We start from the raw sequence: 55,183 nt of genomic DNA, 5'->3' as shown, positions 1-55,183 counted from the left end.
TGCTGTGAGCAGCGCACGGAGACGAATGAAATGACGAATCTGGTGAATCTTGTAATAGCAGAACACGACAACACGTCGATCAAGGGCGCAACGCTGAATACGATCGCAGCCGCGCAGAAAGTCGGCGGCGATATTCATGTGCTGGTCGCAGGTCAGAATGCGCAGGCTGCAGCGGATGCGGCGGCGAAGATCGCCGGTGTTTCCAAAGTGTTGCTGGCCGACGCGCCGCAACTGGCCGAAGGGCTCGCTGAAAACGTCGAAGCCACGGTGCTGAACATCGCGAAGGACTACTCGCACATCTTCGCGCCGGCCACCGCCTACGGCAAGAACATCGCGCCGCGTATTGCAGCGAAGCTCGATGTCGCGCAGATCAGCGATATCACGGCGGTCGATTCCCCGGACACGTTCGAGCGCCCGATCTATGCGGGCAACGCTATCGCGACGGTGCAGTCGGCCGATCCGATCAAGGTCATTACCGTACGCACGACGGGCTTCGACGCCGTTGCAGCCGAAGGCGGCAGTGCGACGGTGGAGAAGATCGAAGCAGCCGCGGACGCGGGCATCTCGCAGTTCGTCAGCCGTGAAGTGACGAAGCTGGATCGTCCGGAACTGACGTCGGCGAAGATCATCGTTTCGGGCGGGCGCGGCCTGGGCAACGGCGAGAACTACACCAGGGTTCTCGAGCCGCTGGCCGACAAGCTGAATGCGGCGCTGGGTGCATCGCGTGCAGCAGTGGACGCGGGCTTTGTGCCTAACGACTATCAGGTCGGCCAGACTGGCAAGATCGTCGCGCCGCAACTTTATGTAGCGGTCGGCATCTCCGGCGCGATCCAGCATCTGGCGGGCATGAAGGACAGCAAGGTGATCGTCGCCATCAACAAGGACCCGGAAGCGCCGATTTTCAGCGTTGCCGATTATTCTCTGGTGGGCGATCTGTTCACGCTGGTGCCGGAACTTCGCGATGCACTGAAGTAGCTAAGCCCTCACCGCTTACACGACTAAGGTTGCGGCTAAGTGGGTTCATGACCCACTTGAGGTTGTAGCATATCCAACCGGGGTAGTTCTCCAGTGTGTATTTACTTTCGGCGGATCGCGGCGAAATCAGATTGTTGTGAAGCTGCCGCTCGGGAGGTGTCAAAAACTTCCCCTCGCGATTTCGGCCGGTCGCCCCTTCTTTTCGTCTCCCGAAGCGTCCTTTAACCACGGCAGAAAATTGAAGCTCGCCAATGGCCCCAGCCCACGCCGTTAGCCACCGCGTGGCGAGATCCCTCTCAACGTCTGACCCGGCATGCATGAGACGGTCGGTCGCGAGACGCAAGCGGTTCATCGCGTACTGCTTTGGCGTGCGCTCCCGGCATCGGCTCGAGGCGTGTGTCTGCATCGCTGGTGTATGAGGGCCACCAGCCAGCAATGATATGGCTGCATCCGTGTCGACCATCCGCATGCAGCGCACGGCACATGGCTATTCCGTGTCGTGAAATTGGATGAAGGTCGAACTAATATCTGTTTATCGACACCGTTTGCGCGAATGTCGATACATCGGTCCGGCCATAGGGAGGTAGAACGTGCCTTTGACGCGGTGGGCGCTTTGGGCAGGTCGGACGTGATCGTCAACTTCCTCCCAATCACCGGCCGGGTAAGAAACCTCAAGAGAGAACCGGCCTGCCAATGTTGAGTTCGCGGACGTGACACATTGGTCAGGTTTTCGCTAATTCGAGTTCCCGTTCGCTTTCAGAATTCCGGCAGATCAGGCGGGATACGTCTGCGAAGCTGCAAAGCATGACATCGATCCGAACAAAACGACGACTTTGGAGCGATCACATGCCACTGGCCAGAAGCGGAAGTCCGTGGCGCGCAATCGGCATAGCCGGGATTGCGGCCATTCCTGTGTCGGGGTGCACAAACGCACCATCCATTGGCGTGCTCGGTGCGTACTTTCCGGACTGGCTGTTCTGTATCGCCGCGGGTGTTGTGCTCACGATCGTCATCTTTCTCGTTCTCAAGCGTCTACAAATCGACCATCTGCTGGGACCTTCAGCAGTCGTGTATCCCACTCTTGTCACTTTCATCGCACTCGCTGTTTGGCTGATGTTGTTTCAACATTGAATCTCCTTCAGGTGGATACAATGGCAACGAATGCCGGCAAGACAAAGAAGCAGGCATGGCCGGCCATCATACTGGTCGTGGTGACGTTGTTACTGCTGATTTTTGTCATACGTCAGTTGGACCGCGAACCACGCACCGACGACGCCTATGTCTACGCGGATACGATCGACGTCGTGCCCGAGGTGAATGGGCGCATCGTCGAGCTGGCGGTGCGCGACAACCAGGCAGTGAAGCAGGGCGATCTACTGTTTCGCATCGATCCGCGACCGTATCAGGATGCGCTGGCACGAGGCAAGGGATCCCTCGTCGCGCTCGACCGTCAGATCGAGCTGACCCAGCGCACGGTCAATGCGCAGCAGTACAACGCGCAGTCGGTGCGCGCGGCTGTCGAGCGCGCACGAGCCGCCGCGACCCAGGCGTCTGACACGCTGCGACGTATTGAGCCGCTGCTGTCACATGGTTACGTATCCGCAGAGGAGGTCGACCGCGCACGCGCCGCTCAACGCGCAACGCAGGCCGAACTCAGCGCCGCCCAACTGCAGGCGCAGCAGGCGGCAGCGGCTGTGAGCGGCGTCGACGCGCTGGTCGCGCAACGTGCCGCTGTCATTGCGGAAATCGCGATCGCCGACTTGAACCTCGAATACGCGACGGTGCGAGCACCGTTCGACGGACGCATCGTGTCGTTGAAGAGTTCGACGGGGCAGTTCGCGTCGGTGCTCAAACCCGTCTTCACGCTGATCGACACGCGCCACTGGTACGTGGTTGCGAACTTTCGCGAGACGGAACTCAAGGACATCCGTACGGGCACACCCGCAACGGTCTACCTGATGAGCGATACGGGCCAGCGCTTTCAGGGCACCGTCGATTCGATCAGCTACGGCGTCGCGCCCGATGAAGGCGGCTTGGCCTTGCCGGGCGGGTTGCCGCGAATTCAACGCACGCTTAACTGGGTGCACGTGGCGCAGCGTTTCCCGGTGAAGATCCGCGTCGACAAGCCGAACCCTGAGTTGTTTCGCGTCGGGACATCGGCGGTGGCTGTGCTGCACCCCCGGCGCGGCGAAGACGGCGAAGCCCGCTGAGGAGCGTCCATGGCCGCCGCCGACTATCTGCCCGCCATGCCCGTATTGCTGCGCAATACCGGCGATTTCCTGAAGCGCGAGCTTGCTCCATTTCCCGGGCGGCTCAACGTGATGTTGCGCTGCGTGCTGACGAGCGCGATCGTGATCGTCGCGTCGATGACGCTTCAAGTACCCGAACTCGCGCTTTCGCTGCTGGTGGTGTTTTACGTCACGCAGTCGAACGTGGTGCTCACGCGGCTGGTTGGCCTGATGTTCATGGTCGGGTCGACACTCGCGATCGGTCTGTCAATCCTGCTGCTGAAGTTCACCTTCGACTACCCGTTGCTGCGCATCGTCATCGCGAGCCTGCTGTTTTTTTGCAGCGTGTACCTGCTTCGCGTGCTCAGGATCGGCGTCGTGTTCTTCATCGTCGCGATCGTTGTGATCTACGTGCAGAGCTTCGTGGACCGGACCGATCAGGCTGAGCTCCTGATCCGGGCCGTGTTATGGGTGTGGGTTGCCGTCAACTATCCGATCGCGCTGACGCTCGTGGTCAACACGCTGCTGCTGCCTGCCGAGCCTCAACTGCAACTCAAGGCGGAAATCCATCGGCAACTGACGGCGCTGCAAACGCGCCTCACGCAACTGATCGACGGCACGACGCATACTCCGCCGATCACGCTGGCGGCCGTCCAGCGAGACGCGGTGACGCTGCAAAAGCTGCTGCGATTCACGACGATGCGCGATGCCCACTATCGCGAGCATCAGGCGTTGCAACTGGCGTGCATCGCGACCGTATCGCGCCTTTATCGCGGCGCGAGTGAACTGCCGCCTGACTGGCCGGGAGCGACAGCCGGGCAACTGGCTGCGTTGCGCGAGCTGCGCGTCAACTGCCGCGCGCTCGACGAGGCGGTAATGTCAGGCGAGTCGTATCGTTACGTGAGCACGGCAACACCTGAAGAACGGGCTGCCGCCGACGCGATTCCCGCCGCAGGCGAGTTGCAACGGGCGCTGCGCGCATTCGCCGATCGGGTTGCAAGCGGTGCCGAACCCGGCAAGCCGCCCGCGAGCGAGCCCATGGTCGCGCCGGACGCATGGACCAATCCAGCGTACATGCGCTTTTCGCTGAAGACGCTGCTTGCGGTGCTGGTCTGCTACGTGTTCTACAACGCCGTGGACTGGCAGGGCATTCACACGATCATGCTGACCTGTCTGATCGTCGCGCTGCCGAGCCTCGGCGCATCGACTCAGCGTGCGTTGCTGCGGCTGGCCGGAGCCGCCGTCGGCAGCGCGCTGGCGCTTTTCATGGTCGTGTTCGTCGTTCCGCAACTGGAGGATATCGTCGGTTTGCTGCTGATGGCGCTGCCCGTTGCCGCGTTTGCGGCGTGGATCTCGGCAGGTTCGGAGCGCATCAGCTACGCCGGCGTTCAGCTGATGTTCACCTTCTCGCTCGCGTTGCTCGATCAGTTCAGCCCCACCACGAACCTCACTGATATCCGCGACCGGATGGTCGGCATTCTGCTGGGTGTCGGCGTGGCGACCCTCGTGCAAATGTCGTTCTGGCGCGAGGGCGAGGGCGACGTGCTGCGGCAGAAACTCGCCACGATGCTGCGTGCCATTGCCGCGCAATTGCGTGTTCCCCAGGCGGGCGCCGACCAACAGGATCCGTTGAGCGATGCGCAGCGGCAGTTGCAGGCGTGGGCCGTGCTGGCCGATGTCGAAGCGACGCTGTCGCGCGTCGCGCTCGAGCCCGCCTGGCAGGAAGGGGAGCAGGGCGAGCTTACGCTGCGCGCGCAAACTGTTCTCGCGCAGGGCCGCGAGATCATGCTCGCTGGCGATGCGTTGCGCAGCACGCTCGCGGCGCAAGCGGGATCGTCAAGCCCGAACACTGTCGACGCAGTGCGCGCGGCCCAGAAACAGGTCTGCGTCGAACTTAACCGGTATGCGGATGAGCTTGCGGCCAACCCACCCAATGCGCAGGCGCCGCGGCGCATTGAGATCGCAGCGCCAGCCATCGAACCGGCGGACAAGCCGCTCTTCGACGCCGCACAAGACTTGTCGCGGCAGGTCGCGGGGCTGCCAGACTGGCGCGTCGAGGCAGCCGCCGCGGCGCCGCCATCACAGGCCATACCCACATGAATACGCGAACGGGTTTGCGTGGTTGGCGATGGCGTCGATGCTTCTTATGCGTCGCGTGGTTGTCGTCGGTGCTGCCGGGTTGCGCACTGATTCATCATAACGGCACGCCCTATGCCGAGATCGCCCCCGAGCAGATCAATCTTGTTGATGATATCCACCTCGCGCGCGATGGCTGGCCCTCCGCCCGCTGGTGGACGCGCTATCACGATGTGCAGCTTGACGCGCTGATCGAGCAGGCGCTGCGCGACGCGCCGACCATGGTGATTGCGCGCACACGCGTCGCGCAGGCCAGGTCGGATGTCGAGCTTGTCAGGACGGGATCGAGCCTTCAGATGGTCGCGCTGGCGTCGCTGGATCGCGAACATGTATCGGCGAACGGCTTTCTCGGCCCATTTGCGATGAACGTACCGGCGCTGGGGCTGACAGGCCCCTGGTACACCGAGGGCATCGTCGGAGTGGGCGCAAGTCTGGACGTCGACATCTGGGGCAAGCAGCGCGCGCAGATCGCGGCGTCGGTCGGCGTGAGCAATGCGCGGCTGGCCGAGACGTCCGCTGTCGAACTCGAAATCTCGACCGACGTCGCGCAGCTTTACTACGGCATCCAGACGACTTATCAACTCATTGATCTGCTGAACGAGTTGCACGAGGTAGCGGTGTTCACAGTGCAGGCGCACGAAGCACGCGCGGCGCGCGGCCTCGAAGCCAGGACCCGGCTCGAAGAAGCCCGCGCGCAGCAACTGGGCATCGAACGGCAGATCGTCTCGGCGCAAGCGCAGATCAGGCAGTTGCGCGAATCATTGCGCGCGCTGATCGGCGCGGGCCCCGATGGCCTGCCCGTCATTAATCCCGTTGCGTTGCCGCGCTCGCAGGCGGCCCTGCCGGCGACGCTCTCTTATGAACTGCTAGCCCGGCGGCCCGATCTGCAGGCCATGCGCTGGTATGTCGAGGCATCGTTCCACCGGATCGACGCGGCCAGGGCGGCATTCTATCCAAGCTTCGACATCAAGGCTTTTTTCGGCTTCAACGCGTTGCACCTTGCCGACCTGTTCACGCATGCGAGCCAGCAGATCAACCTGATTCCGGGCCTGACTCTGCCGATCTTCGATGGCGGCCGGCTCAACGCGAATCTGAGCGGTGCACGCGAGGGCAGCAACCTGTTGATCGAGCAGTACAACCAGGCTGTTCTGAACGCGGTGCGGGATGTCGCGCAGACGGGCAGCCGTCTGCAGGCCCTCGATGCGGAGGCGCAGTTGCAGAAGCAGCGGATCGAATTCGTTGCGTTCGCGCGAGACAGCGTCGAAGCTCACTATCAGCGAGGGTTGGCGAGCCGAGTGGCGGCGCTCGAGGCACGTCAGCCGGTGATCGCGGAACAGGTCGCGCTGCTCACGCTCAACGGTCAGATGCTCGGTGAGGAGATCGCACTGACGAAGGCGCTCGGCGGCGGCTATCGCGCCGATCCACCTGTCGAACTCACGCCGCGTTGAACGGGGCGTGAGCAGGTTTCAGAACTGCTGCGCGCGCAGCGACTCGAATTCCGCGCGGCACACTTCGCCAAAGTTGCCGAGGATGTCGATCGAGCCGTCCGCGATCATCTGGCGCAACTCGACGAAGGTCTTGTCCGGCGCGAGGTAAGTGTCGACGATCTTGCGTCCGATAAGATCGGCTTCATCCGCGACTTTACGCGACGACTGGACCCGCATGCGGCTGATCTTCGCATAGAGGTTGGCGAGTGCATGCAGGTCCGGCTCGCCGTGTTGCAGCGCGTCAACGTAGCACTTCGTCGCTTCTTCGATGAACTCCTTGTAGAGTTCCTGCCGGCGGACGCGGTCATGCGCCAGCCATTCCGCGCGAACCTGGGTGCGTTGGGTCAGCCATGAAGCAAGAACCGAAGTCAGGCCGCCAATCGCAGCGCCGACAAGTGCCGCCAGAGCCGAAATAACCGATGCGTTCACGGAGCTATCCTCACATTGCCATTCGCGGCCATTCATATTAGTGCTCGTGCGTGCTTTCAGGTTGGCATGTGGATACGTGAGCAAAAGATAACTAAGCCGAAGCAAACGTATTTCGTCGCTATCTGGGAAGCACGAAGAGAGCCATTGATGTCTCAGCATGTGACCGTCCGGCCTCGGAGCGCTCGATGCATTCGACCATCATGGCAAAGTCCGCTCGTGTCACATTCCGCGCGATCAGTCGGGGCATCAGGGCCGGACGTTCAGGTATCTGAGGCTGAGGAAAGCGTAACAAATCACCGCAGCGGTAAGACCAAGCAGGATGTAACCGGTTCTGGGCAATAGCAGGGCAAACCCGGCCAACACGAAGACGACCAGGGTGTTGACGACCAGTTGGGGCCGCAGCTCGGGACGCTCCATAAAATAGCCGTACTGCTTGCCAATGAAAAAGCAGACTGCGCCGATGACCGACAATACGCGGAAATCGGATACCACCATGTCGTCCAGGGTGGCGTGCCGGATCAGGCTGGCTAGAATCGAAAGGCCGATGAAGACGAAAAAGTGCGAGTACAGGACCGAATGGCCGGTCGTGATCTTCTGTTTGGTCAGCAGGTGAAAACTGTCAAAGTAGACCCACCAGATGCCCGATATCATCACGAAGCCGGTGGCGGCGGTCAGCAGCCTCTCCACTGTCCAGCTGATGTTGGCCAGTCCCGTGGACAGGCTGCTAACGGACTCTCCCAGCAGGATGATCGTGAGCAGGCCCACACGCTCGATCAGGTGTTCGGTATGCACTGGGATGACCTGGAGACGACGCGGCAAAAAAAAGATGAACACAACCAGATCGAACAGTATTCCAAGGTAAAACACGACATATCGCTGTGGCGCCGGGAACAGGATCGAAGCGAGGCTGATGGTGGTGCCGGCGACGATCACCCAGCCAACTGCCGTTGTGAGCCCCTCGCTTTTCTTGTGCCGGTATTTCGACACGAAATACATCATGGCGACGATGTATTTCGAACCCACGTAGCAGACGACGATGGCCTCAAAGCTGGCCAGGAATCGTCGGTCGATCAGGCCTGAGATGATAATCAGCAGGAACATGATGAACAGGGTTGCCAGCCGATGCTTCCGGTCATCGGCATCGAACCGATTGGCATACATGGTGTGGCTGGCCCAGATCCACCACAAAGGTATGAAAATCAGGACGAATTTCCAGAACTGGAGTGGGTCGAGATGACCCTCGCGCGTGTGGCTCAAGATATGCGTTACGTCAGCGATCGCCACCGCAAAAATCAGGTCGAAGAACGCCTCGAGCCAAGTGGTATGGCGATTGGACTCGAAATACTTTATGTTGTGCATATCGCCTCATTGTCGTGCTTGCGCCGGGGACACGTCGGGTGCCGGGACTCTCACGCTGTGCCGGGTGCCGTTTTGAGGCGTGCGGCCTTGGACCTGCTGGGTGTGTCAACTTGTTTAAAGGCACGCAGGCGAAAGTTCTTGCGATAGGGATAACTAAGTTATACGCCAAGGCGATCTAGGATCGGATTGTCAGTTATGTGGGGGCAGAATCGGGACTTATGTGGTTGCGCTCGATGTCGGTCGACGCCAACTCGCGATGTTGAAGGGGATCATTGGTGTCCAACTTTGGACGAGGCCCAGCAAGATGCTGAGCAAGGGTATGGTGTCGAGCCGACCGCATGGCAGGCCATGCCGGACGAGAAAGATGAACTTTACCAACTTAGTGTGATGCCGATCACCGGACACTCCTACGACAGGGATAGTGCAAAATGGGTCGCATCCAATAGCACCGATTATTCTCCAAAATCGGGGCGCTAAGTCAGGCGGCGGTCGGCCAGTTACGGTCATTTGCTGGCTGGTTGGCCCAGGCACTCAATCGTCGGCTCTACTCAGAAAGCGGTCATTCGGCACTGATATCTTCAGGCGGCGAATGATCGCTTCGAAGAATGCATCGGACCGGAGAGTCCAGTGGCCTCCGCGCGCGCTGATTACCGTCGCCGCGATTTCCCAACGGCCTGGTTGAGGCATCTTCTATTTTGGAGGTCGACGGAGCCGGCCCCCGTGAAGCGGACAATCGCGAGGCCGCACTAAAGCTTTTGAAAGGTCGGGCTTCTACGCAAGGGCCAATCGCTTTTTACGGAATGAGTTCGCCTCCGCCATGTGTGTCCCTGGGCCGCCCGAACTCAACGTAACGAACGTCTTGCCGACAGCCGGGAGCCGTCGCGCAGTCGGTCGAGCGCGTCGGATCGACGAGCTTGATCTCGTAACCCAGGGTGCTAAACAGCCCGCTCGAGTTTCCAACCCTACGGAGCGACAGGTAGTCACCCGAACGTGTACAGCGTCCCTTTACTGCACCGCCGGATGCGTCGTCGCAACCCGTTGTTCCTGCCGTGTTGAGCGAGAAGGTCACGTCACTGGAGGTGGTGATCCAGACCACGAAGTCGCCGAGGAATCCGACGGCATGATTCAAGTAGAATTTGTCTCCGCCCCCCCACATCAACGAAATAGCGACTTCCGATGTCGTGGAGTTGGCAGCAAGCGCAGGATAGGCGTAAGCGTTGTTTGAGTTCCAGACCTCAAGCTCGCTGGTGACATCGAAGCTGCTATCGCTCAGTTTTGCGATGATCACATACGGCTGGGCGAACGTTGTGTCGCGCGCTGCCGTCCAGGCGAACCACAATTCGCCCGGTCGATGAACTGCGCTGGTGATGTTATCCCCCTTCGGTCGCGGAGCGTACCAATACTGGCCGTCCGGCGCCTTCGAAGTGTAGTCCGCACTCGCGTAGCTATTGTGCGGCTTTGGCGCGCTCCAGAAATAGCGGTTCGATCCATCTGCCCAACTGAACACTCGCAAGTGACTATTGTCGTCATGGCCCGCCCAATACATCGTGCCTGTCGCATTTTGAGTCAGGTGAGAAGCTACCGCTGACTTTGCATTTTTTGGAGCGGTGAAATCCCAGGTCACAATATTGCCGGCGGGAAGCTGCAAGTCTTTGTAGGAGATACGCATGACCACAAGGCCGCCCGCTGTCACATCGTCCACTGACGCGTAGAGGTAGCCATCCGACGTCGACAGATCAGGATAGTCCAGCCAATCACTGCCCAATCCGAGAAAGTTTGAAGTGACATCGAACCATGTCCAGGCCGTGTTGAAGTTGGCGGCAACATCGGCGGGTCTCGCCCAGGCTATCCGCAACCGGTTCCCACCGGTCGCCTTTCCTGCCGAATCTTTGGGCTGGTTAGTCTGAATCAGCCACACCAAACGATCGATGCTCGGGATGTAATGAACCACCTGATCGCAGCAGTACCCGCCGTCCGGCTGATCGCCGAATACGGTTGAGAAATTGGAAACGGTCGTAAATGTTGATCCACCGTCAGTTGAGTACTTGAGGTACAGGTTCGCGGTAGCCAGGACCAGATTCGATGAAGTTCCAGACCCAACGGCGCTCGGGTCCGGTGGGAAACGATCTGCAATTCCGTTCGCGTTCGTGTTGACGATGAAGCCCACCGCTCCGTCAGGTGATGTCCCCGGATAAGACGTTAATTGCAGCGCTTTTGGGCCGGTGTTGGTGGCCGTATGGGGGAACAGAAAGCTTGGGGATCCGATCGGCGTCGGTGCGCGGTCTTCATTGCTCTCAGTTTGCGGCGGCTGTCGCAGCAGCGGATAGGGCCCCTGCGTTGCATGGGTGGGACCACGGTTGCTAGAGGAAGTGTCCGAACCCGGTGCGGGCGGCGGTAATTGCACATCAACTACAAAATGAAATTCGTGATCACGCTCGCCCTTACCCCTTTCGTCCCTATCGTCCCTATCTTTTCCATTCTCTCGCCGATCGTCGCGATTATTGCCGTGATGCGCCCCGCCGGCAGTTCTACCACCATATTGCCCTTCGATGAGCACCTTGTAGGTTTTTGCTGGGTCGAGCTTCCGCACAATGAAGCTCAGATTAAGTACTCCCCGCTCGCCCGACGCAATGGTGCCGAGCGATACAGGCAAACGAGCCGGGCTCTGGAGATATCCGCCCAGGAGTACGACGCTACGAATCACGACATTATCAGCGTCCGTATCGCCAAAATTTTTGATAGGAAGCGCGACAAGCAGTACCGTGCTGTTCTGTATGGCGGCACCCGGTAACGTAGGACTTAGGGAAACGCTTGCAAATACGTGGGTGCTCCAGATCAGCAGGATGAATGCTAATCTTCTCGAAAGCTGCGCAATGGGAACTGACATCGTGTTCATTGCGATCTCTCCTCTCATAATCCCCCGAGAGCATGGCGCGCATGCTTTTATTGATTGCGCAACGCAATGCTTAAAGCAAAAATCTACGCCGCAAAGCTTGACCGGATCGCGCGCAACCGACAGCCAGGCCTTAGGTCCAAACAGCAGAACCGATGCTTCCGAATATTCAGTAGTGCGTTTCAGTTCCCCCTTGCTGAAATACGTAAGCTACACGTTAGGCGAGACTAACGAAAACGCAAGCCAGTGAGTCGTCGTGCACGCGCCAAAATACTGGCGGCGCCGGCCACGCGCACTGCTGTGATTGACTTTTGATTGGGAATATTTGCGCGGATCTCTGCAGTCTTTAGGTGCCCGGCTCTCGCGCAAGAAGGCTGGCAGTTTTTTCCTTTGCCGTGTGAAGCCATCGAGCGCGTCCTTGGCTATCAGCGGCCCATTAGGCACGGCATCACGACGCGCGTCTCGAACTCAACCCTAGTGGCTACGGCGACACCATTGAAGTTACCCTTGATAAAGTCGCCCTCCCAGTACCGGGGCAGCAGGCGTGGCTCAATTGCCTTGGGGCGAAGCGAATGCGTGCGAATCTCGCGGCAAGTTTCTATTTGGTTCCAATCACCATTGAATCGGGGCCGGCAAGTGGCTCGACGCGTACCTGTGTAAAGCCGACTTGCTGCATCCATTCGCGACACTGCGCACCGGTATAGTCGAAACCGCCCGGCGTCTCGATAAGCATGTTCAGGCTCATCAGCAGGCCAAAGGCATTGCGCCTGCGGTCATCGTCGATTACCGCGTCGTAGACGATCAGACAACCGCCGGGCGGTAGCGACGCGTAGCACTTCGCGAGGAGCTCGAGCTTCTGCCCGACATCCCAGTCGTGGAGGATGTGCCCCATCACGAGCACATCGGCCGCCGGACAGGAATCCCTGAAGAAGTCGCCCGGATAGAAATTCAGCCGCTCCTGAAGGCCGTGCGATGCTACGTACTCTTCGAACACAGGGCCCACTATGGGCAGATCGAAGCCGCCGCCGCGCAAGTGAGGATGGGCGAGCGCGACCTGTACAGGTAAGGCGCCTTGGGCTGCGCCGATGTCAATGAAAGTCCTGTAGTTTTGCCACGGGAATTGTTGCGCAATCGCCTTGGCCGCGCCCAGGCTGACCCCGCTCATCGCCCGGAGAAAACCCCGTAGTTTGTGTTCGTCGCTATACATGGCATCGAAGGGGTTGCCGCCCCCTTTCGCCTCGTTCTGGGGCAGCCCCGTGCGGAGGGCTTCCGTCAAAGAGCCCCAGAACGGATACAGGCGCGCGTTGGCCATTTCCAGTAATCCACCTACGTAGCTGGGCTTGGCCATGTCCAGAAAGAGCCCGGCGTCTGGCGTATTGCGGTACTTGCCGTCTTCGCGTTCCAGCAGATTCAATGCGACCAGCGCATCGAGAAAATCAAGGGCCGATCTCGGATGCAGTCCGAGAGCCTCAGTGAGCTCCGCAGCGTCGCGAGGTCCGGTCGCGAGGCACGAGAACACACCGAGTTCGACTGCGGACAATAAGGTTTTGGACGCCCAGAACCCCATGCCCAGCTGGAGCAGCCGTTCAGGGGAGGGTTCCTGTTGGCGCGGATTGTCAGCGCCAGGCTCCTGTCGAACCATGCTCGATGTGCTTTCCATCATTGCTCCCGGGCGACGTGTGAAGAAGCATCAGACAGGATGGTAGGCGAAACGAAAGTTTTCGAGCGTTCGCTACCGTACAGACGGTTTGCACGTCGCGCCGTCAATGCCAATGCCCGATCAATTCCGTGTTTCCGAGCCTGGTCAAGCGTGTCTTAGTCCGCCGCATTCCGTTTCCCTGCAGCGCGGCGAGGGGATATTCGTAAGCAAAATAGTATGTGGATGCGCCGGAATGCGTTCAAAGGCCTGACTGCGCAGGTAAGCGCCGACGAATATGCGGCGTTGATTCACTGTTTCTCTCGAACCCCTTCAAGACCGAGCGGCGTGCGATCTAAAACAGCACGTCCGCCCGAGTCAAACAACTGCAGCGAATCCCGTCAACACTCGACCAGCGCCTTCACGACGGTCCGCCCAGGCTCCATCAACTTGGGAAACTCGGTAGGCACGTCGGCCAGGCTCATGCGGTCAGTATTGAGCGCCTTGTCGGGAATGCGGCCTGCGCGCATCGCTTCAAGAACCGTTTCGAAGTCTTCCGCGGTCGCATTGCGGCTGCCGAGCAAGGTCGCTTCGCGCTTGTGAAACTCCGGATCCGAAAACGTGATCTGGCCCGGCACGATTGAAATCAGCACGTACTTGCCGCCGTGGGCGATGAACTCAAAGCCGCGGTTCATTGCATTGACGTTGCCGGTTGCATCGAACACTACGTCGAAGAATTCGCCGTCCGTGAGCGCCGCAAGTTCTTGCACGTCGTTCGGACCGATCTGAACTGTCGAAACCGCAATGTGCTCGCGGCAGAACGCAAGACGATCCGCGCGCGTGTCCAGGCACGAGACCTGCCCGCCGCGCAGGTTCGCAAACAGCATGGCCGCCATGCCGATCGGCCCCGCGCCCACGACGAGAACCCGCTGACCGGCCGACACGTCGGCGCGCCGGACCGCGTGTGCGCCGATCGCGAGAAACTCGAGCATCGCCGCCTGGTCCAGTGTCACGCCGTCGGCCTTGTGCACGAACTGCGCGGGCACCGACAGGTATTCAGTCAACGCTCCGTCACGATGCACGCCGAGAACCTTGATGTTGACGCAGCAATTGGTTTTCCCCTGCCTGCAGGCAATGCACTGTCCACACGACAGGTAGGGCATCACATAGACGGCGTCGCCGGGCGCGACATGCGCGCCGGGGTCCGCCTCGGCGACGATGGCCGATAGTTCATGTCCCATCACCCGCGGGTATTGCAGGTAAGGCTGATTCCCCGAGTAGATGTGCATGTCCGTGCCGCAAATACCCACGCGGCTGACCCGCAGAAGTACTTCGCCGTCTGCGCGGCGAGGTGGTTCGCGGTCTTCGCGGCGCAGCACGCCAGGCGATTCACAAATGACGCTGAGCATTGGCATCCTTTATTGGGCTTGTCGATCGCCGGACGGCTGATCGGTTGTGAAGAAACGGCGGGCCTCGGGAACCGGAGCCGATCCGGCTATCAGCCCTTCGTGCTGCAAGGCCTGCCACAGCTCTGGCGGAACTGGCGTTTCAAGCCATGCGATGTTCTTTTGCAACTGCTCGATACTGCGCGCACCGACAACGCACGACACGACAGCGGGGTGGGCCAACGGAAACTGGAGCGCCGCTGCAGCGAGCGGAACCTCGAACTTCGCGCAGGCGTCGGCAAGACGCGCGACTTTCCGCGCCACTTCGGGCGGCGCATCGGCGTAGTTGAACTTGCCGTTGCCCACGAGCACGCCGGAATTGAATACGCCGCCAGCGACGATCCGCACGCCGTTGCTCACACACTGGTCGAGTAATGGCGAAAGCGCTTCCTGTTCGAGCAGCGTATAGCGGCCCGCCAGCATGACGAGGTCGAGATCCGCTTCCTGCATCGAATCGACTGCGACCTGCCATTCGTTCACGCCGAGTCCGATCGCGGAAACGGCATGCGAGTCGCGCAGTTCCGCGAGAGCCCGAAAGCCGCCGCCACGTGTCAGCTGTTCCCAGTAGCGTGAATGCGCATCGCCGTGCGTCGCCGCGCCGATGTCGTGAACATAGAGGATGTCGATCGTCTGCATGCCGAGACGTTGCTGGCTATCCTCGTACGAGCGCATGATGCCGTCGAACGTATAGTCGAAACGAGGCCGGAAGGGCAGAGGTTGCGCCCAGTTGTCATCGCCTGGCTGCACCGTGTCGTCCGGCCGCATTAGCCGCCCGACCTTGGTGCTCAGTACGTAGCGTTCCCGCTCGCGCATCTGCAGCGATTGTCCGACGCGCCGTTCCGAAAGCGTATAGCCGTAGAACGGCGCAGTGTCGAAGTAGCGGATACCGGCGTCCCACGCCCACTCGAGGAGCGCATTGGCCTCGGCGGTCGACATGGGCTTGTAGAGGCCGCCCAGTTGCGAGCAACCGAGGCCGAGTGTGGTCATCGCCAGCCCGCTTCGTGGCAGCGCTTGAGTTGCAAAAGCTTTCATGGAGGCGTGTCTGAATGGAGAAGATGCCGGCGAACGGCTTCTAAAAACCGCTGCGCCGGCCCGTTCGTCAATAGAGAACGTTCTTTGCTTCGGACGAGTCGAGGTTCTGTTTCTCGACCATCATGACGCCCGTGTCGACCTGCTTCGAAACGGGCTTGCGTTCAATGACGTTGACGAGGGTCTGGATGCCCTTGTAGCCCATCTGATAAGAGCTTTGAACCGCGATGGCCTGAATCGTGCCGTCACGAACGAAGCCTTGCAGGTCCTGATTGCCGTCGAAGCCGATTGCAATGACCTTGCCGCCTTTTCCGGACTGCTGAAGAGCGCGTCCCATCCCCACGGCGGTCGGCTCGTTCGCGCCGAATATGCCCTTGAGATCGGGGTTGGCGGACAGCACGTCGGTCGTCTGATTCAGAGCATTCGCCATCTGCGACTGCGAGTAGAACGGACCCACCAGTTGCAGCTTCGAATGCGCCGCGATGTACTTGCGGAAGCCGCCGACACGGCCCACTTCCGAGCCTGCACCCGGCACGTACGACATGACCGCGACCTTGCCGGTTTGCCCAACCCGGTCGATCATGGCCTTCGCGCAGAGTTCGCCGGCTTTCACGTTATCGGTAGAGAGGAACGACTGGTAGTACTGCTTGCCGGCATCGGACACCGTCGAGTCGATCAGCACGACAGGGATATGGGCTTCCCACGCTTTCTTCATGGCGGGAACGAGTGCATCGGGGTCGGACGGCGCCAGCACGATGCCCGCGACATGCCGGTTCACGGCATTCTCGACCATGTTGACTTCATCGGCGATGGCCGATTCGGCTGCGGGACCCTGGAAGGTCATCGTGTAGCCCTTTGCGTCGGCCATCGCGGCGGTCGCGCCTTTCTGCACGTTCTGCCAGTAGTTGGAGTTCGCCGTCTTCACGATTACTGCAATTTCGCCGCCCGCCGCCTGCGCATACGCGCTGAACATTGCACACATTGCTGCGGCCGCAGCCAGCACGGATACCTTTTTCATGTCTCGCTCCTTGATTGTGGTCTGGACTTCGTCTTCTGATTACAACTTCCGGTTTCGGAGTTGGTCGATCCATACAGTGCCGAGAATCACGACACCGATGATGATCTGCTGGATAAAGCTCGATACACCGTTCATGTTCAGGCCGTTGCGCAGCACGCCGATCACGAATGCGCCGATGGCGGTGCCGGAGATCGTGCCGACGCCGCCCATCAATGACGTGCCGCCGATCACCGCGCTTGCAATGGCGTCGAGTTCGTACATCACGCCTTCGTTCGGCTGGGCGGTGACGAGGCGCGACATCAGTACGCAACCGGTAGCGCCTGCCAGCAATCCGGACAGCACATAGGTGAAGAGCTTGACGCCCTGCACGTTGACGCCGGAAAGCCGCGCGGCTTCTGCGTTCGACCCGACCGCGTAGATGTGACGGCCGAGCGAGGTTCGCGACAGCAGAACAGAAACCGCCACGAATAGAATCACCATGATGACGACGGGATAGGGAATGCCTGGGAAGACCGTGTCGGGAAAGCCGTCAGCGCCGATATGAGAGACCTTGAAGAGCGCGCCGTTGCCCAGTTCGCCAAAGGCGTCGCCGAGCCCGGAGACGGGTCTTGCGCCGGTGATCTGCAGCGCGAGACCGCGAGCGACCAGCATCATGCCCAAGGTTGCGATGAACGGAGGCAGCCCCATGCGCGTCACGCAGATGCCGTTGACCCATCCGCAGGCGGCGCCGACGAGCATGCCGCCCGCCATCGCGACGGGTACCGGTACGCCGGCCTTGACGAGCAGGGCGGCCGCAACACCTGCCAGCGCCAGCACCGATCCAACCGACAGGTCGATGCCGCCGGTGATGATGACGCACGTTGCGGCCACGCCGAGATACGCAATGGACGTGACCTGCAGCGCAACCGTCATCAGGTTGCCGACGGAGAAAAATGCAGCGCTGGTGAGCGAAAATGCGACGATCAGTACTACGAGGCTACCCAGCGCGGCGAATTTCTGTATCAGATCGCGACGGCGCTGTCGTGCCTGTTTGTCCAGGGCCTGCGTGCGGCCCGATGTAATTTCAAGCATGACTTCTCCCGGATGCGTAGTGCAAGATCTCCTCCTGACTGGTCTGTCTGGTCTCGAGTACTGCGGTAATGAGCCCCTCGTGAAACACGGCGATGCGATCGGTCATGCCGAGCAGTTCCGGCAACTCGGAACTGATCAGGACAACGCCGACTCCGTCCGCGGCCAGCCGGTCCATCAGTTTGTAAATGGCGTACTTCGCGCCGACGTCGATGCCTCGCGTCGGCTCATCGAAAAAGAGGATGCGCGAGCCGCGGTACAACCATTTGCTGATAACGATCTTCTGCTGGTTGCCGCCAGAAAGATTCCTTGCGATCTGCTTCACCGTCGGTGTACGGATCGCGAGTTCGCGAACGTAGCGCTCCGCAATAGCCGTCTCTTCCGAAAAACGCAGGAAGCCACGCGACGATATGGCGCGGACATTAGACAGCGTGATGTTTGCGGCCACCGGCATCGACAGTGCAAGGCCGTCTTTCTTCCGGTCCTCCGACAGATAGGCGATCCCGTGGCGGATAGCCTCGCGCGGCGAGCGGATCGTCACGGGCGTGTCGCCCAGCTGGATCGAGCCGGAGTCGAGCCGCTCCGCGCCGAAGATCGCGCGGGCGACTTCGGTGCGCCCCGCGCCCATCAGGCCCGCGAAACCGAGAATCTCGCCCTTGCGCAGGTCGAACGAGAGCGGGCCGAACGTGTCGGTCCGCTGCAGATCGCGCACCCGCATCAGGACCTGTTCCGTCGGAACCGACTCGCGTGGCGGATAGGCGTCGTCGAGCGCGCGTCCCACCATCCGGGCCACGATTTCGTTGATAGTGGTCGATGCGAAATCGCTCGTTGCGATATGGCGGCCATCGCGCAACACGGTGACGCGATCCACGATCTCCGCCATCTCGTCGAGCCGATGCGAGATGTAAAGAATCGCTACGCCGTCGGCGCGCAGTTCGCGGATGATGCGAAAAAGTTGAACCGTCTCGGATTCGGTCAGCGACGACGTGGGCTCGTCCATGATGAGCACACGTGCATCCAGTGACAGCGCCTTTGCAATCTCCACCATTTGCTGCTGCGCAATCGAGAGGGCGCCGACCAATGTGGTTGGCGACACGTTCAGCCCGATGCGCTGCAGGCAGCGCTGCGCGTTGGCGTTCAGCGTGCGGTAGTCGACGAACGGGCCGCGCTTGGGTTCGCGCGCAAGGTAGATGTTCTCCGCGACCGACAGGTGCGGCACCAGGTTCAACTCCTGGTGGATGATCGCGATGCCTGCAGCCTGCGCGTCCGAGGTGGAGGCGAACTGTACCGGCTTGCCCTCGTAGCAAATGACGCCGTCATCCGCGTGATATTGGCCGCTGATGATTTTCATCAGCGTCGATTTGCCCGCGCCGTTCTCTCCGCAGACGGCGTGTACCTCTCCGGAGCGCAGATCGAGATCGATGCCATCGAGCGCCACGACACCGGGGAATCGCTTGCTTACACCCTTGAGTTGCAGGATTTCCCGAGGTGCCGGCACATCGGGCTCACGGCCCGGCCTCCGCTGCGTGGTCGCTTCTGTCAATCCCGTCTCCAATATGTTCAGAACTTCACCGTTCGACCCGTCGAAGTCGGGCTAGCGGTCAGTCCAATTTGGGCAGATTAAAACGCACAAACGGCTGTTTGGTCAAGCCAATGTAGAATTTCATAACTGTTCATTCCAGTAGGGAAAACCCCGGCGGTGATGCTGTTGCTGGCCTGCCGAGGCCATCAGGCCCCATGCTAGACTTTGCTGCGGTCCGTTTCGCGGCTCGTCGACAGGACATTTTGAACAATGAAGCAAACTGAACCAAAGCGGCTTTACCAATCTGTGGCCACGCAGATCCTTTCTCTCATTCGAAAGGACGAACTGGCGCCTGGCGCACGCCTTCCGCCCGAGCGCGAGCTTGCCAATACGCTGGGTGTCTCACGCCCTTCATTGCGCGAAGCATTGATTGCGCTCGAAATCGGCGGCCAGATCGAGATACGGATGGGGTCGGGCGTGTACGTGCGCGCTCCGGACGAGGGCGGCGACAACGCGGTACCGGCTCTGGGCGAAAGTCCGTCCGAATTAATGCAGGCCAGAGCGGCAATAGAAGGGACAGTGATCGTACTGGCCGCCGGCAAACTTTCGGCGGCCACGCTCGACAGGCTGCGGCGCACGGTCGAGCGAATGAAACGCCTCGCATCTGCCGGAAAGTCGCCAGTCGATGCGGACCGGCAGTTTCATATGCTGATCGCGGAGACGGCGGGCAATTCAGTGCTGAGCCGCTTCGTTGCCGAAATGTTCGATAGCCGCCACGACCCGATCGCTGCGGCAATTCGTGACCACTCGGAGAGCACCGAAACGTGGTCGGTCGCGGTAAGGGAGCACGAGGAAATTCTGAAAGCGCTGCAGTCGGGAGATCCGATCGCTGCGCAGACGGCGATGCGGACGCATCTCAAAGCGTCGGAGGAACGCTGGATAGCGGGTGCATTGCGGCAGGAAGACGTTTGAGTCTCCAGCCGGCGCATTTTCGCCCTAAGCGTCTTTCCGTGAACTAGCCGGCGGTCACGTTCAGTAGTGAGCCGCCGGTCGTTCAGCAGATAACGTGCAGTGCGTCAGGCAATCGTGTCGGCCACTACACCATCCAACGCGCAACGGCGCGCCGGTGGCGAATGTTCTAGGCGTTGATCTGCCGGCGCAAACTCTCTCCGGCCAACGGCATGTCGCGCAGCCGCTTGCCGGTCGCATCGAATAACGCATTGGCGATCGCGCCCGCGGTCGGACCCATCGATGCTTCTGCCGCGCCGAGAAACGGCGCGCCCGGCCGGTCGATTAAATGCACGTTGACGCTGTGCGGCGCCGCCGAGTACCGCACAATAGGGTAGCTGCTCCAGTCGAAACTGCGAATTCGCGATGTATCGAACTGCAGCTCCTCGTAAAGTGTCCAGCTCGCCGATTGAATGACGCCGCCTTCGATCTGGTTGCGTATGCCGTCAGGATTCACGATCTGGCCCGAGTCCACGGCCACCTCCGCATGTTCGAGCCTGACCTGGCCGGTCTCGGGCACGACCGACACCTCGACGGCGATCGCGACATACGCCATCAGATTTTTATACTTCCCGAACGCAAAGCCCACGCCGTGATTACGCTTGCGCGGCGGTCTGGGCCAGCCGAATCGACGCGCGGCTAGCTCGATCACGTCACGGGCGCGCGGATCTTGCATATGCTTGAGCCGGAACGCCACCGGATCGGCGCCAGCGGCCGCGGCGAGTTCGTCCATGGTGGCTTCGATCGAGAAGACATTCATGTGCGCGCCCAGCGAACGCATGGCCGACGTGTGCAGCGGCATGGTCGGCGAGAAGTTGTTCATCACATGCATGTTGGGGAATGCGTAGAGCGGAATCGCATTGCGGTCTCCGCCGCCTTCCGGTTGCACCATCGGCACCGACGGCGCCGGCGCGAACGGCTTCTCCAGCATCTGCGCGGGAATGAGCCGCCCCGCGTTGACGATACGTTCATTGTGGGAACTGCTCCACAGCGAGTATTTCCAGTCGACGATAGTGCCGCCCGCATCGAGCGACGCGCTGACCTCTGTGACCATTGCAGGCGTGAAGTGATCCCACGTGTGTTCCTGCTCGCGCATCCACTGTACGCGCACGGGTGCGCTGTCTATCTCGCGTGCGATCAACGCCGCGTGCGCGGCCACGTCGTCGGCGCCGTTATGGCCGTAGCAGCCGGACCCCTCGACATGGATGCAGCGAATCTTTTCCTTTGGCATCGACAGCATTTCGGCGAGCCCGTCGCGCAGCGGATACACGCCTTGCGAATGCGTCCAGATTGTCATCGCGCCGTCTTTGTAGAGCGCCACCGCGCACGACGGTCCAATCGAGCCGTGCATCATGTAGCGCTTGCTGTACTTCGCGCTCAATGTTTTGGCCGGCTTCCCGGCCGGCGTATGAACGTTGGCGATCTCGATGTGTTCGGTTGAAATCTGCTTCAGGTCGCGATGCACCGTAGACGGATCGGGCAAGCTGCGGCCGGCAGTCCATCTGGAACCCGCCGACAGCGCTCGCTGTGCTTGCACCGCCTGCCATTCACCTTTCGCAACCACGGCGAGCATGCTGCCGTTGCGAACCACCTTGACCAATCCCGGCATCTTCAGAATCTCGGGCGCGTTGGTCTCCAGCAGTTTCGCCTCATAGACGGGCGGCATGACGACGCGTGCGTGCAGCATGCCGGGCATCGTCATGTCCTGGACGTAGCTTGGGAGGCCGGTGACCTTCGCGGGAATATCCAGCCGTTGCAGCGAGGTGCCGATGACGTCGAACTTCGCCGGGTCCTTCAGCGGTGAAGTCGGCGTAGCCACCCGATGCAGATCCACAAGGCGGACCGCTTCGCCGTACGTCATGGCGCGGCCGTCCGGCGCCTTGATCACTGCGTTGCGGGCGATCAGTTCGCCGCTCTGCACGCCGAAGTGCGCCGCTGCCGCGTCGACCAGCAGACCGCGCACCTGGGCTGCGGCGTTCAACAGTGCGCTGCCGCTGTCGGCAATCGTGTGGCTACCGGCGGTGAGACCTTCGTCCGGCGACGTACCGGTATCGGCTGTCAGAAACGTGATCAGCGAAGGTGCCATGTCCAGTTCTTCCGCCGCGACCTGCAACAGCGCGGTGCGCACGCCGGTGCCGAGTTCGACCTTGCCTGTATGTACGGTCACCTTGCCCGCCGCGTCGATCCTGATCCAGGCGTCGAGATACGGGTTGGTCTTCAGGCTGCCTGCGAGCGCTTGCGTTGCCTTGCCGATATGTACGGCGGCGCCTTCGTCGGCGATCACTTCCTGCGCCATTGCCTTGACGCCCGGCAACATGCTGAAGCTCACCATTAGCGCGCCGGACATCATGAAGCGGCGGCGCGTTTCATCGATCTTTTCGTCGTTGCCGCTCATTGCGCGCCTCCGCGGCTCGCCGTGTGTAATGGTTCGTTCGTGAGCGTGCCGCCGGCGGGCAGATGCGCAACCTCGCGAATCGCGGCGAGAATTCGCAGGTGCGTGCCGCAACGGCAAAGGTTGGGCTCCATGTGCTCGAGCATTTCGCGCTCGGTCGGCCGCGGGTTGCGATCGAGCAGAGCCTGCGCGCGCATGATCATGCCGGCGATGCAGTAGCCGCACTGCGCCGCCTGATGATCGATGAACGACTTCTGCAACGCTCCGGGGTGCTCGACGGTGCCGAGGCTCTCGATGGTGCGAACCGGCCGCGCGCCGATCGACGAAACCGGAATCAGGCACGAAAACACGGCCTGATCGCCCACGATAACCGTGCAGGCTCCGCATTGTCCGAGCCCGCAGCCGAACTTTGCGCCATGCAGATGCAGGTCGTTACGCAGCGCATACAGCAACGGGGTGGACGGATCGATATCGAGCGAGTGCTGCACGCCATTGACGGTTAGGGTGATCATCGCGCGTCGTTCTCCTTTCTGACTTTAGCTACCGACTCCTCGACGTCGTCCCACGGGCCGCGCTGCGAGTAGGTCGCGCGAATGTACAACGCCAGGTCGGCGACCTGCCTGTTGTTGTAAATCTGTGCGAAGGCGGGCATGTAGTTGAGCGCATCTTCGCCATGCCAGTTGATGCCGCCAAGGATCATCTGGATCGCGTTGCGCGGCGTCGAGGCATTGACGGCCGTGCTGAGCGCGAGACTCGGGCGCTCTCCGATGGATTGCATCGGCGCTTGCGGACCATGGCATTGCGCGCACGACGCGGCGAACAGCACGGCGCCCCTTTGCGCTTCGGCTGGAAGCGACGTGCTGACCACCGGCCTTGCATCGGCGGGCCGCGGCTTCTGGATCGACAGGATATAGGTGGCGATAGCCTGCACATCCTGCTCCGGCACGGTGGCCAGATCGCGCGTGACGGGCAGCATCGGCCCGGCTGCGGCGCCATGCTCGCTGGCCCGGCCGGTGCGCAGGTAGGTCACCAGTTGCCCCTGCGTCCAGGGCTTGGGCGCAGCACCCAGAGCATTGAGCGCGGGGGCTTCCCATCCGTCCACGATGCCACCGTCGAACGCATGGCCCGACTTCTCTCCGCCGATCGCATTGAGCGGGGAGTGGCACGACGCGCAGTGACCCAGGCCATCGACGAGGAGCTTGCCGCGATTCCACTGCGCATCTTTGGTTGCGTCCGCCGCTTCGGGGCCGGGGCGCAGGAACAAGATGTTCCAGAAAGCGAGCAGAGGCCTGAAGTTCAAAGGAAAGATCAGCTCGTTGGCCGGCGCGTTTGCCTTCACCGGCTCGCGCGTCATCAGATACGCGTAGGCGGCCGAAATGTCCCCGTCCGACATGCGGGTGAAGTGAATATAAGGAAACGCGGGGTAGAGCAGGTGCCCGTCACGGGCGACGCCGTGTCGCATCGCACGCGTGAACGCTTCAAGAGACCAGTTGCCGATACCGGTGTCGACGTCGGGCGTAATGTTCGTCGAGTAGATCGTGCCGAAGGGCGTCGCGAGTGGCAGCCCGCCTGCGAACGGATGGCTGCCCCTCGCGGTGTGGCAGACGATGCAATCGCCTAGCGCCACCACGCGCGCGCCGGCAAGTTTCGTCTGCGCGTCGAACGATGCAACTGGCGGCGCACCGACGGGCGCGATGGCCGGCTTCCACATCAAGGCCGCGGCGATAGCCAGCACGGCCACGACGGCCCCGCCGGTTCCCCACAGCAATCTGGGTCCTGGAGTCATTCACACGCCCTTTTCAAATGGATTGATTGCAAAACTTCGGATGCCTTAGCGTATGCGTTGGCGCATACCCTGATAGATGCGCTGTCAGGCTTCAGCAGCACCGGGTCGCACACCGTGGCCGGCGCTGCTGCCGAACGGATAGTCGATATAGCCGCTCTCGCCGCCGCCATACCAGCCGGCCGATTTCGGCGCCGCGAGCGGTGTTGCCGTTGCAATCCGCGCGACGAGATCGGGGTTGGCAATGTAGGCGCGGCCGAACGCGACGAGATCGGCGTCGCCAGCGCGGATCAACGCGTCGGCCCGGTCGATGTCGATGCCGCCGTTGACCATCAACGTGCCGTCGAAAACCTTGCGGGTGCGTTCGATAATGCGCGGCAAGTCCGGTGCGCCGCTCCAGCCGTTCGTATCAGCCGCATGCACATACGCGACGCCGAATTCGTCGAGCATCGCGCCGACGTAGTCGTAGGTGCCGTCGGGGTTCATGTCGCGAACGTTGTTGTAATGCGCGTACGGGGAGATGCGCACGCCGACCTTGGTCAGCGGAACCGCCGTGCCGATTTCCGTCAGCACATCGCGCAGGAAATTGGCCCGCTTTGCAATCGATCCGCCGTAGCGGTCGTCGCGGGTGTTCGTTGTGGACGAGAGGAACTGGTGCGGCAAGTAACCATTTGCTGCATGTACTTCCACACCGTCGAATCCTGCGGCGATCGCGTTGACCGCGCCTTGCCTGAACGCATCGATCGCGAATCTGACTTCCTGCAGCGACATCGCGCGCGACGGCGTTGCATGAATGCGCGTGTAGTGGCCGTTCTGCAATTGCGCCCACACCTGCAAGCGTTCGAGGTCGTCATTCACACCGGAGGGCGACAGCGGCACGTCGCCTTCGAGCAGCGTGAATGAACTGACGCGCCCGCCGTGCCAGAGCTGCATGAAGATTCGGCCGCCGGCGGCATGCACGCGGCTCGTGACCATGCGCCAGCCTTCGATCTGCTCAGCGGTCATGATGCCCGGCGTGAGTTCGAATGCAGCCGATGCGGGACTGACATTCGTCGCTTCGGTAATGATCAGTCCGGCCGACGCGCGCTGCGCATAGTATTGCGCCATCATTTCGTTTGGCAGCCCACGCACGGGTGCGCGCGAACGCGTCATGGGCGCCATGACCACGCGATTAGGCAGGCTCAGGCCATTCAGGTCGTAGCTGTTCAGCAGGGACGATTGGGAAGACATGTTCTATTCCTTTTGCACGATCGGGTGTTGCTCAGACGCGGCACTGCACGCAGTAGCGTATTCGCAGTGCCGCGCTTATTCCTGAAATCGCGCTGAATTTTTGTTAAGCCGGTCGGCATGTGCGCTTGACCCGGCGGCAACTCGCATCTCTGCAAGATCGGCTTATGCGTTGCGTGCGGCGTGCGGCCGTCCGATGACGAGGTAATGAATCAATGCGACGACCGGGAAGGCCGTGGCCACTGCCGCGACCAGCGGCCAGCCGCCATGCTGATACAGCGGGCTTGCGAGTGCCGAACCGGAAGCGCCGCCGACGAAGATGCTCGTCATATACAGCGCGTTCAGACGGTTCCTGCTCGCTGCGTGTAACGCGTAGATCTCGCGTTGACCCAGCACCATGTTCATCTGCACGGCAAAGTCCAGAATGATTCCCGTCGCGACGAGGCCGAACACGCCCCACGCCGGATGGATCAAGGCCGGCGTATAGGCAAGCGCGCCCACCACGAGTGCGATCAATGTGGCGCGGACTGTGTGCCCCGCGTCGGCAAGGCGTCCTGCGACCGGTGCGGACGTCGCGCCGATTGCCCCGACTAGCGCGAAGATGCCGATTGCCGTTTGCGACAGACCGAAATGCCGCGTCAACTCGACGGGAATGGCGGTCCAGAACAGGCTGAACGAAGCAAACATCAGCCCTTGATACAACGAACGGTGACGCAGAACGGGCATGGTGCGCAGCAGATGCGCAAGCGAGCCGATCAACTCGAAGTAGGTGGCCTTATGTTCCGGCTGGCGGCGCGGAATGGTCAGTGCAAGCACGCCCGTCACCAGTGCCATGAGAACGGCGGCGGAGCCGAACACCGCGCGCCAGCCGAAGTGACCGGCGATCACGCTGGAGATCGGACGCGACAGCAGAATGCCGAGCAGCAAGCCGCTCATGATCGTGCCGACTACCTTGCCGCGCGATTCGTCGGGCGCAAGATGGGCGGCAAGCGGAATGAGGATCTGCACGGCTACGGAACTGAAGCCGACCAGCAGCGAGATACCGAGGAACCAGCCCGGCTGATGCGCGAACGCCGCAGCACCCAGACTCGCGATGGACACGAGCGCGGTCGTAATCATCAGCTTGCGGTTCTCGAGCAGATCCCCGAGCGGCACGAGAAAGAACAGGCCGAGTGCATAGCCGATCTGGGTCAACGACACGATCAGACTCGCCGTATTGGAGGACATGTGAATGTCCGGGGCGATCAGCTCGGTGATCGGCTGAGCGTAATAGAGGTTTGCGACGATCGCGCCGCAGCAGAACGCGAACAGCGCGATCAGCGATCGCGTTAGTTTGACGGTACTCGTGCCGGGAGTGGCAACAGATGCCTCGGTTGACATGACAGCTCCTTGAACTGGGGTAACGAAATAGGGAAAGCGAAAATCAGCGCGAGATGTTCATCAGCCGGTTGCCGAGCGATATGCCCAGCTCGGTCATGCGCCTGCCGCGCTCTAATTGCTGGGTCTCCCAACGCTTGAGCGCCGAATCGATCGAGTCGCCGCTTTGCTGTGCCGAGCGCAGCGCGAGCGCCAGCGCGTGTGCATTGGAAGCGGCCTTTGCCGTGCTGCCCGCAGTATGCGGACGCGGCACCGAAGCGGCGTCGCCGAGCAGCAGGGCGCGGCCGAAGACCATCTGCGGAGCGCGCAGATCGACGATAGGCTGCATGAACGGCTCGTCGGTCGCATCGACCAGCGCGTGGAATGTCGAGCCCATCATGAGCCTCGCGTCGTCCCGCAACTGGGCGATGTCCGCACGCTTCGTCGAGCCTGGTGGCAACGAGAACGACCGCGCCACGCCGTCACGGTCCATGAGCAGCGCGTCTAGTTGCGCGCGGCTGTATTTGCGGTACCAGACCCAGTTCCAGCGACGCTCTCCGGCCACCGTCGAATCATCGTCGCCGGGTATCAGGTACGACAGCGCCGAATGGCCGTCGCCATGCTGGAACGAAAAGCGCTCACGCAGCATGTCGGCCGCGTGAACCGGCAGATCGCGTTCCTGGACGAGTCCACGCCAGGCGACATAACCTGCGTACGCGGGCACCACTTCAGGCAGCAGGCGGCCTCTCACCGTCGAGCGGATACCGTCGGCGCCGATCAGCAGATCCGCCTCTTTATGGCGGCCGCTTTCAAAGAGCGCGATGGTTTGCTCGCCCTGCACGCGATAGTTGACGAAGGCTTCGCCAGCATGAAGATGTTCAGCCGGCAGTGCGTTCTTCATTGCGCGATACAGCAGACTCCACGACGTCTGCATCTGCGGCATGTGCAGCTTTTCGACAATGTCGTCATGCCGGTCGAGATAGATGCGCTCGCCCGAAGCGACGCCGGGCGGATCGGGCAATTCGACGCCGGCAAAGTGGAGCGCCTCCAGTACGTCGGGCTGCAGCACGACGCCGCCGCCGCGGCTTTCGAGTTCATTCGGCGACGTCTCGAACACGTCCACGTGCCAACCCACCGCGCGCAAGGTTGCGGCCGTCAGCAGGCCGCCGAGCGAACCGCCAATGATCACGGCGCGAAGTCCGGAAGCGGAACTCATGCTGCGCTCCTCAGCGCCGCGGATCGCAGCGCATGCGCGAAGACGACAGCTGGCTGTGCGCCGCTCACTGTTTCGCCTTCGATCACGGTGGTCGGCACTGCCTGTATGCCGAGTTTGTCGGCCCGAGCGCGCGCAGCGTCGATCTTCTCTTCGCCTGCGTTCGACAGCAGATACGCGCGCACCGCCTGTTCGTCGAAGGTATGCGCGGCGGCAATTGCAGCAAGCGTGTCGAGCGAGCCGATGTCGCGTCCTTCGAAAAAATAGGCGCGGTAGATGGCTTCGTAGAGCGCCGCTGTCGTGTTCGGTTGGTCGCGGTCCTGGGCGAGCTGCATCAGACGATGCGCGAGACGCGTGTTCGGTGTCAGCAACACCCGGCTGTAGTCGAAGTGCGCGCCGGCTGTCAGTCCGGCGGCCGCGACCTGCGCGTCCATTGCCTGCGAATGCGCCCAGCTACCGAACTTCCTGCTGCGATAGGCGCGCCGGTCCATTCCTGCGACCGGCATCGACGGATTCAATTCGAACGGCACATAGCGGATCGAAACCGCGTGAGCCAAGCCCGAATCCGCGAGCGCGGCGGCAAGGTTGCGTTGACCGATCCAGCACCACGGGCAAATGAAGTCGTAATTGACCTCGATATCGACGGTTTGCATGTTGCACCTCTCACGATGTGTAGGAATGCAGCATAGGTGTTGCGCAGTGGTGGCGGAATGGGCCTAAAATGCAATCTCGCGTTGCGCTGGGCGCAATGAAACGTCGATTGGCTCAAATATGGACAAACTCCTCGCTCTCACCACATTGCTCGAAGTCGCCGATGCGGGCGGCTTTTCGAAGGCCGCACAGCGTCTTGGAGTGGCGACCTCGTCGGTCACGCGCCTCATGGATTCACTCGAAGCCTCGTTAGGCACTGCTTTACTGACTCGCACGCCGCGCAAGGTGAGCCTGACTGACGCCGGCATTGCTTATGTGGAACAGGTGGGCAAGGTGCTCGACGATCTGGCCGAGGCGGACGAGAGCGTGTTCGACAGCGGCGCCTCGCCGGTGGGGGCGCTGCGCATATCGGTGCCGTCCACCTACAGCCGGTTGCGGCTTGCCCCGCACCTCGAGGCGTTCCTGTGCGCCAATCCTCGCGTGTTTCTCGACGTCGTCGTTGCGGATCACTTCTCCGACCTCGCGCTCGACCGGATCGACGTCGCGATTCGCATCGGTCTGCCCGATCGCGACGCCAACCTGATCGTGCGCAAACTGACGGACAACCCGCGTTATGTCGTGGCGAGCCACGACTATCTGGCCCGTTGCGGCACCCCGCCAACGCCAGACGCGCTCGCCTCGCACGAGTGCCTTCGGATTGCATACGGCGGCGGCTATCGTTCGCGGCAGGTGTGGACTTTCCGGCGCGAGTCGGTTGAAGGGCGCGTCGAAGAGCGTGTCGAGGTGCGGGGCCATCTGCTATCCAACAGCCTCGATATCCTTCACGAAGCGGTTCTCGCAGGACGGGGCGTGGCGTTACTGCCGGAATGGCTCGTCGGCGACGAGATTCGTGCGGGACGTTTGATGCGACTCTTCGAAAACTTCGATGCAAGCCCTCATCAGGGCGACGCAATCGTGTATGCGGCGTACCTGCCGAATCGACGTCATTCGAGCAAGGTGCGTGCGCTCGTGCAGTTTCTCGAAGCCCGGCTTCAGATGGCGCTGGAAGGTTGAGCGCCGACGCAGCAATCAACGGTACTTTTCCAGGCGTTCCTATACGAAGATTCAGTGCGTTTTCTACAGGCTGCATCACAACCGCATCGGTAGAATGGGCCTCTATTTAACCGGCACGCACGCCGGTTTCTGCATCCTTTATCTCGAACCATCCACATGCATCCACTACCTGAATCGCGCTCCATGGGGCATTCGTCGCGCTGGGCCGCAGTAGTGGTTCTGATCGGAATAGCCGGCGGCGTGGCCGGGCTGGGGCTCGCCGCGCTGTTGCATACGGTTCAGCATGTCGCCTACGGCTACAGCGTCGAAACGATCTTCAGCAAGGAGAGCTTTCAACAGGGCGTGACGGCTGCGAGCCGCTCACGGCGAGTGGAAATGCTCGCGCTCTGCGGGCTGGTCGCGGGTGTCGGCTGGTGGGCGGTCTATCGCTGGTGCAAACTGTTGGTGAGCATCGCGCGAGCGGTGAGGAGCGACGATCCGCGCATGCCCGTTTTTGCGACTGTCTGCCACGCATTGCTGCAGATTGTCACCGTTGCGCTGGGCTCGCCGTTGGGGCGGGAAGTCGCGCCTCGCGAAATCGGCGCGATGCTGGCGGGCAGACTGACGTCGTTCGCCGGACTCACGGTGGCCGAATCCAGAATCATGGTCGCATGTGGCGCCGGCGCGGGCCTGGCCGCTGTCTACAACGTGCCGGTCGCGGGTGCGGTCTATGTGCTGGAAGGCTTGCTTTTCACTATCGGCTGGCGAGCCGTTGTGCCGGCTGTCGTCACTTCGGCGATCGCGGGGTTCATCGCACGAGCCGGTCTCGGCGACTTTCCTCAATACGACGTGCCGCATTACGCGTGCACAGCTTCGTTGATCGTCTGGTCGGCGCTGGCGGGACCGGTTATTGGCCTCGCGGCCTGGCGGTTCACAAAGCTCACCGACCATGCGCGCGCCCGCGCGCCGCGCGATAGCAGACTGGTGCTGCTGTGCGCGGTCAACTTTCTCTGCATCGGGTTGCTCGCCATCAAGTTCCCGCTGTTGCTGGGTAACGGCAAGGGACCGGCGCAGGTAGGATTCGACGGTTCGCTCACGCTGCAGTTCGCCGCTGTTCTGCTCATGCTTCGCGTGCTGATAACGTGGACGAGTCTGCGCGCCGGCGCGGCAGGCGGACTGCTGACGCCCGGCTTGTGCAACGGCGCATTGTTCGCCATCGTGCTGGGCAGTGTCTGGTCGGCGTGGTGGCCTGGTGCGCCATTGGGCGCGTTCGCTGTGATCGGCGCGGCGGCGTTTCTTGCGACCTCGATGCGCGTTCCGTTGACGGCAATCGCATTGATCTTCGAGTTCACCCGGCCGTCGCCCGAGTTCATGATTCCAGTATTGATCGCAGTTGCCGGATCGGTCGCCATGTCGAGCTACGTTCGCCAGGTATTCGACCCGGCGCGCCGCCCTGACTTGTCAGCGAAAGCAGAGCGCGCGAACGTGTAGGCCGCTTCCGGTTGAAGTCTGGATTCCGCCTCGCCTTCGATACGTCCGCTTCGATACGTCCGCTTCGATACTTCAGGCGCAGGTTGTCGGCATCACGCCGACTTACTGCAACGCGGCGTATTCTTGCCCGCTAACGGTCTGTACCGGCCGCCCTGACTGCAAGCGTGCAACCTGCACATCCAGTTTCTGTCGCAACGAGGTGGTGAGAAATTCAACGAACGTTTTGACCTTCGCATCGACGTACTGGCGCGACGGATAAATAGCGAACACATTCACGTTTTCCAGTGCGTAACCGGGGAAGAGTTGAACGAGCTTGCCTTCCTTGATGTCGTCCGCGACCGAATAAGTAGGCACCGCGCCCACGCCCGCGCCTTCGAGCAATGCGATCCGAAGCGCCTGCATATTGTTGACGATGAAATGCCCGGCCAGCTCCGTACCGACTGCATTGCCGGCCGAGTCCGCTGGCCGCTCCGGCGGCGCGTCGAATGAGGAGCTGACTTGCATGAGCGTGTGATTCGCGAGGTCTTTCTCTGCGGCGATGGGATGCCGTGCGAGATATTCGGGCGCGGCCACGAGAATGCGTTCGCACTGCCCGATCAGCTTGCTGATATTGCGAGAGTCCGGCAATGTCGACGCCGATACGATCGACACGTCGAAATCGTCTTCGATCAGATTGGCCATGCGCGGCAGCAGTTTCAGGTCCACAGAGACAGCCGGGAATGCCTCGCGATATTCGACGATCGTCGAGGTCAGCTGTTTCAGCCCGATATCCGGTACGGCGTGAACTCGCAATCTGCCGCGTGGCAGGGTGTGCGCATTGCTCGCTTCCGCCTCGGCCGCGTCGAGATCCGCCAGAATCTTCTTGCAACGGTGGTAGTAGCGTTCGCCGCATTCCGTCAGCGACACGCTGCGTGTCGTTCTTTGCAGGAGCCGCGTGTGCAGATGTTCTTCGAGCGATACCACCGCGCGCGAAATGTTGCCGGCGCTGCAGTCCATGTGTTTTGCCACTGCGCTGAAGTTGCCGGTCTCCGCGACTCGCGAGAACACGCGCATGCTGAAGATTCTGTCCATAACCGCTTCGCCTCCCGATCAGATTGAGCCGGGCATTCAATGTCGCCCGTTGAGAGAACAATACGTTTGGCAGCAGGCGCGCACCATCACCTCAAACGGGTGCCAGGATCATCAATGCATTCAGCCATCTAATCCGGAGGTATAGGTGGGGCCTCGTGCCGCCGGGCGGCAGACGCAATTCTGCCCGGGTAATTAAGTAGTTTTTAGATGCGTTTCAGGACATCTGGCCGTAACTCACATAATGTTGGACAGGTCTGAAAGCATTTGCCTCCGCATGCGGGGGCGCATTCGCGTCGGTCCGGACACGCGTTCGAGTTCGGCGCCCAGTCGATCTTCATCTTGCGAGAAAGGAGTCAAACATGGCTAGCAACACGATCGCCTCATATCTTGCGGGCAGTCTCGCCGCGGCAGGCGTCGAGCGGATTTGGGGCGTGACCGGCGACAGTCTGAATGGGCTGGCCTACAGCCTCGACCAGATTGGCTCGATCCGCTGGATGCACACGCGTCATGAGGAAGCGGCAGCCTTCGCGGCCGGCGCGGACGCGGCTTCGACCGGGCGTCTCGCCGTATGCGCGGGCAGTTGCGGACCGGGCAATCTGCATCTGATCAACGGTTTGTTCGATTGCCATCGCAATCATCAGCCGGTGCTCGCCATTGCGGCGCACATTCCGTCGACGGAAATCGGCACAGGCTACTTTCAGGAGACGCATCCGCAGGAATTGTTCAAGGAATGCAGCCATTACGTCGAACTGGTCTCGTCCGCGTCCCAGTTTCCGCGTGTGCTGGCGCGTGCAATGCGCACGGCGATCGAGGAACGCGGCGTGGCCGTCATCGTGTTGCCCGGCGATGTCGCGCTGAGCGAAGGGCCGGCGGAAACACCTGCGTGGGTCGACAGTGCACCGGCGCGCATCCTCCCGGCCGAGGCGGACCTGGACCGGCTAGCGCAAATGCTCAATGATTCCGACGCGGTGACGATCATGTGCGGCAGCGGCGTGCAAGGTGCGCACGACGAAGTCGTCGCACTGGCCGACACGCTCGGCGCCCCGGTGGTCCATGCGCTGCGCGGCAAGCAGTTCATCGAATACGACAATCCCTACGATGTCGGCATGACGGGGCTGATCGGCTTCAGTTCGGGCTATCACGCGATGATGTCGTGCGACACGCTATTGTTGCTGGGCTGCGACTTTCCCTATCGTCCGTTCTATCCGGCTGACGCGAAAATCATCCAGATCGACTGGAAGGGCTCGCAACTCGGACACCGGGCGCCGCTTGCACTCGGACTCGTTGGTACCGTGAAGGAAACCGTAGCCGCTACGCTACCCAGGCTGCAACGTAAAGCGGACCGTGGCTTCCTGGAAAACGCCCGCAAGCACTATGCGTCGGCACGCAAGGGTCTCGACGATCTGGCGACGCCTTCCGGCGCGGGTCGCCCGATCCATCCGCAGTACCTGGCGAAGATGATCGACGAGACCGCGAGCGACGACGCCATCTTCACAGCCGACGTCGGCACGCCCACGGTCTGGTCCGCCCGCTACCTGACCATGAACGGCAAGCGCCAGTTGCACGGTTCGTTCAACCACGGGTCCATGGCGAACGCCATGCCGCAGGCGCTGGGCGCGCAAGGCGCGAACCCTGGGCGGCAGGTGGTCTCGCTCTCGGGCGACGGCGGTTTGTCCATGATGCTGGGCGATCTGCTCACCGCCCGCCAGCTCGATCTGCCGATCAAGGTCGTGGTGTTCAACAATAGCCTGCTTGGATTCGTTTCGATGGAACTCAAGGCGAGCGGTTATCTCGACACGAACGTCGATCTGAGCAAGACCGATTTCGCGGCAATCGCGAAGGGCGCCGGCATCTTCAGCATTCGCGTCGAGGAATCGGAGGACGTAGCGGGCGCGTTGCGGCAGGCGTTTGCGCATCCTGGGCCGGCGTTGGTCGACGTCGTCGTCTCCAAACACGAACTCGCCATGCCGCCAACAATCGAGCTCGCGCAGGCAAAGGGCTTCAGTCTGTACATGATGCGCGCGATCCTGAACGGCCGGGGCGACGAGATCGTCGAGCTGGCACGGACCAATCTGCGCTAGCCGTACGCGTAACAGGCGTCACATGAAAGCGGCCGCTACCGGCCGCTTTCTCTTGAACGTCGCATAGACAAAAAGAGTGCATTTGCGCAAATCGCGGCGGTCCGTCTATCGCAAGCTAGACGCGTGAGATGGCCCGGCGCGGCGCTAGTCAGGGCCGCGCGGAAAATTAACGCTCCCGAAGCCCACGCCCGAAGAGCAAGCCATGAATGTGCAGACGGACAGCGTCGTTCTCCCGCGATGGCGGGACGAGTTGACGGCGTACTGGAAAGACGACGGGCCGCGCTTCATGCATATCGCCAAAGTTGCGGTCGCGGTGACGCTTGCAATGGGGCTATGCATGCGACTCGAGCTTCGCGCGCCCGGCACGGCAATGGTCTCGTGCGTCATCGTCATGATGCATCAGCAGAGCGGCATGGTCATCGCGCGAGGCTTTTATCGCGGCCTCGGTATGGTGTGCGGCAGCTTTGCCGGCCTCGTGATCATCGCGCTGTTTCCGCAGCAGCCGCTGCTGTTCTTTCTTGCGTTGGCAGCGTGGATCGGCGTCTGCGTTTTCGGTGCGTCGTACTATCGCAACTTCCAGTCGTACGGTTTCGTCCTGACGGGATACGGCACGGCTATCACCGCGATGCCGGCTTGGTCCAACCCGTATGGCGTGTTCGACAACGTCGTGTTCACGGTCAGCGAAGTCGTGATCGGCGTAGTCAGTGCCTGCCTGGTGAGCGCGCTCGTGTTCCCCCGGCGGGTCACGCCGGCGCTCCTTGCGGCAGGCAGCAAAAACTTTTCCGAATTGCTCGAAGCCATGCACACGATGCTTGGACGGGCGCCCGCAAGCGCCGGGTTCAAACCATTTGTCGATCTGATCAGCGAGCGGGCCGGTATCGAAAGCCTGCGCAGCGGCGCGTTATTCGAGGATCCGTCGATCCGGCTGCAACTTCCCGTCTTGCTGGCGCTCGATCGAAGCTTTCTCGACATGGTCGCGTGGATTCACGCGCTGCATCAACTGAAAACGCGCGCTTCGGCTAACGCGCATCCGCGAGCCGTGGCCGCGGTCGACGAACTGATCGACGCGTTGCTCGCCATCGTGCCGGACCCGGTTCAACCGCAGATCGTCACGCTCGACCAGGTGCAGGCATTGTGCAGCCGGCTCGCCGCGTTCGAGCAGGCTCTGCCCGCGCGGCTGAGCGGGACGCTCGCGTCGCTGGCGGACCTGTCGCCGCATCAACGGCAGTTCGTTGCGACCACTGGGGCCGCGTTGTTTTTCTCGATTGCCGACCTTCGTGTGTTGTGCAGCAGCTACCTGCAGATACGCACGACGGACGGGCGCCCGTGGCCGCAATCGGTAATTCAGGCGCTCGGCCGTTTTGGCCGCACACGTGCAACCGCTAATCGCGTCGCCGCGCTGATTGCCGGCGTGCGCGCTGCCGCCGCGGTGTCGGTGGTCGCGGCGGCGTGGCTCGCGTCGGGCTGGCTCGGCGGATCGAGCGCGATCGTCGCGGTCGCCATCACCAGTTCGCTGTTCGCGCTAGTGCCCAATCCGACGATTGCGAGTCGGCAGATTTTCGTCGGTTGCCTGCTCGGCTGGGCGGCCGGCTTCGCATTCAACTTCCTTGTGTTGCCGCACTTTGACACTTTTGAATTGCTCGCCCTGTCGATTGCGATCTTCGTGATGGTGGGCAGTTACCTGAATACGTTTCCAAAAACCGCGATTCTCGGGCTCGGCTTCAGTCTGTATTTCTGCTTCATCGTGAATATTTCGAATCCCACCGTTTATAACCCGAGCGCTTATCTCGACACTGGGTTTGCGTTGCTCGTCGGCATCGGCACTGCGGCGGTTGCGTTCTCAGTCATCGTGCCGCGCGCGGGAGACTGGATCACGGCTCAGTATCTGAAGCAGATACGCGCGCTGGTCGCGACGGGCGCGCGCGACGGTGCGCTGGACGACCTGCTTTTCACTTTTGAATTGAACCTGCGCGATTTCATCGTCGAGATCGCGTCGGCGCCCACAGATGACCGTGTGGATCGCAGCCGGCTGATCGGCTGGGCGTTCGCAGCGCTCGAAATCGGCCGGGCGATGATTCAAGTGCGGCTCGACACGGAGGAACTCGGCGAAACGCTGCCGGCGAAGTGGCCCGCCGTCCAGCAGGCGTGGCTAACGGCAACCGCCAATGTATTCGCGCAGTGCTCGCCGCAGGCCGCAGATGCCGCGCTCGCCGCGACCGTGGAAGCGCTCGAAGCGCTCCCGCTTGTGCCGAACATCACCGTCGATGCGGCGATGCTCACGCGCTGCCGGATGCGCGCACTGCTGCATATCACCGAACTGACCTTGCAGGACGGGACATTGTCCTTCTGGCACAACGTGGGTAAGCCAGCATGACGGCGCGCTGCCTGTCGTTTGGCGCGGCATGCCGCTCGCCGGTCGTGGCGCTTGCGTCTGCGCTGCTGCTGAGCGGATGCATCAACAGCGGCGGCATCCATACGCGCGAGTCGATGATCGATCCCGCATCGCTCGATCCGGGCGCCGCGCTGAGCGCTACGCAACATGACGCGAACTGGCCAACCGATCGCTGGTGGCAGCGCTGGAACGACCCGCAACTCGACGCGCTGGTGCGGGACGCCACCGCCGGCAACCCCGGCTTGCGCACGGTCGAAGAGCGGGTCGAGGCGGCGCGCTATCAGGCGCAAATCGCCGGTGCCGACGAACTGCCACAACTCAACGCTGGCGGCACTTTCGAGCGCAGGCGTTACGCGCGCTACACGACGCCTGCGCCGCCCGGCGGAACAACCGTGTGGAGCAACAGCGTTCAGGCGGACCTGTCGTTCGACCTCGATCTATGGGGCAAGACACGGGCGTTGCGCGAGGGCGCGCTCGACAACGTGCGGGCTGCTGCCGCGGACGCGCGCTTCGCCGAAATCGAATTGCAGACCGCGGTGGTACGCAGCTATGTGCATCTATCGCTGCAATACGCGCTGCTCGACGTTTATCGCGCGGTCCAGGAGGAACAGCAGCGCACGCTCGACATTGCGACCCGCCGCTGGCGCGCGGGCGTCGGCAGCCAGTTGGAAGTGAGCCAGGCTGCGACCCAGTTCCAGACCAGCACCACGCGGGTACAGCAGGCGGAGCAGCAACTCGCGTTGAGTCGCATCCAGATTGCCGGTCTGGCGGGCAAGGGCCCCGGCTACGGCGAGGCACTGCGCCGGCCCGCGCTGGCGCTGAGCGTACCGGTTGCGCTGCCGGCATCGCTGCCGGCCGAACTGATCGGGCACCGGCCGGACGTCGTTGCCGCGCGCTGGCGAGTGTTGGGCGCGGACAAAGGCATCGACGCCGCCCATGCCGACTTCTATCCGGACATCAACCTGATAGCGACCGCGTCGCTCGGCTCGGCTGCGACCTTCGGCGGCTTCTTCAATTTCATCGACAGCAACGGTGTCGGCCATGGCGTCGGAGCGGCAATCTCACTGCCGATCTTCGACGGTGGACGCCGGCGCGGCCAGTATGGCGTGGCCGTCGCGTCTCGCGACGCCGCAGTCGACGCTTACAACCAGAGTGTCGTGAACGCGATGCAGGCTGTCGCCGTGCAGGTCGTGTCGTTGCGCTCGCTTGCGCAGCAGCAGGCATCGATTGAAAGCACGCTGGAGTCGTCGCGTCGCTCGTTCCGGCTCGCCGACGCCGGCTATCGCAGCGGCATCTCCGAATTCCTGAACGTGCTGGCGGCACAGAACGTTCAGCTACAGCAGGAAGAAAACCTCGCGAATATCCAGGCCGGGCAACTCGACGCCTGGGCGTTGCTGATGAAGGAGCTAGGCGGCGGATACACGCCGGAGCAGACCGGTTCCGCTTTTGAAGGAGCGCAACGTGCCGGGCGAGATTGATTTCTTTTCCCTGCTGCTGCCCGGACTGCTGCCGATTCTCGCGGTGTGCGCGGTGAGCTTCGTCGTGATCGACCTGATTCTGGCGAAGCTGGGGCTATATCGCTATACGTGGCACCCCAGCCTGTTCCGCGTCGCGCTGTTCGCCGCCATGTTCAGCGGCGCGTCGCTGCTTTTATGGCGATGAACGCTGGCCTGGGAGAGACCATGAAATCAACGACCGCCGACCCCTACAAATGACGATAAACAAGCAATCGATCTTACGCGCGGTGTTTACGCTCACGGCTCTCGCCGTGGCGGTCGTGCTGGTCCGCCTGTTATGGCTCGACTACATGTTTTCTCCGTGGACGCGCGACGGCAGGGTACGGGCGAACGTGGTGCAGGTCTCGACCGACGTCTCCGGCCTCGTCGCCGAGGTGCGGGTCAAGGACAATCAGTGGGTACGCAAGGGCGACATTCTGTTCATTCTGGATCCGGCGCGATTCCACTATGCGCTGGCGCAGGCCGACGCCGAGCTGCTGAGAGCCGAGGCTCAGGTCGCGCAAGCGAAGGCGCAGATGGCCGCCAGCGAATCCAGTTTTGCGATGAAGCGTGCGCAGGCCGCGCGCAGGGCTAATCTGGCCGGCGATGTCATCTCGGACGAAAGCCGGGCCGATTCGGCTTCGCTTGCGAGGCAGTCGGGCTCGTCTTACGCCGCCGACGCAGCCGCGTATGACGCCGCTCAGGCCGCGTATAAGGCAGCCGGGGTCGCGCGGCAGACGGCGGCATTGAACCTTGCGCGCAGCGAGGTTCGAGCGCCTTCGGATGGCTTCATCACCAATCTGAATCTGTATCCCGGCGACTTCGCGACAGCCGGTACGGCGCGCATGGCGCTGATCGACTCGCATTCCTTCTGGGTGTACGGCTATTTCGAAGAAACCAAGCTGCCGAAGGTCCATGTCGGCGACCGGGCGGTGGTGCGACTGATGTCGGGCGGAAAGGAGATCCAGGGCCATGTGGAAAGTCTGGCGAGCGGTATAGCGGACCGCGACAACCCGACCGGCAGCGACCTGCTTGCCGACGTCAACCCGATCTTCACCTGGGTGCGGCTCGCGCAGCGGGTTCCAGTGCGCGTACATCTCGACCGGATTCCTGCGGATATCAAGCTTGCGATGGGCATGACCTGCACCGTGACGCTGCAGCCACGAAGCGTGGATTGATCGCGAGAAGGGGCGCCCGCAGGGGCGGTTGAGCGACTATGCAGCCGACGCCGTGCGAATTCGAAAACAGGCCGGCCGAAATGACGCCAAACTCCGGGACAGCGCAATGCATTCGAGCCGTCACGCGGCTGCGAGCGTGCGAATGGGTAGGCAGCGAGCGGGCATTTTCAACCGGTTGGTCTTTTGGAGAAACAATATGAAGCTCAAGTGGGCACTGGTATTCGTGGCGGCATCGACCTTCGGTGCTATGTGTCAATCCGCGAGCGCACAGGTGGCGGGCGCGCAACCCATCGGCATCAGCGTCGAGCAGGCTCAATTGATCATTGAAGGCTGGAGCGCCAAGAAGAGTTTGCTGGGCAAGAGCATCTACAACGACAACGGCGAGAAAGTGGGCGCGCTGCACGACATCATCATCGCGCCCGATAACGCCGCGTCGTTCGCAATCGTCGCGGCACATCAGTTCCTTGGCGTGTCGGTGCACGATGTCGCGATTCCCATGTCGCAACTGGACTACGTGAACGGCAAGCTGGTGTGGGCGGGCGCGACCCGCGACGCCGTCAAGGCGATGCCTGTCTTCCAGTACACGAAGGTCCGTACTGTGCCGATCGCGCGCAAGGACTTCGGCCACCATTGAGGCGTCCTCCCGCCTTGGCATGATGCCCGCAAACCGCCGTGGAATGTGGCTTCCACGGCGGTTTGCGGTTCTACGGCGGCAACTCGTCGTGCAACGTTTAAGGAAAAATAAGTAGCACCTTTGACGCGGGCTCGCGCATGATGCCATCAGATTTGAAAGGTATTGGTTCCGGTAGATCTGAGTGTCATGTGCCCGGACAGCCGCGCCGGCTGACCGGTGACGGACAGGCTGCCGGTATTCGTTCACGAACGCCCGTTCCAAAAAGTCCTATGTCCATGGTTGTCAGCCTCGTCACGCCTGGTTTTCGCCTGGTAGCGCGTTGATCCGCCGCCATGAAAACTTACCCAAGCGTTCTACTCGCCGCGAACCGCGACACCAGCATCCCCATGGCGCTCGCCGCGCTCATAGCGCTGGTCGTGTTCCTGATCGACGCGCTCACGCCGCTCGATATCGCCATCGCCGTCCTTTACGTGGTGGTGGTGCTGCTCGTCGCGTCGACCAACAATCGCGCGGTCACTGTCGCGACCACCTGGGGCTGCGTGGCGCTCACGCTGCTCGGATTCGTGATGTCGCATGAAGGCGGCTATCTGAACGGTGCGGCCGCGCGCTGCCTCGTGAGCCTGGTCGCGATCGGCACCACGTCGGTCCTCAGTCTGAGGAACCAGGCCGCCGCAACGACGCTACAGGAGCAGATCCAGCTGCTCAACCTGGCTCATGACGCGATCGTCGTTCACGACATGAACGACCGCATCACGTTCTGGAACCACGGCGCGGAAGCCTTGTATGGCTGGACTGCGCAACAGGCGCTCGGCCAGTCGATTCATCAACTGACACAGACCTCTTTTCCGGTTTCGCCCGAAGACATCAAGGACGAACTGCTGCGTACGAATCGCTGGCATGGCGAGCTTCAGCGCGTTCGACGCGACGGCCGAGTGGTCGCCGTTTCGACCCGCGCGGCGCTCTGGCGCGACGCGACCGGCACACCTCGTGCAGTGCTCGCCACGAACAACGACATAACCCGCCGCAAGGAAATGGAGGCTCGGGTTCAGCGTCAGCAGGAAGAGCTGCGCGCCACCATCGACGCGATTCCCGGCATGGTCTGGAGTTCATCCGGCGACGGCACGCTCACGTTCATCAACCGGCGCTGGACCGACATGGGCGTGACGCTGGAAGAGGGCGGGAGCGGCGCGGATGTCTGGTCGGCGATCGTGCATCCAGCCGATTTGCCGCAGATGCAGAGCGCCTGGCGCTCGGCAATCGCAACCGGAGCGTCGTTCGAGAACGTGTCCCGGATCCGCACCGGCACCGGCGCTTACCGGTGGATGCATCTCGGTGCGGAGCCGCTGCGCGACGAAGCCGGTGCGATTTTGCGCTGGTATGGCGTCAATACCGACATCGAAGACCGCAAGCAGGCCGAGCAGGCACTGGAGCGCAGTGAGGCATTCCTCGCCGACACCCAGCGTTTGAGCCGCACAGGCAGTATTGCCACGCATTTTCCCGACGCGTCGATGTGGTGGTCGGACGAGTCCTACCGGATCTTCGAATACAGCCGGGAAGTCGTCCCGTCCTTCGACGCGATCCTCGCACGGACTCATCCCGCCGACGTCGCGACAGTTCGTGGCGCTTTTGAACAGGCGAAAGTCGGCGCGGCACTAGTCGATGTCAAGTACCGCCTTGCAATGCCCGACGGCTCCGTCAAATATGTGCACTACGTTGCTCATTTGACCAGGCCGCAATCCGGCGGCACGGAATATGTCGGTGCGCTGATGGATATCACGGAAACCACGCTCGCTCAGGAAGCACTCGCGCGCTCGAGCGCCGAACTCGCGCACGTGACCCGGATCACCATGCTCGGCGAACTCGCGGCGTCGATTGCACACGAAGTCACGCAGCCGATTGCGGCCGTCGTGGCATGCGGCGGCGCAGCGTTGCGGTGGCTGAACAGACCGACGCCCGAACTGGACGAAGCCACGCGATCCGTCACGCAGATTGTCCGGGACGCAAAACGTGCCGGTGAGATCATCCAGCGAATCCGGGCAATGGCCAAAAAGCGCGACAGTGTTCCTGCACCGGTCGCTCTGAACGCCATCGTCACCGAATCCGCGGAATTGATGCGGCGCGAGTTCGAGTGGCATGCAGTCGAAGTGCAATGGGACCTTGACGAGCCATCACCGGAAGCGTGTTGTGACCGCGTGGAATTGCAGCAGGTGTTGATCAACCTGCTAATGAACAGCGTGCAGGCAATGGCCGACGTGAGCGGCCCGCGAAAGCTTCGTATCGCCACAGGTATGTTCGACCCCGGCCATGCGCTCGTGAGCGTGCAGGATTCGGGTACGGGCATCAGCGAGGACAATGCGGACCGCATGTTCAGCACGTTCTTTACGACGAAGTCCGAAGGCATGGGCATGGGACTGTCGATTTGCCGCTCGATAGTCGAGGCTCACGGCGGCCGTATCTGGGCGGAGTCGCCGGCGACAGGCGGCGCGCTGCTGCAGTTCATCCTGCCGATCGACGATGGGAGATGTCATGAGCAGTAGCAATACGAGCCGGGATCAGCCCGACGGTGCCGCCGCAACGATGGTCTACGTCGTGGACGACGACGAGTCGATGCGCGGCGCCGTCAGCATGTTGCTGCGTTCGGTGGGGCTAGCCGTGCAAACCTTCGCGAGCGCGCAGGAATTCCTTGCCTTCGAGATGCCCGACGTGCCCAGTTGCCTGATTCTCGATGTTCGCCTCAAAGGCCAAAGCGGACTCGCGGTCCAGGAGCAGATCGCGGCGAGCAAACTGGGCTTGCCGATCGTTTTCATGACGGCGCACGGCGACATTGCAATGACCGTGAAAGCCATGAAGGCTGGCGCAATGGATTTTCTGGCGAAGCCGTTTCGCGACCAGGACATGCTCGATGCGGTCACGCACGCGCTCGCGCGCGATCAGGAGCGGCGCGAAGCCAACCGGGTCGTCGACGATCTGCGCCGTTCTTATGAATCGCTGACCGCGCGAGAACGCGAAGTGATGGCGTTCGTCGCGGCCGGGCTGATGAACAAGCAAATAGCGGGCGAGATGAACCTGAGCGAGATCACTGTGAAGATCCATCGCGGGCAAGCCATGCGCAAAATGGGTGCACGTTCGCTTGCGGAGTTCGTCTTGAAGGCCGAAGCACTCGGCGTAAAAGCGCCGCAAAGTACCGCTAGTCCGGCGGCGCGCGGCTCGCGTAACTGAACAGGCAGCGCTTTCGACTTCAACCGTCGTCGGAGCGCTGTTTCGCCCCGAAGACGATCCGCGTTATACGCGCGTATAGGTCATATATCCGCTTCGCTTTAGAAAAAAGCGCGGCAATGCTTTCTTTCCTGACACGCCAGAACCCCGGTGCACGCGACGCACGGACCAGGGCCGCGCCCGCACGCCCGTTGCGCAATTAAACCTGCAGATGAGTCGACCGAACCATTGGTCATTTGACTCAACCTTATGTAGGGCTAGTGGGCGTATTTGCGGTGCGGTACCTTGTCGTCACTGCAGCATTCATTCCAATTCGCACTATCACATCACTTATTCTGGATGACCGATCATGACCAGTTCGATGTCTTTGTCCGCCGTGGATGTCATCCATAAAAGAAGGGTGAGTTCGATCGGCAGCGAGCGTCAATGGCGCTGTCCCGGCGATGAATGCGACGACAACGTGCCGCAGAAAAACGCTATTGTCGTATCGCGGTGGATACGTAACGACAGCGAGCGGATCGAGGTAGTCAATCACGGCAATACCGCGCATCATTGTATTGCGATGAATCTGAAATGCACGTCGCTGACTTTCTCTCACGCGGGGCAAATCTTGGTTCGCGGACGCGTCACTGCTGGGGCCATTCAGATTACCGCTCCCGACGTGCCATGCGGCGCGGTGTTCGACTCTGCCGCCGACGTGCTGCATCTATTCGTCTCGCAGCAAGTTCTGGGCGAGTGTTTCGAGGACACGTTCGGCCGTCCGCACAAAGGCGAATTACGCATCGACGATCCGAAGCTGGTGCGCGATCCCGCTCTTGAACGTCTCGCACAGGCGCTAGCCGTATCGCAGTCGGACGACGCAACGCTCGGCAAGCTTTTTACCGATAGCGTCAGTCTCGCGATTGTTTCCCGTGTCATTGCGCGTCACTTCACTGTGGTGGAACGCAAATCGCGGGAAGCAAGCGCACTGCCGCCGTGGCGGCTGAGTCGCGCGATCGAATACGTCGACGCCCATTTATCTGAGCCCATTGGACTCGCGGACATTGCCAACAGCACGGGCCTCACCCGCATGCATTTCGCCTCGCAATTCCGCCGTGCGACCGGCATGCGACCTCACGAATATCTGTTGCGCCGCCGGATCGAGCACGCACAGCAGCTTCTTCTCAACTCGCGCCACAACGTTCTCGACGTGGCACTCAGCTGTGGTTTCCGCTCGCAAGCTCACTTTACGACCGTATTCAAACGGCTGGTTGGAGAGACCCCGTATTGCTGGAGGATGAAAAAGAATGTCGATCGCTAAGCAGATCCATGCGTTTCTGGAAGTCAGTGAAGCCTTCTTGCGGCAGTCAGGCGCGCCCATGCATTTCTTCGCGATGCCTCACAACCAACAAGCTCTTGAGGCATTTGACGCTGACGGCAATGAGGTTGCGTGCAGCGACGGCAGCAGGGCGTACGCGCATAACGACATGAAGATTTTAAATGACGTGCTGGCGGGTTCGGGCGCTGCGATATCGAACGAAGAACGGTGCCCGCTCATCTGCTGATTCACCTGATAGAGGAGTGTCATCATGCTGGACAAAGCGAACTACACGGACCCGTGGCTGCGCACACTCGGCTTGCTGTCCGCGCTGTCGGGCGACACGGATTTGGACGACCACGAGTTCGTGGCGGCTCTTACGCACAACGCACAGTGGGATCGCCGCGCGTCGGTCAGGGGACACCACCGCGAAGTCCAGGTCCGCGTGATCGACCGGCCTTCGCCGTCCACCGCGACGCTGGCGTGGCGCGACTCGACACATTGCTCATATGGCGACCAGGTCTGGCACATGAGCCATGCACGCGTTGCCGGCGTGTGTGCGATGAGCGGACGGGCGATCAAGCGCGGCGATGCAATTTACAAGCCGCGTCCGTGCCGGCCCGCGCCGCTCAACGCTGGCGCGATGATTTTGTGTACCGTCCTGAACACTGCCCTTGAGGCGTGATCGCATGCAACAAAGCCGGCACGAAGCCGGCTCAGTTTCCTCGCATCGGCGAGGTATCAGGCGAAGCAAGTTGCGCTAGTCGCCCGCATGTGATCCGGTCACGACCTTGCCCCGGAAAATATAGTACTGGTAGAGGTTATAGCCAATCATCACCGGGAACAGAAAGCCAATCCCGATCAGCATGAATACCAGCGTCGACGTGTTCGAGGCGCTTTCCACGATGCCGAGCTTGCCTGGCACGAAGTCGGGAAAGAGGCTGATTGCGAGACCGGCGAATGACAGTACGAACAGCACGACAGCGCCGCGGAACGGTCCGCGCGAACTGCCCAGATACAGCGCGGCCACGATGAACGCGAAGGCAACGGCGGCAGCGAGCCCCAGCATGACGAGTACGTGGAACACGCCTGGTTGACTCCAGCGGACGTGCCCCACGTCGCTGACAAACCAGGTGGCAACGGTCAGAATCACGGCGGCTGCCACAGTGACGAACGCGCTGAGCAATGCAAGCCGGCGCGACCATTGTTCGATCGTGCCGACCGTCTTGTTGACCAGATAGGTCGAGCCGAGCAACGAATAGCCGGCCACCACGCCGACTGCCGACACCACGACGAACACGTCGCTCAAACCGCCGGGCGTGAGACCCGTAATGACTTTGCCGAGCACGATGCCCTGCGCGATAGCGGCGACGAGGCTGCCGACTCCGAATACCTTGTCCCAGAGCGGACCGTGGCTCACGCTGTGCCTGAATTCGATTGCCGCGCCGCGCATGATGAGACCCGCGATCAGCAGCATGATGGGCAAATAGAGATCCTGCAGAAGAAGCGCATAGGCCTCGGGAAAAGCGCCAAACAGTGCGCCGCCCAGCACGACGAGCCAGGTCTCGTTGGCGTCCCATACCGAGCCGATTGTCTGCACCATCACATCGTGATCTTCGCGCCGCTTGCGCAGCAGGCTGAGTATTCCGATGCCGAGGTCGAAGCCGTCGGCGATGACATAGAACACGAGCATGAGACCGATCACGCCGAACCATGTGATCGCGAGCATCGTGTGAGTCGAGCTGTCCATTGGAGGGCCTCGCAATGAAGTGGTTTAGTACTCGGTGACTGCCGTGTCGCGCTCTGCTGGCGCAGCGGACTGCGGATTCACGCTGAGATCGGGGCCGGTTCGCAGCCAGTTGCGCGCCAGTACGAAAAAAGTCAGCAGCAGAACCACGTAGAAGGCGAAGAACATAACCATGCTCAACGTAACCGACGAAGCCGACACGGTGGAAACGGCGTCTTTAGTGCGCAGCAGACCATAGACGACCCAAGGCTGGCGTCCCACTTCGCGCACGATCCAGCCGGCCTCGACGGCCACGTAAGGCAGCGGGATACATAGCACCCATGCAAGCAGCAGTTTGCGTCGCGCGAGCAACTGTTCGAGATTGCCGCGCGTCTTGCGCAGAACGTATGCGGTCCAGAATGCCAGCGCCATGAAGAGGAAGCCGATGCCGGCCATCACACGGAACGCGTAGTAAAGCAGCGGAAGCATCGGCGGCTGGTCGTCGGGCGCGAAGTCCTTGAGCCCCTTCACCTGGCCGTGCAGCGAATGGGTGCCGAGAATGCTCAACATGCCCGGAATTTCAATCGACCAGTCATTGCGCTGCGCCGCCTTGTTCGGCCACGCAAGCAGCGACCACGACGCGCCGGTGCCGGGCGCATTCGTAATCCAATGTCCTTCGATTGCCGCGCCCTTGGCCGGTTGAGTCTTGAAGACGCTACCGCCGCTCGAATCGCCTAGCCAGATCTGGATTGGCGCTGCGAATACGAGCACGAGCAACGCGATCTTGAACGACTGCGCGAAGAATTCCGGATGGCGGCGCTGGAACAGATTCCATGCGGAAATGCCCGCGATCACGAACATGCCGGTTTCGATCGCCGCGACCCACATGTGGGTGACGCCCCAAACCATATCCGGATTGAAGATCGCGGCGGCATAGTCGGTGACGATGATCTTGCCGTTCTCGACCGTTACGCCCGCGGGTGTCTGCATCCACGAATTGGCAACCATGATCCAGAACGCCGAGATACTCGAACCGAGCGCGACCATCGAGGTAGCGAACAGATGCACGCCGCGCGGCACGCGTCCCCATCCGAGCACCATCACGCCGATGAAGCCCGCTTCGAGCATGAAGGCCATCGCTCCCTCGAAGCCGAGAATGTTGCCGAAGAACTGTCCGCTATAGCGCGAAAAGCCCGCCCAGTTCGTGCCGAACTGAAACTCCATCGGAATGCCGCTGACCACGCCGACCGCAAAGTTGAGCACCAGCAGCTTGCTCCAGAAGCGCGCCTGGCGGTAATACGAGAATTTGCCGGTGCGCAGCCACAGTGCCTCGATCAGGACCAGGAATGCGGACAGGCTGATGGTGAGAATCGGCCACAGGATGTGAAAGATAGCTGTCATCGCGAACTGCGCACGCGACAGATCGAGCACGTCACTCAGATGCATGATGAACCCTCGCAGTATCGAGAACGGCCGCATGGTGGGAAGAGTCGGCGCCAACGGCAGCGGCGCGCGAGATCTTCACCGGCACCGACTTGTAAGATGGCGTACGGCTTTGCGGGTCGAATGCGTACAGTGGAACGAGAGGGTTCGCCTCCGGATAATAGGCGCCGCAGCAGCCGTCGGGCAGCGAGTATTCGACAACCTTGAAGCTTCGAATCACGCGCTCGATTCCGTCGGTCGACAAGGCACATACATCGACGCGTTCGCCCGGATGCAGGTTGCGCTTGCGCAATTCACGCGGGTTCATGAAGACGACATCGCGCTGCCCGAAGACGCCGCGATAGCGGTCCGAGTGCGAATAGAGCGTGGTGTTGTACTGATCGTGACTGCGCATCGTGGTGAGCCATAGCGCGTCGGGATCGTGGTGTGCCGGATCTTCGTCGAGTCCTCTGAAAACCAGGAAGTTGGCCCGGCCGTTGGGCGTCGCCCAGACCCGCTCCCGGGCAGTCGATGCAAGATGAAAACCGCCTGGCACGCGAATGCGTTCGTTGTATGCCTGGAACATCGGATAGACGATTTCGATCTTCTCGCGGATGCGGTCATAGCTCGCGACAAGGTGTTCCCAGTCGACGTGTGAGCCGGACCCGAGAGTCGCGCGCGCAATGCCCGCGACAATCGCCGGTTCGCTTTTCAGATGCGGCGAGGCTGGCTCGTTCCGGCCACCTGAAGCATGCACCATCGACATGGAGTCTTCGACGGTAATCGACTGCGGTCCGTCTGCCTGAATATCGATCTCGGTGCGGCCGAGGCACGGCAGGATCAACGCTTCCTTGCCATGCACGAGATGGCTGCGATTGAGTTTCGTCGCGATGTGTACGGTCAGATCGAGTTTGCGCATTGCGGCCTGCACGCGCACCCAATCGGGCACCGCCGCGGCGAAGTTCCCACCCAGCGCGACGAAGACTTTCGCGTCGCCGCGCATCATCGAATCGATTGTAGCGATCACGTCGTGGCCGTGGTCTGCGGGTGGCCGGAAACCGAACGCTCGCTCCACGCCGTCGATCAACGCGGCCGACGGCTTCTCCGTGATCCCGACGGTGCGATTGCCCTGCACGTTCGAATGTCCGCGCACCGGGCACACGCCAGCACCGGGCCTACCGATATTGCCGCGCAATAGCGCGAGATTCGCGACCTGCTGAACGTTTTCCGTGCCGCGATGATGCTGTGTCAGCCCCATGCCATACACGAGGATCACATTCTTCGCGCTCATGTAGATGTTGGCGGCGTTCTGAATATCGTCGCGCGACAGACCGCTTTGCTGGACGATGAGATCCCACCGGGTGGCGCGCAGATCGGCGGCGAGGTCGTCAAAGCCGTGTGTGTGTCCTTCGATGAACTCAATGTCGAGTACACGGGGCCGGTCCGCGGCGAGCGCCGCATCGTCGGCCTCGATGAGCGCTTTCATCATGCCTTTGAGCGCGGCGACGTCGCCGCCCAGGCGGACCTGATAGAGGAACGAACTGATCTGCGTGGAGCCGAGCGTCGCCATCTCCACGGGATCTTGGGGCGCCGCGAAGCGCTCCAGCGCCCGTTCGCGGAACGGATTGAACGAGACGATTTTCGCGCCGCGCCGCGAGGCGCTGTGCAGATCGCTCATCATGCGCGGGCTGTTGGTGCCGGGATTCTGACCGAAGATAAAAATCGCATCTGCATGCTCGAAGTCCTCGAGCAGCACAGTGCCTTTGCCGACGCCGATCGATTGAGGCAACCCGACGCTCGTTGCTTCGTGGCACATGTTCGAGCAGTCGGGGAAATTGTTCGTGCCGAACTCGCGCACGAAGATCTGATAGAGAAACGCAGCTTCGTTGGACGCACGCCCCGACGTATAGAAGTCCGCCTGATCGGGATGGTCGAGACCGTTCAGATGCTTCGCGACGAGCGCGAATGCGTCGCTCCATTCGATTGGCACGTAACGGTCAGACGCCCGGTCGTACACCATGGGATGTGTCAGGCGGCCGGCCATTTCGAGGTCGTAATCGTCCCAGGCGCTCAGCTCCGAGACGCTATGCGCTGCGAAGAACGCCGGTGTGCAGCGATTGACGGTGGCTTCCCACGCCACTGCTTTCGCGCCGTTTTCACAGAACTCGAACGACGATGTGTGCTTGGGATCGGGCCACGCGCAGCCGAGGCAGTCGAAGCCTTCGGGCTGATTCATTCGCAGCAACGTCTTCGCGCCCGATATCGCGACGCCCTGTAATGCCAAAGCCTCGCCGGTTGCTTTAAGCGCACCCCAGCCGCCGGCGGGTTCGCTGTAGATACGGATCTGCTTCTTCTTTGCCATCACCAGTTCCCGCCATTTTGTAGAGGGCATGGGCGCAGCATGGCACGCCGCCTGACGCGGCAATTGTGCAAACGCCCGTCCGTTTCAGATTCGCACGCCAGTCTCCCGCTTGCCTGCGTCGCACGCGACTGGCAGGCGGCTCGAAGCGGCCAACGATCCCGATGTTGCAAAAGGGGAATGCGCCTGCATCACGGACGCTCGTTGCGGTGTGTCCGATCCGGCGGCTTCGAGCGCGATGCGTTCGAGTGGCAGCCGGGTGTCGCGGTCGGTCTGTTCGAGCGCTTTGCGCAAGTCCGGTGCGCAGTGGCTAGTCGTGACACACCACGCCGAAATCAGAAGGCCCGCCGCAACGGCTGCAAGGCGATAGCCGGGACGAAATTGCATTGCTCTGCGCGCGGCCATGTCGTGTTCTCCCCAAAAGGAAGCCGCAACAGGCCGTGTGGCCAGAGCAGCAAGTCGGATGATGGCGGCCAGTATGTCGACCGTCGCACATGCGGGCTTTCGTTCCTGCACGGCCAATTGTTTATTTGCACGTGGGCGGCCGATGCGTGGCGCCGGCTTTCTGTTTCGCGCGGCCACCACTCGCGTCGAGCATCCGCAAGAATGACGGTCTCATACGAAGGTGTGAGTAAGCGCGCGTAAACCATGACGAGCCACGTGAAAGAGCCCGTGGCGCGCAGTCGGGCAGCGGGAAGGATGCGGCAGCCTGCCGAAGCGGTGACTGCCGTATCCCTATGGATAGTGGTTTCGGCTGACGCCTCCCATTACCATGACTTAACCGGCGCTGGCCTCGTCACGGCCTCGTGGGCAAGGTTGCGAAAGCTATGAAAGTTATGGCTTCGCCGTCCCGCTAATCAACCAGACGTGAATCCCGCATGATCAAAATCGGTCGAATAACAGTGTCGCTGGAAATGCGCGAGGTCTATCTCGGTGCAGAATTGGTACCGCTGGGAGCGCGCGCGTTCGGCATCCTCGAACTGCTGATCCGGGCCCGCGGCGCAACCGTTACGAAAGACGAGATCTTCGAGCACGTGTGGTCGAAGTCGGTGGTTGGGGAAAATAACATCCATGTGCAACTGTCCGCCTTGCGCAAGATTTTCGGCGAAGACAGGCAGGCTATCCGCACGATTCCCGGAAGAGGTTATCGCCTGACCCTCGCGGTCGAGACAGACGAATCTGTGGAAGTGCCCGCGTCTGCGCCGACGCCTCGCGTTGAGGCCGGTCGTCTCAACAGTTTGCCGGCGATGCACGGGCCTTTGATTGGCCGCGACAGCACGACCGCGGAACTCGCGCGGGCGCTTACTGCGGGGCCTATCGTTACGCTGGTGGGCCCGGGCGGCATCGGCAAGACGCAACTGGGTATCGCAGTCGCGCGGTCAATCGCGGATGCGGCTGGCATGGAAGTGTGTTTCGTGCCTTTGGCATCGGTCGCAAGGGCGCAGAGCATCGTCAGCAGGGTGGCAGAAGCGTTGGGTATAGCAGCCGTCAATGGCGACGCTCCTGAGTTGAAAGATCTGGCTGCGGCCGTCCAGGGCCGCAAGCTGCTCGTTCTGCTGGATAACTGCGAGCATGTCATTGAGTCGGCAGCGACCGTTTGTGACGTACTGGTGCAGGCAAGCGCCGATGTGCGGCTTCTTGCGACCAGTCGCGAGCCGCTCCGAACGAGAGGCGAAATTACGCATTGGGTCGATCCAATGGAGACGCCCGCAGTAGGGGCGGGACTGCACGCCATCCTCGCATGCAGTTCGGTGAAGCTCTTCCTTGCGCAATTGGGCGCGTTCAATGCCGCCGCAATCAGCGACCGTTGCAGTCTCGAGATGATCGCTACGATCTGCCGTCGGCTCGACGGCGTACCGCTCGCTATCGAACTGGCGGCGGCGCGCGCAGCAGTGTTCGGCATCGGCAGGCTCATATTCGAACTCGACGACCGGTTCCAGTTTCTGACCGGTGGGCGCCGTACCGCTCCGCGCCGTCAGCAGACCCTGGAGGCATCGCTCGATTGGGGTCATGAATTGCTGAGTGACTTCGAGAAACTCGTGTTGCAACGGCTCGGTGTATTTCCAGCGCGTTTTTCTCTGGAAGCGGCATGCGCTGTCGCCGCCTTCGGTCAACTGTCGTGCAACGAGGTCACGGAAGCGATCGTCGGCCTCGCGTCGAAGAGCTTCGTGAGTACCACTGGCGGCAGCAACACGAAGGAATATTTTTTGCTCGAAAGTACCCGGGAATACGCGCTGCGCAAGCTGTACGCATCCCGGGAGGCGAACGAGGCGTTGTCGCGCAAGGCGGCGTTTCTCGCGAAATCGGAAACCGTGCCCGAGCGCGGCTTGGGTGTGGTCGCACGACGCAGTCTGACTGTGGTTGAAGCCGTGGCCTTTTGGTAACGGCATTGGAGTGGTGGCAGCTATGAGTTTTGTGTGCATCGTTGACGATGACGCCTCCATACGGAGCGGCGTCGGCAATCTTCTTAAAGCCGTGGGTTACAGCACGTTGGCTTTCTCTTCCGGCGAGGAGTTTCTCGCGTCGCCGCTGATTGACGATGCACTTTGCGTATTGCTGGACGTCAGGATGCGCGGCATGCCGGGACTGGAAGTCCAACGTCGATTGAATGCGGACCACCGCTCAATACCCGTGGTATTCATGTCGGCGCATGGCGACGGGCAGACGGTCGAACGGGCTATGCGCGACGGTGCGGTGGGATTTCTTCGAAAGCCCTTCGCTGAGGAAGTGCTGCTCGATTCGATCGAGCTTGCCATTGCGCGGAAGCATGACGAGGCTTGATTCCATCATCGATCGCTGCGAGCTTTTCGTAAAGGCTCGCAGCGATCGCATAACAACCGGTTGGCCGACTGCTAGTTAGCGTGACGTTACGTCACAACCCGCGATTAGGCGTCGGACTCGCTCTGCTTGCCGACTCGATAGCAGCCGCGACTCCCTGACCGTAAGCCGGATCGGCTTTCGTGCAGTGCTCGATGTGCAGCTTTTGAATCGGGTCTGACACGCCCGCCATCGCGCGTGCAGTGTTGTCGAAGAGCGCCTGCTTCTGCTCCGGCGACATCAGACGGAAAAGCGCGCCTGGCTGCGAGAAGTAGTCTTCGTCGACCCGATGGTTCCAGTGATCCGCCGCTCCTTCGAGCGAAAGCGGCGGCTCGCTGAAATCCGGCTGATCGAGCCATTCGCCGCGCGTATTCGGGTTGTACGGCGTCGTGCCGCCCATGTTGTTGTCCACACGCATCAATCCATCGCGATGGTAGCTGTGTGTCGGACACCTCGGCGCATTGACAGGAATCAGGCTGTGATTCACGCCGAGCCGATAGCGCTGCGCGTCGCCGTATGAGAACAGGCGGCCTTGCAGCATCTTGTCCGGAGAAAAGCTGATGCCCGGAACGACGTTCGCGGGGTTGAACGCGGACTGTTCGACTTCGGCGAAATGATTGTCCGCATTGCGGTTCAATTCCATCACGCCCACTTCGATCAGCGGATACTCTTTTTTCGACCAGACCTTGGTGAGATCGAACGGGTTGAATGACGTCTTTGCGGCGTCCTGCTCGGGCATGACCTGCACGAACATTGTCCACTTCGGGTGTTCATTGCGCTCTATTGCTTCGTACAGGTCGCGATGCGAGCTTTCCCGATCCACGCCCACAAGGGCGGTCGCTTCGGCGTCGGTCAGGTTCTGGATGCCTTGTTGTGTGTACAGATGAAACTTGACCCAGAAGCGTTCCTTGTCCGCGTTAATGAAGCTGAACGTGTGGCTGCCGAAGCCGTGCATATGTCGGAATGACTTGGGAATGCCCCGGTCGCTCATCACGATCGTGATCTGATGCAGCGCTTCGGGCAATTGCGTCCAGAAGTCCCAATTGCTTTCGGCGCTGCGCAGGCCCGAACGCGGATCGCGTTTGATCGCGTGATTCAGGTCGGGGAACTTGAGCGGATCGCGCAAGAAGAAAACCGGCGTATTGTTGCCGACCAGATCCCAGTTGCCTTCTTCGGTATAGAACTTCACTGCAAAGCCGCGAATATCGCGTTCGGCATCGGCGGCACCGCGCTCGCCGGCAACCGTTGAAAAACGCGCGAACAGGTCGGTCTTCTTGCCGATCTGCGAGAAGATCTTCGCGCGTGTATATCTGGTGATGTCATGCGTAACAGTGAAGGTGCCATATGCGCCCGACCCCTTGGCGTGCATACGCCGCTCGGGAATCACTTCGCGGTCGAAATGCGCGAGCTTTTCGAGGAACCACACGTCTTGAAGCAATGCGGGGCCGCGCGGCCCGGCTGTTTGAACATTCTGATTGTCTACAACAGGTGCGCCAAAAGCAGTCGTTAGCTTCTTCACTTACTACCTCCAATGATGGAAGAAAAACTCCTGAATGCGGGGGCCATGACGTACCGCGGCGTTATGCAGAACGGCTGCCGCCGGTTCGAACGGCTTGACAAGCCCACGCGAAAGGTCCGCCGCGCGGGTACTACGGCTGCAATCTTAGCGCTCGCCTGATAGCGCGGCGTGCACACCCGTGCTGTTTTTGGGGCGAGGCATGAATCATGTGCAAGACGGTCGGTGTTGAAGGATACCAATATGAATCGCTTTCAACATGTTCGCTAGGTCCGATCCGATTTTCCGGGAGGCACCGGCGAGCGGTATTGCTCGGCGCGACACCTGAGGCGACAGTTTTATTCCATTGCATGACAACAAGTTTATAGATCGTCCGTTTGCGGAATTTCAGCGTGCTGTGGAATAGTCGTGCTGCGTCGACTGTTATGAATGGACGGTCATGATCGGCAAGTTGGAGCGACCGTTCCGCTCTGTTTAAGCGGAGCATCCGGCTCTGCGAGTGTTCAGCGCGAGTGAGCCGGATTCACCTTGCATTTGCCGCGGTGCGAGCGTCCTGGCGTTTGTTCGAGGAAGATCCATGTTCAGAAAAGTTCTGCAATG

The 55,183-nt window shown here is 61.4% G+C and carries 45 protein-coding genes and 1 pseudogene (1 of these 46 running past the window's edge); 23 read left to right on the top strand and 23 right to left on the bottom strand.

Going from position 1 to position 55,183, the window contains the following annotated elements; all coding sequences use genetic code 11:
* Positions 1-39: 39 nt before the first annotated feature.
* From ACTJLB_RS26715 to ACTJLB_RS26695, 5 genes are all read left to right on the top strand, one after another.
* Positions 40-975 (top strand): electron transfer flavoprotein subunit alpha/FixB family protein, encoded by a 936-nt coding sequence (locus ACTJLB_RS26715; RefSeq protein WP_410801060.1) that lies wholly within the window; start codon positions 40-42, stop codon positions 973-975.
* Between the two features lie 846 nt (positions 976-1,821).
* Positions 1,822-2,106 carry a YtcA family lipoprotein gene (locus tag ACTJLB_RS26710; protein ID WP_408167290.1) on the top strand — a complete coding sequence of 95 codons (285 nt, stop codon included), beginning with the start codon at positions 1,822-1,824 and terminating at the stop codon, positions 2,104-2,106.
* Positions 2,107-2,126: 20 nt separating this feature from the next.
* Positions 2,127-3,185, top strand: coding sequence for a multidrug transporter subunit MdtN (gene mdtN, locus ACTJLB_RS26705; RefSeq protein WP_440785049.1), 1,059 nt, complete (start codon positions 2,127-2,129; stop codon positions 3,183-3,185).
* 9 nt (positions 3,186-3,194) lie between these two features.
* Positions 3,195-5,303: an FUSC family protein gene (locus tag ACTJLB_RS26700; RefSeq protein ID WP_440785047.1), complete on the top strand. Its 2,109-nt coding sequence runs from the start codon at positions 3,195-3,197 to the stop codon at positions 5,301-5,303.
* A complete protein-coding gene (locus tag ACTJLB_RS26695) occupies positions 5,300-6,787 on the top strand; it encodes an MdtP family multidrug efflux transporter outer membrane subunit (RefSeq protein ID WP_440785046.1) in 1,488 nt (495 codons plus the stop codon). Before ACTJLB_RS26700 ends, ACTJLB_RS26695 begins: the two co-directional genes overlap by 4 nt.
* A gap of 18 nt (positions 6,788-6,805) precedes the next feature.
* Here the strand turns inward: ACTJLB_RS26695 and ACTJLB_RS26690 are convergent, their stop codons facing one another.
* Both ACTJLB_RS26690 and ACTJLB_RS26685 read right to left on the bottom strand, forming a co-directional pair.
* A complete protein-coding gene (locus ACTJLB_RS26690; protein ID WP_033379603.1) occupies positions 6,806-7,255 on the bottom strand; it encodes a hypothetical protein in 450 nt (149 codons plus the stop codon).
* 246 nt (positions 7,256-7,501) lie between these two features.
* Positions 7,502-8,614, bottom strand: coding sequence for a low temperature requirement protein A (locus ACTJLB_RS26685; protein WP_204522886.1), 1,113 nt, complete (start codon positions 8,612-8,614; stop codon positions 7,502-7,504).
* Positions 8,615-8,899: 285 nt separating this feature from the next.
* Here ACTJLB_RS26685 and ACTJLB_RS26680 point away from each other — a divergent pair, with 285 nt between their 5' ends.
* A complete protein-coding gene (locus ACTJLB_RS26680; RefSeq protein WP_440785045.1) occupies positions 8,900-9,091 on the top strand; it encodes a hypothetical protein in 192 nt (63 codons plus the stop codon).
* A 316-nt stretch (positions 9,092-9,407) separates the two neighbouring features.
* Here the strand turns inward: ACTJLB_RS26680 and ACTJLB_RS26675 are convergent, their stop codons facing one another.
* The 8 genes and pseudogenes from ACTJLB_RS26675 to ACTJLB_RS26640 all read right to left on the bottom strand — a co-directional run bounded on the left by ACTJLB_RS26675 (position 9,408) and on the right by ACTJLB_RS26640 (position 19,246).
* Positions 9,408-11,510 carry a hypothetical protein gene (locus ACTJLB_RS26675; protein ID WP_440785044.1) on the bottom strand — a complete coding sequence of 701 codons (2,103 nt, stop codon included), beginning with the start codon at positions 11,508-11,510 and terminating at the stop codon, positions 9,408-9,410.
* A gap of 354 nt (positions 11,511-11,864) precedes the next feature.
* Positions 11,865-12,073 (bottom strand): annotated as a pseudogene (locus tag ACTJLB_RS26670) (IS30 family transposase); the annotation flags it as partial.
* A gap of 32 nt (positions 12,074-12,105) precedes the next feature.
* Positions 12,106-13,149 (bottom strand): methyltransferase, encoded by a 1,044-nt coding sequence (locus tag ACTJLB_RS26665; RefSeq protein ID WP_440785054.1) that lies wholly within the window; start codon positions 13,147-13,149, stop codon positions 12,106-12,108.
* 395 nt (positions 13,150-13,544) lie between these two features.
* Positions 13,545-14,552 carry a zinc-binding alcohol dehydrogenase family protein gene (locus ACTJLB_RS26660; RefSeq protein WP_310069455.1) on the bottom strand — a complete coding sequence of 336 codons (1,008 nt, stop codon included), beginning with the start codon at positions 14,550-14,552 and terminating at the stop codon, positions 13,545-13,547.
* Between the two features lie 9 nt (positions 14,553-14,561).
* Positions 14,562-15,620 (bottom strand): aldo/keto reductase, encoded by a 1,059-nt coding sequence (locus ACTJLB_RS26655; protein ID WP_408415244.1) that lies wholly within the window; start codon positions 15,618-15,620, stop codon positions 14,562-14,564.
* Between the two features lie 67 nt (positions 15,621-15,687).
* A complete protein-coding gene (locus ACTJLB_RS26650; RefSeq protein WP_020068425.1) occupies positions 15,688-16,635 on the bottom strand; it encodes an ABC transporter substrate-binding protein in 948 nt (315 codons plus the stop codon).
* A 39-nt stretch (positions 16,636-16,674) separates the two neighbouring features.
* Positions 16,675-17,706, bottom strand: a complete 1,032-nt coding sequence (locus ACTJLB_RS26645; RefSeq protein WP_020068426.1) for an ABC transporter permease — start codon at positions 17,704-17,706, stop codon at positions 16,675-16,677.
* Positions 17,699-19,246, bottom strand: a complete 1,548-nt coding sequence (locus ACTJLB_RS26640; protein ID WP_027804701.1) for a sugar ABC transporter ATP-binding protein — start codon at positions 19,244-19,246, stop codon at positions 17,699-17,701. Before ACTJLB_RS26640 ends, ACTJLB_RS26645 begins: the two co-directional genes overlap by 8 nt.
* A gap of 249 nt (positions 19,247-19,495) precedes the next feature.
* Here ACTJLB_RS26640 and ACTJLB_RS26635 point away from each other — a divergent pair, with 249 nt between their 5' ends.
* On the top strand, positions 19,496-20,197 hold the full coding sequence (locus ACTJLB_RS26635) for a FadR/GntR family transcriptional regulator (protein ID WP_087754384.1): 702 nt from the start codon (positions 19,496-19,498) through the stop codon (positions 20,195-20,197).
* Positions 20,198-20,363: 166 nt separating this feature from the next.
* On the opposite strand, the gene ACTJLB_RS26630 is transcribed toward ACTJLB_RS26635, so the two are convergent.
* From ACTJLB_RS26630 to ACTJLB_RS26600, 7 genes are all read right to left on the bottom strand, one after another.
* Positions 20,364-22,628 carry a molybdopterin cofactor-binding domain-containing protein gene (locus ACTJLB_RS26630; RefSeq protein WP_440785042.1) on the bottom strand — a complete coding sequence of 755 codons (2,265 nt, stop codon included), beginning with the start codon at positions 22,626-22,628 and terminating at the stop codon, positions 20,364-20,366.
* Complete coding sequence (locus tag ACTJLB_RS26625) at positions 22,625-23,137, bottom strand: (2Fe-2S)-binding protein (protein ID WP_020068430.1); 513 nt, start codon at positions 23,135-23,137, stop codon at positions 22,625-22,627. The genes ACTJLB_RS26630 and ACTJLB_RS26625 overlap by 4 nt, the downstream gene beginning before the upstream one ends.
* Entirely contained in the window at positions 23,134-24,411 is a 1,278-nt protein-coding gene (locus ACTJLB_RS26620) for a c-type cytochrome (RefSeq protein ID WP_440785040.1), read from the bottom strand. Before ACTJLB_RS26620 ends, ACTJLB_RS26625 begins: the two co-directional genes overlap by 4 nt.
* Positions 24,412-24,495: 84 nt before the next feature.
* Positions 24,496-25,638, bottom strand: coding sequence for an alkene reductase (locus tag ACTJLB_RS26615; RefSeq protein ID WP_440785039.1), 1,143 nt, complete (start codon positions 25,636-25,638; stop codon positions 24,496-24,498).
* Between the two features lie 162 nt (positions 25,639-25,800).
* Positions 25,801-27,015, bottom strand: coding sequence for an MFS transporter (locus ACTJLB_RS26610; RefSeq protein WP_088175340.1), 1,215 nt, complete (start codon positions 27,013-27,015; stop codon positions 25,801-25,803).
* Positions 27,016-27,058: 43 nt separating this feature from the next.
* Positions 27,059-28,207: an FAD binding domain-containing protein gene (locus ACTJLB_RS26605; RefSeq protein ID WP_440785038.1), complete on the bottom strand. Its 1,149-nt coding sequence runs from the start codon at positions 28,205-28,207 to the stop codon at positions 27,059-27,061.
* The gene (locus ACTJLB_RS26600) at positions 28,204-28,857 is read right to left on the bottom strand and encodes a DsbA family oxidoreductase (RefSeq protein ID WP_440785037.1); all 654 of its coding nucleotides are present in this window, start codon (positions 28,855-28,857) and stop codon (positions 28,204-28,206) included. Before ACTJLB_RS26600 ends, ACTJLB_RS26605 begins: the two co-directional genes overlap by 4 nt.
* Before the next feature lie 118 nt (positions 28,858-28,975).
* Between ACTJLB_RS26600 and ACTJLB_RS26595 the strand changes: the two genes are divergently transcribed.
* Together ACTJLB_RS26595 and ACTJLB_RS26590 are read left to right on the top strand one after the other, a co-directional pair.
* Positions 28,976-29,908 (top strand): LysR family transcriptional regulator, encoded by a 933-nt coding sequence (locus ACTJLB_RS26595; RefSeq protein ID WP_440785036.1) that lies wholly within the window; start codon positions 28,976-28,978, stop codon positions 29,906-29,908.
* A gap of 156 nt (positions 29,909-30,064) precedes the next feature.
* Complete coding sequence (locus ACTJLB_RS26590; protein ID WP_440785035.1) at positions 30,065-31,378, top strand: chloride channel protein; 1,314 nt, start codon at positions 30,065-30,067, stop codon at positions 31,376-31,378.
* 102 nt (positions 31,379-31,480) lie between these two features.
* Here ACTJLB_RS26590 and ACTJLB_RS26585 read toward each other — a convergent pair whose 3' ends face one another.
* Positions 31,481-32,449 carry a LysR family transcriptional regulator gene (locus ACTJLB_RS26585; RefSeq protein ID WP_440785034.1) on the bottom strand — a complete coding sequence of 323 codons (969 nt, stop codon included), beginning with the start codon at positions 32,447-32,449 and terminating at the stop codon, positions 31,481-31,483.
* Positions 32,450-32,808: 359 nt separating this feature from the next.
* On the opposite strand from ACTJLB_RS26585, the gene poxB reads away from it, so the two are divergent.
* From poxB to ACTJLB_RS26530, 11 genes are all read left to right on the top strand, one after another.
* On the top strand, positions 32,809-34,530 hold the full coding sequence (gene poxB, locus ACTJLB_RS26580) for a ubiquinone-dependent pyruvate dehydrogenase (protein ID WP_440785033.1): 1,722 nt from the start codon (positions 32,809-32,811) through the stop codon (positions 34,528-34,530).
* Positions 34,531-34,732: 202 nt separating this feature from the next.
* Entirely contained in the window at positions 34,733-36,904 is a 2,172-nt protein-coding gene (locus ACTJLB_RS26575; protein ID WP_440785032.1) for an FUSC family protein, read from the top strand.
* Entirely contained in the window at positions 36,901-38,400 is a 1,500-nt protein-coding gene (locus ACTJLB_RS26570; protein ID WP_440785031.1) for an efflux transporter outer membrane subunit, read from the top strand. The genes ACTJLB_RS26575 and ACTJLB_RS26570 overlap by 4 nt, the downstream gene beginning before the upstream one ends.
* Positions 38,384-38,584, top strand: a complete 201-nt coding sequence (locus tag ACTJLB_RS26565; protein WP_087754370.1) for a DUF1656 domain-containing protein — start codon at positions 38,384-38,386, stop codon at positions 38,582-38,584. Before ACTJLB_RS26570 ends, ACTJLB_RS26565 begins: the two co-directional genes overlap by 17 nt.
* Positions 38,585-38,633: 49 nt before the next feature.
* Entirely contained in the window at positions 38,634-39,596 is a 963-nt protein-coding gene (locus tag ACTJLB_RS26560; protein WP_440785029.1) for an HlyD family efflux transporter periplasmic adaptor subunit, read from the top strand.
* A gap of 196 nt (positions 39,597-39,792) precedes the next feature.
* Positions 39,793-40,230 (top strand): PRC-barrel domain-containing protein, encoded by a 438-nt coding sequence (locus ACTJLB_RS26555; protein WP_020068440.1) that lies wholly within the window; start codon positions 39,793-39,795, stop codon positions 40,228-40,230.
* A 332-nt stretch (positions 40,231-40,562) separates the two neighbouring features.
* A complete protein-coding gene (locus ACTJLB_RS26550; protein WP_392394458.1) occupies positions 40,563-42,767 on the top strand; it encodes a PAS domain S-box protein in 2,205 nt (734 codons plus the stop codon).
* A complete protein-coding gene (locus ACTJLB_RS26545) occupies positions 42,757-43,449 on the top strand; it encodes a response regulator transcription factor (protein WP_020068442.1) in 693 nt (230 codons plus the stop codon). The genes ACTJLB_RS26550 and ACTJLB_RS26545 overlap by 11 nt, the downstream gene beginning before the upstream one ends.
* A gap of 346 nt (positions 43,450-43,795) precedes the next feature.
* Positions 43,796-44,746 (top strand): helix-turn-helix domain-containing protein, encoded by a 951-nt coding sequence (locus ACTJLB_RS26540; RefSeq protein ID WP_087754366.1) that lies wholly within the window; start codon positions 43,796-43,798, stop codon positions 44,744-44,746.
* Positions 44,733-44,990 carry a hypothetical protein gene (locus tag ACTJLB_RS26535; RefSeq protein WP_440785026.1) on the top strand — a complete coding sequence of 86 codons (258 nt, stop codon included), beginning with the start codon at positions 44,733-44,735 and terminating at the stop codon, positions 44,988-44,990. Before ACTJLB_RS26540 ends, ACTJLB_RS26535 begins: the two co-directional genes overlap by 14 nt.
* Positions 44,991-45,014: 24 nt before the next feature.
* Positions 45,015-45,428, top strand: a complete 414-nt coding sequence (locus ACTJLB_RS26530; RefSeq protein WP_392394456.1) for a DUF3331 domain-containing protein — start codon at positions 45,015-45,017, stop codon at positions 45,426-45,428.
* Positions 45,429-45,503: 75 nt separating this feature from the next.
* Here ACTJLB_RS26530 and ACTJLB_RS26525 read toward each other — a convergent pair whose 3' ends face one another.
* The 4 genes from ACTJLB_RS26525 to ACTJLB_RS26510 form a co-directional block, all read right to left on the bottom strand.
* Positions 45,504-46,493: a cytochrome d ubiquinol oxidase subunit II gene (locus ACTJLB_RS26525; RefSeq protein WP_440785025.1), complete on the bottom strand. Its 990-nt coding sequence runs from the start codon at positions 46,491-46,493 to the stop codon at positions 45,504-45,506.
* A gap of 24 nt (positions 46,494-46,517) precedes the next feature.
* Positions 46,518-47,915, bottom strand: a complete 1,398-nt coding sequence (locus ACTJLB_RS26520; RefSeq protein ID WP_440785023.1) for a cytochrome ubiquinol oxidase subunit I — start codon at positions 47,913-47,915, stop codon at positions 46,518-46,520.
* The gene (locus ACTJLB_RS26515) at positions 47,902-50,253 is read right to left on the bottom strand and encodes an FdhF/YdeP family oxidoreductase (protein ID WP_440785052.1); all 2,352 of its coding nucleotides are present in this window, start codon (positions 50,251-50,253) and stop codon (positions 47,902-47,904) included. Before ACTJLB_RS26515 ends, ACTJLB_RS26520 begins: the two co-directional genes overlap by 14 nt.
* Positions 50,254-50,337: 84 nt before the next feature.
* A complete protein-coding gene (locus ACTJLB_RS26510) occupies positions 50,338-50,637 on the bottom strand; it encodes a hypothetical protein (protein WP_164701904.1) in 300 nt (99 codons plus the stop codon).
* Between the two features lie 491 nt (positions 50,638-51,128).
* On the opposite strand from ACTJLB_RS26510, the gene ACTJLB_RS26505 reads away from it, so the two are divergent.
* Both ACTJLB_RS26505 and ACTJLB_RS26500 read left to right on the top strand, forming a co-directional pair.
* The gene (locus ACTJLB_RS26505) at positions 51,129-52,634 is read left to right on the top strand and encodes an ATP-binding protein (RefSeq protein WP_440785021.1); all 1,506 of its coding nucleotides are present in this window, start codon (positions 51,129-51,131) and stop codon (positions 52,632-52,634) included.
* A 22-nt stretch (positions 52,635-52,656) separates the two neighbouring features.
* Positions 52,657-53,031: a response regulator transcription factor gene (locus ACTJLB_RS26500; RefSeq protein WP_310069515.1), complete on the top strand. Its 375-nt coding sequence runs from the start codon at positions 52,657-52,659 to the stop codon at positions 53,029-53,031.
* A 91-nt stretch (positions 53,032-53,122) separates the two neighbouring features.
* On the opposite strand, the gene ACTJLB_RS26495 is transcribed toward ACTJLB_RS26500, so the two are convergent.
* Positions 53,123-54,586, bottom strand: coding sequence for a catalase (locus ACTJLB_RS26495; RefSeq protein WP_440785020.1), 1,464 nt, complete (start codon positions 54,584-54,586; stop codon positions 53,123-53,125).
* Between the two features lie 574 nt (positions 54,587-55,160).
* Here ACTJLB_RS26495 and ACTJLB_RS26490 point away from each other — a divergent pair.
* On the top strand, positions 55,161-55,183 hold the 5' end (the start) of the coding sequence (locus ACTJLB_RS26490; protein WP_087754359.1) for a DUF3455 domain-containing protein. It continues 493 nt past the right edge of the window; only the first 23 of its 516 coding nucleotides appear in the window; the start codon lies at positions 55,161-55,163; its stop codon lies off the right edge, out of view.

Origin of the sequence: Paraburkholderia sp. 22098 (assembly GCF_052045935.1) — a bacterium.
Lineage (GTDB): Bacteria > Pseudomonadota > Gammaproteobacteria > Burkholderiales > Burkholderiaceae > Paraburkholderia > Paraburkholderia caledonica.
Note: the sequence above shows the minus strand (reverse complement) of the source record. Positions and strands in the feature narration are given on the sequence as shown.

What these genes read in the sequence shown, in the direction of transcription:
- ACTJLB_RS26530 (WP_392394456.1), top strand. Translation starts at nt 45,015, where the DNA reads ATGCTGGACAAAGCGAACTACACGGACCCGTGGCTGCGCACACTCGGC.
- ACTJLB_RS26545 (WP_020068442.1), top strand. Translation starts at nt 42,757, where the DNA reads ATGAGCAGTAGCAATACGAGCCGGGATCAGCCCGACGGTGCCGCCGCA.
- ACTJLB_RS26660 (WP_310069455.1), bottom strand. Translation starts at nt 14,552, where the DNA reads ATGCTCAGCGTCATTTGTGAATCGCCTGGCGTGCTGCGCCGCGAAGAC.
- ACTJLB_RS26635 (WP_087754384.1), top strand. Translation starts at nt 19,496, where the DNA reads ATGAAGCAAACTGAACCAAAGCGGCTTTACCAATCTGTGGCCACGCAG.
- ACTJLB_RS26615 (WP_440785039.1), bottom strand. Translation starts at nt 25,638, where the DNA reads ATGTCTTCCCAATCGTCCCTGCTGAACAGCTACGACCTGAATGGCCTG.
- ACTJLB_RS26555 (WP_020068440.1), top strand. Translation starts at nt 39,793, where the DNA reads ATGAAGCTCAAGTGGGCACTGGTATTCGTGGCGGCATCGACCTTCGGT.
- ACTJLB_RS26515 (WP_440785052.1), bottom strand. Translation starts at nt 50,253, where the DNA reads ATGGCAAAGAAGAAGCAGATCCGTATCTACAGCGAACCCGCCGGCGGC.
- ACTJLB_RS26575 (WP_440785032.1), top strand. Translation starts at nt 34,733, where the DNA reads ATGAATGTGCAGACGGACAGCGTCGTTCTCCCGCGATGGCGGGACGAG.
- ACTJLB_RS26695 (WP_440785046.1), top strand. Translation starts at nt 5,300, where the DNA reads ATGAATACGCGAACGGGTTTGCGTGGTTGGCGATGGCGTCGATGCTTC.
- ACTJLB_RS26585 (WP_440785034.1), bottom strand. Translation starts at nt 32,449, where the DNA reads ATGGACAGAATCTTCAGCATGCGCGTGTTCTCGCGAGTCGCGGAGACC.
- ACTJLB_RS26665 (WP_440785054.1), bottom strand. Translation starts at nt 13,149, where the DNA reads ATGGTTCGACAGGAGCCTGGCGCTGACAATCCGCGCCAACAGGAACCC.
- ACTJLB_RS26525 (WP_440785025.1), bottom strand. Translation starts at nt 46,493, where the DNA reads ATGGACAGCTCGACTCACACGATGCTCGCGATCACATGGTTCGGCGTG.
- ACTJLB_RS26610 (WP_088175340.1), bottom strand. Translation starts at nt 27,015, where the DNA reads ATGTCAACCGAGGCATCTGTTGCCACTCCCGGCACGAGTACCGTCAAA.
- ACTJLB_RS26650 (WP_020068425.1), bottom strand. Translation starts at nt 16,635, where the DNA reads ATGAAAAAGGTATCCGTGCTGGCTGCGGCCGCAGCAATGTGTGCAATG.
- ACTJLB_RS26620 (WP_440785040.1), bottom strand. Translation starts at nt 24,411, where the DNA reads ATGACTCCAGGACCCAGATTGCTGTGGGGAACCGGCGGGGCCGTCGTG.
- ACTJLB_RS26590 (WP_440785035.1), top strand. Translation starts at nt 30,065, where the DNA reads ATGCATCCACTACCTGAATCGCGCTCCATGGGGCATTCGTCGCGCTGG.
- ACTJLB_RS26600 (WP_440785037.1), bottom strand. Translation starts at nt 28,857, where the DNA reads ATGCAAACCGTCGATATCGAGGTCAATTACGACTTCATTTGCCCGTGG.
- ACTJLB_RS26500 (WP_310069515.1), top strand. Translation starts at nt 52,657, where the DNA reads ATGAGTTTTGTGTGCATCGTTGACGATGACGCCTCCATACGGAGCGGC.
- ACTJLB_RS26560 (WP_440785029.1), top strand. Translation starts at nt 38,634, where the DNA reads ATGACGATAAACAAGCAATCGATCTTACGCGCGGTGTTTACGCTCACG.
- ACTJLB_RS26655 (WP_408415244.1), bottom strand. Translation starts at nt 15,620, where the DNA reads ATGAAAGCTTTTGCAACTCAAGCGCTGCCACGAAGCGGGCTGGCGATG.
- ACTJLB_RS26710 (WP_408167290.1), top strand. Translation starts at nt 1,822, where the DNA reads ATGCCACTGGCCAGAAGCGGAAGTCCGTGGCGCGCAATCGGCATAGCC.
- ACTJLB_RS26675 (WP_440785044.1), bottom strand. Translation starts at nt 11,510, where the DNA reads ATGAACACGATGTCAGTTCCCATTGCGCAGCTTTCGAGAAGATTAGCA.
- ACTJLB_RS26645 (WP_020068426.1), bottom strand. Translation starts at nt 17,706, where the DNA reads ATGCTTGAAATTACATCGGGCCGCACGCAGGCCCTGGACAAACAGGCA.
- ACTJLB_RS26630 (WP_440785042.1), bottom strand. Translation starts at nt 22,628, where the DNA reads ATGAGCGGCAACGACGAAAAGATCGATGAAACGCGCCGCCGCTTCATG.
- poxB (WP_440785033.1), top strand. Translation starts at nt 32,809, where the DNA reads ATGGCTAGCAACACGATCGCCTCATATCTTGCGGGCAGTCTCGCCGCG.
- ACTJLB_RS26700 (WP_440785047.1), top strand. Translation starts at nt 3,195, where the DNA reads ATGGCCGCCGCCGACTATCTGCCCGCCATGCCCGTATTGCTGCGCAAT.
- ACTJLB_RS26685 (WP_204522886.1), bottom strand. Translation starts at nt 8,614, where the DNA reads ATGCACAACATAAAGTATTTCGAGTCCAATCGCCATACCACTTGGCTC.
- ACTJLB_RS26540 (WP_087754366.1), top strand. Translation starts at nt 43,796, where the DNA reads ATGACCAGTTCGATGTCTTTGTCCGCCGTGGATGTCATCCATAAAAGA.
- ACTJLB_RS26550 (WP_392394458.1), top strand. Translation starts at nt 40,563, where the DNA reads ATGAAAACTTACCCAAGCGTTCTACTCGCCGCGAACCGCGACACCAGC.
- ACTJLB_RS26595 (WP_440785036.1), top strand. Translation starts at nt 28,976, where the DNA reads ATGGACAAACTCCTCGCTCTCACCACATTGCTCGAAGTCGCCGATGCG.
- ACTJLB_RS26510 (WP_164701904.1), bottom strand. Translation starts at nt 50,637, where the DNA reads ATGCAATTTCGTCCCGGCTATCGCCTTGCAGCCGTTGCGGCGGGCCTT.
- ACTJLB_RS26505 (WP_440785021.1), top strand. Translation starts at nt 51,129, where the DNA reads ATGATCAAAATCGGTCGAATAACAGTGTCGCTGGAAATGCGCGAGGTC.
- ACTJLB_RS26535 (WP_440785026.1), top strand. Translation starts at nt 44,733, where the DNA reads ATGTCGATCGCTAAGCAGATCCATGCGTTTCTGGAAGTCAGTGAAGCC.
- ACTJLB_RS26570 (WP_440785031.1), top strand. Translation starts at nt 36,901, where the DNA reads ATGACGGCGCGCTGCCTGTCGTTTGGCGCGGCATGCCGCTCGCCGGTC.
- mdtN (WP_440785049.1), top strand. Translation starts at nt 2,127, where the DNA reads ATGGCAACGAATGCCGGCAAGACAAAGAAGCAGGCATGGCCGGCCATC.
- ACTJLB_RS26625 (WP_020068430.1), bottom strand. Translation starts at nt 23,137, where the DNA reads ATGATCACCCTAACCGTCAATGGCGTGCAGCACTCGCTCGATATCGAT.
- ACTJLB_RS26520 (WP_440785023.1), bottom strand. Translation starts at nt 47,915, where the DNA reads ATGCATCTGAGTGACGTGCTCGATCTGTCGCGTGCGCAGTTCGCGATG.
- ACTJLB_RS26605 (WP_440785038.1), bottom strand. Translation starts at nt 28,207, where the DNA reads ATGAGTTCCGCTTCCGGACTTCGCGCCGTGATCATTGGCGGTTCGCTC.